The sequence below is a fragment of the Saccharothrix sp. HUAS TT1 genome (genome assembly GCF_040744945.1).
GTDB lineage: Bacteria > Actinomycetota > Actinomycetes > Mycobacteriales > Pseudonocardiaceae > Actinosynnema.
In genome coordinates this window covers 4253032-4310702 of the sequence record NZ_CP160453.1, presented here as the reverse complement: position 1 = coordinate 4310702, position 57671 = coordinate 4253032, and the positions used below count along the sequence as shown (strand labels likewise).

Sequence of the window (57671 nt, the reverse complement as noted above, 5' to 3'; positions counted from 1 at the left end):
GCTCTCGGCCAGTGGCGGCTCCGCGCCGTACGCGTTCTCGGCCACCGGCCTGCCGCCCGGCCTGTCGATCAGCTCCTCGGGCCTGGTCACCGGCACCCCGACCACCGTGGGCTCCTACTCGGTGACGGTGACCGCGACCGACTCGGCGTCGCGCACCGGCAGCACCTCGTTCTCGTGGGCGATCACGTCGGCGGGCGGCGGCTGCGACCCGGCCACCAACGGCACCGACGTGACGATCGGCGACAACTCGACCGTGAGCAGCACGATCTCGCTGGCGTGCGCGGGCAACGCCTCGGCCGCCACCACGGTGGCCGTGAACATCGTGCACACCTACATCGGTGACCTGGTCGTGGACCTGGTCGCGCCGGACGGCTCGGTCTACAACCTGCACAACCGCAGCGGGGGCAGCGCCGACAACATCAACCGCACCTTCACCGTGAACGCCTCCTCCGAGGTGGCCGCGGGCGCCTGGCAGCTGCGCGTCCGCGACGCGGCGCTGCTGGACACCGGCTACATCAACAGCTGGACGCTCGACGTCTGAGCGTGACGCGACCGGCGGGGCCGTCTCCGATCCCGGGGGCGGCCCCGTCGCGCCGGCGCCGCGACTTGCGCCACGATGATCGGGTGGAGTCGGACTTCTTCGTCTCGTGCGCGGGCGCCGACCGGGCGTGGGCGGAGTGGATCGCCTGGCAGCTGGAGGGCGACGGCCACCGGGTGCTCGTGCAGGCGTGGGACTTCGTGCCCGGCTCGAACTGGGTGGACCGCCTGCACGACGCGGTCCAGGGCGCGGAGCGGACGATCGCCGTGCTGTCGTCGGCGTACCTGTCCTCCGCGTACGGCCGCGCGGAGTGGCAGGCGGCGTGGCGCGACGACCCGCTCGGCGAGCGGCGGAAGCTGATCGTGCTGCGCGTGGAGGACTGCGAACGGCCGGGGCTGCTGGGGTCGGCCACGTCGGAGGACCTGTTCGGGCTGGCGGAGCCGGCCGCCGCGCAGCGGTTGCGCCAGGCCGTGCGCGGCGCGCTGACCGGCCGCGCCAAACCGGCCGCTCCCCCGGCGTTCCCCGGCGCGCCGCCCCGCTTCCCCGGCGCCCTGCCGGACGTGTGGAACGTGCCGCCGCGCAACCCGAACTTCACCGGGCGCGCGGACCAGCTGGACCGGCTGCGCCGGTCGTCCGGCACGGTGTCGGTGCACTCGGTGCGCGGCATGGGCGGCGTCGGCAAGACCCAGCTGGCGATCGAGTACGCCCACCGGTTCGCGGCCGACCACGACGTCGTGTGGTGGGTGCCCGCCGAGCAGCCCGCCGTCGTCCCGGACCACTTCGCGGCGCTCGCCGACGCCCTCGGCCTGACCGGCGACCCGGTCGCCGCCGTGCACGCCGAGCTGCGGCGGCGGGACCGCTGGCTGCTCGTCTTCGACAACGCCGACGACGTCGAGGCGGTGCGCGGCCACCTGCCCTCCGGGCCCGGCCGGGTCGTCGTCACCACCCGGCGCGCGGGCTTCGACGTGCTCGGGGACGTGCTGGACCTCGACGTGCTGGACCGCGCGGACAGCGTGGCGCTGCTGGAGCGGCGCCTGCCGGCCGCCGGGGCGCGGGAGCTGGCGGCGCTCGCCGAGGTGGTCGCCGACCTGCCGCTGGCGATCGAGCAGGCGGCGGCCTACGTCAACGCGACCGGCCTGGCCGTCGCGGACTACACCGACCTGCTCCGCTCGCGCACCACCGAGATGATCAAGCAGGGCCGGGTGGCCGGGCGGGACGGCGCGCTGGCGTCCCAGTGGGACGTCTCGCTGATCGCCCTCGGCGAACGGCACCCGGCCGCCCTCCAGCTGCTCGACCTGCTGGCGCAGCTGGCGCCCGAACCGGTGCCGCTGGAGCTGTTCACCGAGCGCGCCGACAGCCTGCCCGAGCCGCTGGCGCAGGCCATGGCCGACCCCATCACCTGCAACAACACCGTCAGCGCGCTGCTGGACCACTACCTGGTCCGCCGCGGCTCCGGTGAGCTGACGATCGTGCACCGGCTGCTGCGCGAGGCCCTGCGCGCGCACGACCCGGAGCGGCAGACCCGCGCCCGCGCCACGGCGGCCCGCCTGCTGGTCCGGCACCTGCCGCACTCGATCCAGTCGGAGCCGGCGACCTGGCCGACGTGGCGCGCGTTCCTGCCGCACGTGCTCGCCGTGACGGCGGACGACGTGCCGCCGGCGGCGGCCGAACTCCTGCGGCGGGTCGTCGTCCTGCTGGACCGGAGTTCCATCTACCTGCGCATCCACGGTCGCCTGGCGGACGCGGGGGTGATGAGCGGCCGGGCCGCCTCCCTGGCCGTCGAGCACTTCCCCCACGACCGGCCCGAGGTGGCGGTCATCCTCGCCAACCACGCCTCGGTGCTGAGCGACATCGGCCGCCACGACGACGCCTCCCGCCTGGGCGAACGCGCCCTCGCCCTGCTCGAAGCCGCGCACGGCCCCGACCACCCCGTCGTGACGACGGGCCTCGGCAACCTCGGCGAGATGCTGCGCGTCGCGGGCCGACCCGCCGACGCCAGGCCGCTGCTCGAACGAGCGGTCGCGCTGAGCCGCGGCCTGTCCCGGGTCAGCCTGCTGAACAACCTCGGGATCGTGCTGGTGGAACTCGGCGACCCGGCGGCGGCCGAGGCGCACTACCGACGTGCGCTGGCGATCGCCGAGGCCGCGTGGGGCACCGAGCACCCGGACGTCGCCGAGCTGCACAACAACCTGGCGTACGCCCTGCTGCGGCTCGGCCGCGTGGCCGAGGGCGTGCCCCTGCTGCGGCACGCCGTCGCGGTCACCGAATCGGTCTTCGGGCCGGACCACCCCCGGCTGGGCAACTACTACGCGGGCCTGGCGGCGGTGCTGCGCGAAACCGGTGACGAGGAGGGCGCCGAGCGCGCGATCGAGCACGCCCGGCGCATCGCCGGCGGTTAGAGCTCCACGCCCAGCAGCGAGTCGGCCGCCGCGCGGAACAGGGTCGGGCCGGTGGCGTCGGAACCGCCGGTCGACAGGGCCTCGGCCGCCCACGCGTCCAGCGCCGCCAGCGCCTTCGGCGTGTCCAGGTCGTCGCTGAGGTGGTCGCGCAGGCGGGCCACGGCGTCGACCGCGCTCGGCCCGGACGGCAGGGCCGCCGCCCGGCGCCAGGTCGCCAGCCTGGCCTCGGCCCCGGCCAGCAGCTCCGCGCTCCACGGCCGGTCGCTGCGGTAGTGGCCCGCGAACAGCGCCAGCCGCACCGCGTTCGGGTCGACCTTCTCCGCCCGCAGCTTCGACACGAACACCAGGTTGCCGCGCGACTTGGACATCTTCTCGCCGTCCAGCCCGATCATGCCCGCGTGCACGTAGTGCCGGGCGAACGGGTGCTCGCCGGTCAGCGCCTCGGCGTGCGCGGCGGAGAACTCGTGGTGCGGGAAGATCAGGTCCGACCCGCCGCCCTGGACGTCGAACGACGTGCCGAGCCGGTTCAGCGCGATGGCGCTGCACTCGATGTGCCAGCCGGGCCTGCCGTCGCCCAGCTCGGACGGCCACGACGGCTCGCCCGGCCGCGCGGACCGCCACAGCAGGGCGTCCAGCGGGTGCCGCTTGCCCGGCCGGTCCGGGTCGCCGCCGCGCTCGGCGAAGAACTCGTTCATCGTCGCCAGGTCGTAGTTCGACTCGTAGCCGAACCGCCCGGACGCCGCGTGGTCGAAGTACACGTCCGGGTGCTCCGGGTCGTCCACCCGGTACGCGGCGCCGCCGGCCAGCAGCTTCGCGATGACCTCGACCACCTCGGGGATCGCGTCGACCGCGCCGATGTAGTCGCGCGGCGGCAGCACCCGCAGCGCCACCATGTCCTCGCGGAACAGCGCGGTCTCCCGCATGCCGAGCACGACCCAGTCGTCCTGGTCCCGCTCGGCCCGCTCCAGCAGCGGGTCGTCGATGTCGGTGACGTTCTGCACGTAGTGCACGTCGTGGCCGTTGTCCAGCCAGACCCGGTGGACCAGGTCGAAGGCCAGGTAGGTGGCCGCGTGCCCCAGGTGGGTGGCGTCGTACGGGGTGATGCCGCAGACGTACAGCCTGGCGGTCTCGCCGGGGGCGGTCGGCCGCACCTCGCCGGCGGCGGTGTCGAACAGCCGCAGGGGGCGCGGCTCTCCCGCTACCCGCGGGACAGGAGTAGATGACCAGGTCTGCATGTGAACGACACTAGCTCGCGCGCCGGCCGGGGGTGGAACGCCCGCCTGCTGGGACGGCTCCGGCCAGGCGCGCGGACTGCCGGCGGTGCTCGGACGGCCAGGCGGGTGGGCGGGCAGCCGGGTGGGCGGGTCCCCGAACGGGCGTCATCGGCGGTCGAATCGGCAGGTCGGGGCGTCCGGACCCCCGCCGAGCGTTTGCCGGGTCCGGCGGCGGGGAGGAGCATGTGGTCTGGCTCACGTCGTCGGGACGAGGGAGGCGGCATGACCGCGCTCAAGCCGGAACCGGTCGTCACCCACCCCGGCGCGGTCCGGCGGCGGTCGAGGGGCGCGGTGCTGCTGGGGCTGTTCCGCACCACCGACCCGAAGCAGATCGGGCTGCTCTACCTGGGCACGTCGTTCGTGTTCTTCATGGTCGGCGGCGTGATGGCGCTGCTCATCCGGGGCGAGCTGGCCCGGCCCGGTCTGCAGTTCCTGTCCAACGAGCAGTACAACCAGCTGTTCACCATGCACGGCACGATCATGCTGCTGCTGTACGCGACGCCGATCCTGTTCGGGTTCGCCAACTACGTCCTGCCGCTGCAGATCGGCGCGCCGGACGTGGCGTTCCCCCGGCTCAACGCGTTCTCCTACTGGCTGTTCCTGTTCGGCGGCCTGACCGTGATGGCCGGTTTCCTCACCCCCGGCGGCGCGGCCGACTTCGGCTGGACCGCCTACACGCCGCTGAGCAGCGCGACGCACGCGCCGGGCGTCGGGCCGGACCTGTGGATCATGGGCCTGGCGGTGTCCGGCCTCGGCACGATCCTCGGCGGCGTCAACATGGTGACCACGGTGTGCTGCCTGCGCGCGCCCGGCATGACCATGTTCCGGATGCCGATCTTCACCTGGAACATCTTCGTCACCAGCATCCTGATCCTGCTGGCGTTCCCGATCCTCACCGCCGCCCTGATGGGCCTGGCCGCCGACCGGCACCTGGGCGCGCACGTGTTCGACCCGGCCAACGGCGGCGTGATCCTGTGGCAGCACCTGTTCTGGTTCTTCGGGCACCCCGAGGTCTACATCGTGGCGCTGCCGTTCTTCGGCATCGTGTCCGAGATCTTCCCGGTGTTCAGCCGGAAACCGCTGTTCGGCTACAAGGGACTGGTCTTCGCCACGTTCGCGATCGCGGCGCTGTCGGTGGCCGTGTGGGCGCACCACATGTTCGCCACCGGCGCGGTGCTGCTGCCGTTCTTCTCGCTGATGACGTTCCTGATCGCGGTGCCGACCGGCATCAAGTTCTTCAACTGGATCGGCACCATGTGGAAGGGGCAGCTGACGTTCGAGACGCCGATGCTGTTCAGCATCGGGTTCCTGGCGACGTTCCTGCTCGGCGGCCTGACCGGCATCATCCTGGCCTCGCCGCCGCTGGACTTCCACGTCACCGACACGTACTTCGTGGTGGCGCACTTCCACTACGTGCTGTTCGGCACGATCGTGTTCGCCACCTACGCGGGCATCTACTTCTGGTTCCCCAAGATGACCGGGCGGATGCTCGACGAACCGCTGGGCAAGCTGCACTTCTGGACGACGTTCCTGGGCTTCCACGGCACGTTCCTGATCCAGCACTGGCTGGGCAACATCGGCATGCCGCGCCGGTACGCCGACTACCTGGAGAGTGACGGCTTCACCCTGATGAACACCATCTCGACCATCAGCGCGTTCCTGCTGGGCGCGTCGGTGCTGCCGTTCCTGTGGAACGTGCTGCGCAGCTACCGGTTCGGGGACCCGGCGGGCCGCGACGACCCGTGGGGCTTCGGGAACTCCCTCGAATGGGCGACCTCCTCCCCGCCGCCGCGGCACAACTTCACCGAGCTGCCCCGAATCCGGTCCGAGCGGCCCGCGTTCGAGCTGCACTACCCGCACATGGTGGAGCGGATGCGCGACGAGTCGCACTTCTCCCTCCGACCGGGCAGGCGCCAGGCCGAGCCGGACGCGGTGACGGAGAAGGCGTTGGCGTCGACCGAGCGGGAGCGCGAGACCAAGGACGAGGTCAAGGACGACCGGCGCGACTGAGCCGGGAGCGGATCGCCCGTCCCGGTGGTTCCGCGCCGCGGCGCGGAACCACCCTCACCTCCGTTTGCGCGAGCGCAGGTAGTCGCTGACCACCGCCGCGCCCAGGCCGTCCTCCCCCGGCGCGATGACGCGGCCCCCCGAGCGCCGGGCCACCGTGTCCACGAACCTGGTCAGCCTCGGGTCGTCGCCCAGCCGGAACACGGTGATCGACGCGCCCAGCCTGGCCAGGCCGTCCACCTCCACCAGGGTCTTGCCGATGGTCCGCTCCAGCGGCGGGTAGTGGAACTCCGCGTCGCCGGTCGCCTCCAGGTGGGCGGTCGGTTCGCCGTCGGTCACCACCAGCACCACCGGTTGGGCGTCGGGGTGCTTGCGCAGGTGCCTGCCCGCCAGCAGGAGCGCGTGGTGCAGGTTGGTGCCCTGCTCCCACACGCCTTCCAACGCCGTCAGCTGACCGATGTCGACGGTCTCGGCGTGCCGGCCGAACGTGATCAGCTCCAGCGCGTCGGTCCGGAACCGGGTGCGGACCAGGTGGTGCAGTGCCAGCGCGGTCCGCTTCATCGGCACCCACCGGCCGTCCTGCACCATCGACCAGGACGTGTCCACGCACAGCGCGACGGCCGCCCGCGACCGCTGCTCGGTCTCGCTGACCTCGACGTCGACCACGTCCAGCGCCACCGGCCCGCCCGCCGAGCGCAGCACGGCGTTGGTCACGGTCCGCGGCACGTTCCACGGCTCGGTGTCGCCGAACCGCCACGGCCGGGTCGACCCGATCAGCTCGCCGGCGGCCCCGGCCGAGGAGCTGTCCCGCCGGCCCTGCTCGCGCGCGCTGTCGATCACGCCGCGCAGCGCCGCCTCGCCCAGCCGCCGCAGCGCCTTCGGCGTCAGCCGCAGCGAGCCGTCCGGCGCGCGTTCCAGCAGGTTCTGCGACCGCAGCTCGCGCTCCAGCTCGGCCAGCCGGCGCGCGTCCACCCCGGCCTCCGCGCCGAGCTGCCGGACCAGCGCCTCCAGGTCGATGTCCTCCAGCCGCGCGCCGGGGTAGGACTGCGACAGCTGCTCGGCCAGCGCGTCCAGCTCGGCCAGGTCCGCCATCGCCTGCGCGCCCTCGCCCAGCCCCAGCGGGTTGTCGCCGCGGAACCGCGCCGAGCCGTCCCAGTCCTCACCCGGCCGCAGGCCCTGCAGCAGCGAGTCCAACCGGGACAGCTGGGAGCCGACGCCGGAGTCGCCGAACGCCTGCTGCGACAGCGCCGACAGCTCTTGGCGCTGCTGCTCGGTCATCGAGTTCATCGTCCGCTGCGCGGCGGCGGACCTGGCGGCCAGCGCGTCGACCAGCTCGTCCACCGACTCGGGGTTCTCCGGGAAGAACTCGCCGTGCTCGCGCATGAACCGCTCGAACCGCTCGGCCGTGTCCTCACCGGCGGCGTGCGCGGCCAGCAGCCCGTTCAGGTCGTCCAGCATCGACTGGATGCGCTGGACGTCCTCGGGCCGGACGTTCTCCATGGCCTGCTTCATGCCCTGGAACCGCTGGTCCATCAGCTCGCGGCCGAGCAGGGTGCGGATCTGCTCGTAGGACTCGCGGGCCTGCGGCGACCGCCAGTCGTACTCGGCCAGCTCGGTCACCGCCGCCGCGGTCGACTGCGGCAGCGCGTCCAGCCGGGCCTCGCGGAACCGCGCGTCGTCGTCCGGGTCGGGGAACAGCGCCGCCCGCTCGGCCCGCACCGCCTCCGCCAGCAGCCGCTGGACCTCCTGCAACGTGCCGTCCAGCCGGTTGCGCCTGGTCAGCGCGGAGCGCTTCTGCCACAGCCGGGAGGTCAGGTCGTCCAGGCCGCGGGCGCCGGGCAGGCCGCGGCGCAGCAGCTCGCGCAGCGCCGAGTCCGGTGACGCGCCCTCCATGACCTCGCGGCCGAGCTCGTCCATGGCCGCGCGCAGGTCCGCCGGCGGCGCGAGCGGGTCGGGCCCGTCGACGTACCGGCCGTACCGGTAGCCGCTCACCCGTACACCGACCGGTCGTCGTCGCTGCTCTTGGACAGCTGACGGGTGAGGTAGAGCGATTCCAGCGCCAGCTCGACGGCCGACGCGATGCGCCCGGCCGGGTCCTTGGGCCCCGCGCCGACCCGCTGCGCCACGTCGTGCAGCACCGGCAGCTCCGGCAGCGCGGCCAGCAGGTCGCCTGCGTGCACCCGCTCACCGGTGGCCACCGGGTGGCCGTCGGACACCAGCGCGGCCAGCGGGCGCAGGTCGACGCCCGCGAACGTCGACCGCGCCGTGTCCGCGACCGCCCGGCGCAGCAGGTGGACCAGCACCTCCTGCTCGCGGCCCTCCTCGCCCGCCTCGAACTCCAGCTTGCCGCGCAGCACCTCGGGCACCGACTCCAGGTCGACCGGGCGGGCGATGGGCGGGTTCTCTCCGATCAGCGCGCTGCGCCGCAGGGCGCTCGCGGCCACCGTCTCCGCCGCCGCCACCGCGAACCGGGCGGACACGCCGGAGCGCTGGTCGATCGAGGACGACTCGCGCAGGTGCCGCACGAACCGGGCGATCACCTCCAGCAGGTGGTCGCCGACCTCGGCGACCAGGTCGGCCTCCTGGCGGACCAGGTCGACCTCGGCGCCGATCTCCAGCGGGTAGTGGGTGCGGATCTCCGCGCCGAACCGGTCCTTGAGCGGGGTGATGATCCGGCCGCGGTTGGTGTAGTCCTCGGGGTTGGCGGTGGCGACGAGCAGCACGTCCAGCGGCAGCCGCAGCGTGTAGCCGCGGATCTGGATGTCGCGCTCCTCCATCACGTTCAGCAGCGCCACCTGGATGCGCTCGGCCAGGTCGGGCAGCTCGTTGACGGCGATGACGCCGCGGTGCGAGCGGGGCAGCAGGCCGTAGTGGATGGTCTCCGGGTCGCCGAGGCTGCGGCCCTGGGCCACCTTGACCGGGTCGACGTCGCCGACCAGGTCGCCGACGCTGGTGTCGGGCGTGGCCAGCTTCTCGGCGAAGCGCTCGTCGCGGTGCTTCCAGACGACCGGGAGGTCGTCGCCCAGCTCCCGCGCCCGGCGCCGGGAGCCGGGGGTGATCGGGTCCAGCGGGTGCTCGTTCAGCTCGGCGCCCTCGATCACCGGCGTCCACTCGTCCAGCAGGCCGACGAGGGTGCGCAGCAGCCGGGTCTTGCCCTGGCCGCGCTCGCCGAGCAGCACCACGTCGTGGCCCGCGAGCAGGGCGCGCTCCAACTGCGGCAGCACGGTGCGGTCGAAGCCCACGATGCCGGGCCACGGGTCACGGCCGTCGCGGAGGGCGGCCAGCAGGTTCTCCCGGATTTCGGCCTTCACGCCGCGCGGCAGGTGGCCTGCCGCGCGGAGGGCGCCCGCGGTGGTGGGAAGCTCAGAGGTCACCCCACCGAAGTTACGCACCGATCGGCCTCCGGTCGACGTGGAGCGACTTCACCCACGACCCAGCGCAAGCCCGGAGTAAGGACGGGCTCGGGTGCGCGAGCCGGGACGGGCCGGACGCGCACGGGTCGTGACCGCGCCTCAGACGCGTGGACCGAGGAACAGGCCGCCGCTGGCGTCCACGACCTGGCCGGTGATCCAGCGCGCCTCGTTGGAGGCGAGGAACGCGACCACGTCGGCGACGTCGTCCGGCTCGCCGAGGCGGTCGAGCGCGGTGGCGCCCGCGATGAGCCCGGCCAGGCCGGGCGCTTCGAACGACGCGCCGTTGGTGGGCGTGCGGGTGGCGCCGGGCGCGACCGCGTTCACCGTGATGCCCCGGACGCCCAGCTCGTTGGCCAGGGTCCTGGTCATCGTCTCGATCGCGCCCTTCGTCATGGCGAACGACGTCTGGCCGGGGTTGGCCATCCGGGTCGACGCGGACGAGATCGAGATGACGCGACCACCGTCGCGTAACAGCGGCAGCGCGCGCTGGGTGATGAAGTAGGGCGCGCGCACGTTCACCGCGAAGAGGTGGTCGAACTCCTTGCGCGTGGTGGTCCCGATCGGGCCGGCGGGCGGCGCGGCCGCGTTGTTGACCAGCACGTCCAGCGGTCGACCGGCCAGCCCGGCCTCGACCCCGGCGAACAGCGCTTCGACGTCGTCGTCCACGCCCAGCTCCGCCCGCACCGCGAACGCCGCGCCACCCGCACGCCGGGCCCGCTCGACCGTCGCCGACGCGCCGTCCTCGTCGACGCCGAAGTGCACGGCGACCGTCGCGCCGCGCGCCGCCAGCCGGACCGCGATCGCCTGCCCGATGCCGCGCGACGCCCCGGTCACCAGCGCCGTCCCGCCCTTCGGCTCTCCCATGGCCATCCCCCTTCTCTGAGAGTCACTACCTGATTGGTAGTGACTACCACCGAGATAGTGTCTACCACATGAGTGAGCGGAACCCCACCCTCCGGGAGCAGCGGCGAGCGGAGACGCAGCGCGCGATCCAGGCGCACGCGGTGCGGTTGTTCACCGAGCGCGGGTACGACGCGACGGCCGTGACCGACGTCGCCGAGGCCGCGGGCGTGTCGCCCATGACCGTCTACCGGCACTTCCCCACCAAGGAAGACCTGGTGCTGACCGACCGGAACGGCCCGCTGATCGCCGCGCGGATCGCCGCCTCGCCCGCCGGGCAGCCCCTGGTGCGACGCATCGGCGCCGCCCTCGTCGCCTCGGCCGAGGCGTTGACCGGCGACCCGGCGGGCGGGGCGTTCCTGCTCGCCCGACTCCGGCTGATGATCACCACGCCCGCCCTGCGGGCCAAGCACCTGGACAACTTCTACGCGCTCCAGCAGGCCGTCGTGTGCGCGCTCGGCGCCGACGACGGCGACCCCGACGCGACCTTCCACGCCCAAGCGGCGTCGGGCGCGTGCCTGTCCGCCATGCACACGGCCCTGGTGTGCTGGGCCGAGGCCGACGGGCGGACCGCGTTGCCGGACGTGATGGCGAAGGCGCTCAAGGCCGCCTTCGGCCCCGACGTGCTGGACGAGGGCCCGGGGGTCAGCGGGCCAGCGTGAGCAGTTCGGCCAACGCCGGCGGGTCGTCCAGGCGGGAGACGGCGATCACCGGGGCCAGCACCCGGCACCACTCGCGCAGCCGGTCGTGGTCCAGGCCGGCGACGGCGGCGACCCGCGCGGCGCGGTCGGCCACGCCCTCGCGCCCGGCCGCGTCCAGCACGTAGTCGACCACGTCGAAGCACGGGTCGCCGACGCACGGCCGCGGGTCGATCGCCACCAGGCCCCGGCCCGGCCCGCCGTCCAGCACGTTGCCGAGGTGCAGGTCGCCGTGCAGCAGCACGCGCGGCTGGGTGTCGAGCAACGCGCGGCAGCGCCCGATCGCCCGGTCCCACGCGGCCCGCGTGACGTGCGCCGCCACCGCGGGGTCCGCCAGCCTGCGGCCGATCCGGGCGAAGAACTCCTCGCACCGGTCGCGCAGGTCCAGCCGGCCTCCCGGGTCGGTGACGACGTGCAGCGCCGCCACCAGCTCCGCCCACTCCTCCGGCGACGGCGGGGTCGGCAGGTCCTCGGCCATCGTGCCCGGCCGGATCGCCTCCATCAGCACCGCGCCGTCGTCCTCGGCCAGCACCTCGGGCGCCCGGCCGGAGGGCGCGAACAGCCGCAGCACCTCCGCCTGCTCGGCCAGGAAGCGGGCGTCCGGGCTGAGCTTGAGCGCCGCGTGCCGGCCGTCGGCCCGCTCGCAGGCGATGACCACCGACGAGGCGCCGGGCGGCATCACGTCGCCGAGCGCGAGGCCCCACCGCGCCGCGGCGCTCGCCGCCAGGTCGGGCACCCGGGCGCACCACCCGGCGACCTCCGGTCCGAAGCGGAGCGCCAACCTCGCGGTGATCTCCTCGACGTCCACCCGGGCCACCCTAGCGACATGCCCGCAGGCGGCGTCCGGAGTGGACGCCGCCTGCGGGTGTGCGGAGATCTGTTCAGTTGAGCAGCCGGTCAGCCGGTGGTCACAGCGCCGGGTAGGCGTTGGCCATGAGCTCCTGGAACTGGGCCGAGAACCAGTGGCCCGAGAGCGGCGCGCCCGCCAGGGCACCCGAGAGGTTGTTGCCGTTGCGGACGTTGCCCGTGTACGTGGGGTCGCACATCCGGTCGAGCTTCTTGCCCTCGTCGTTCGGGATCTCGCTGGCCGCACCGTCGGACTCACCCGGCGGCTTGATCCAGACGTAGGCGTCGATGTTCGGCTTCGGCGCGGCCTTCGGCCGCTCGCCCAGACCGGCGCCGGCCTGGTTGCACCAGTTGCCCTTCTGGTGGCGGCGGTCGATGCGCGACTGGTTCACGTAGTCGTCCGCGTTGGTCGCGGTCGACTTGGCGGTGGGCCGGTTGGGGCCGCCCCAGCCGTTGCGCGAGGTGTCGATCAGCATGCCGATGCCGCTGTCGAAGCCCTGCTTGACCAGCTCGGCGCGCATCCCCGTGGCGAAGCCCAGCTCACCGTTGAAGTCGTTCCAGTCGACCCACTTGGCGTTCTCCTTCACCGGCCGGCCGCCGACCAGGTCGTCGACCGTCCAGTACGGCTCCTCCAGCGCGGAGTAGTTCGCCGTGTTGGTGATGAAGCCGTGGACCTTCTCCTTGGTCGTGCCGTTCTTGCCCAGGATCGACGCCATCATCTTCGCCGAGGCGTAGAAGTTGTCGTACTCGGGCACCGTGTCGCCCCACCCGATCCAGCCGTGGTGGCCGGAGTCCAGGTAGTTGTACACGTTCGAGATCGCGCCCAACTTGCCGACGGCGTACGAGACGCCCTCGACGTAGTTGCCGTTGGCCTTCATCGTGTCGCAGGCCGGCACCGCGGTGGCGCGCGGCGAGACATTGGTGACCAGGTTCGGCAGCGAGTCGATCTCGATGACCGCGACGATGCGCAGCTTCGAGTACTTCGCGTTGCCGACGATCTCGGCGATCTTGTCGATGTACTCGGTCTTGTAGCGACCGATCTCGGTGGCGCCGAGCTCACCGGCGGAGGCCAGCGCGGCGCAGTCGCGACCGGGCAGGTTGTAGACGACGAACTGGAAGACCAGCTCACCGTCCGAACGGGCCGCGCGCTGCTTCTCGGCCTCGTCGAGGTGGGCCGCCAGGCCCATGCTGCCGGTCGTCGGCGAGCTGTTGCCCGCGATCGCGCTGGTCCGGTCGAGCCACACACCGGTGGGCTGGTTCGCGATGCGCGAGCCACCGGGCTCGGCGGCGGCCCGGGCCGACCACTGCGGGTTGACGTAGACGCCTGCGCCCACGTACGGGTTGTCGACCCTCGGACCACCGGGGTTGTTACCCGTCGTGGTGGTCGTGGTGGTCGTCGTCGTGGTGGTCGTGGTCGTGGTGGTGGTCGTGGTCGTCGTGTCGACCGACCCCGTGCACACCGTCCCGTTCAGCCGGAACTGCGTGGGCACCGGGTTGGACCCGGTCCACGAGCCGTTGAAGCCGGGCGTCACCGAAGCGCCGGTGCCGAGGTTGCCGGCCCAGGACGGGCTCTTGACCGTCACGCGCGTCCCGGACTGGGAGAACGTGCCGTTCCACCCCTGCTGGACCCGCTGGCCGGCCGCGAAGTCCCACTCCAGCGTCCAACCGCCGGAAATGGCGTCACCGAGGTTGGTGACCGTGACGTTGGCGCCGAATCCGCCTTGCCACTGGTTCGAGATCTGATACGCCACCCGGCAACCGGGGGCGGCGTTGGCGGTGGCCGTCGAAGCCACCACCCCGGCCACGGACAGAGCCGCCACCGAGGTCACCGCCAATGCCCCGGTCATCTTCCGGGAACGTACGAACGTGCGCAGACTCATGCATCGCCTCCTTGCGAGCAACCCGCCATCTGGGAGCGCTCCCAGTCAGTCGCCGAATCGGGATTCGACGCGAGACCGAAACGGGGTGGCTGGGAGCGCTCCCAGACGTACCGTAACGCACGAGACCTCATGTTGACGAGGGGTTGACCTCGACTTAATCCACGTCTATACCCGCGCACGGAGCCGCCCTCGGAGCCCTGACCTGCGGGTAACTTACTTCGCCCACCAATGGGATTGGCGGTTCGCGGTCGACCGGAATCGATTCGGACGGCAAACGGTCCTCGCCGTCATCACCTGTTCAGCCGATTGTGCGCAACATTTCGAGAGCAGTCCCGAGTCGAATATTCGACAACGAACTCCCCAACCGGGGAACCGAAGCACTTCGACGTTCGCCGAATGGTTGTCGAATATTCGACGGTCACCGCCGCCTAATGGCGGCCGGCCCCTTGATCCGAAAGGACTCGCACGGCTTCCTCCACCGCCGCGAGCCGGGCCAGCCGGACCGCCTCCGACAGCGGCCGCAACGCCTCGTCCCGCGCCCTGGTCGCGGTCGCCGAGATCGCGCCACCGGGCGCGTCCGACGCCGCCACGGCGAGGATCGCGGCCACCTCGGCGGCCCGCTGGAGCACGCGCAGCGAGCGGGACGGCATCCCGGCGGGCCACTCCAGCCCCGAGTGCTCCGCGGCCAGCGCGGCGATCTCGGCGCGCACGTTCGGCCGGTGCCGCGCCACGTCCAGCGTCACCAGCGCGGTGGCGGCCTCGCGCATCGCCGACGCCAGGCCGTGCTCGGCGTCGGCGATCGGCACGTGCTCGGCCGCGGGCGCGGTCGGCAGGTCGAACACCGTCCACCGCACCACGCCGTCGGCGACGAGCCTCGGCACCAGGCCCACGCCGACCTCGGGCAGCACGGCGGCCTCGCCCGCGCGCAGCGCCGACTTGCCGAGCGGACCGCTGCCGCCCAGGCCGCGGACGTCGCCGGGCACCGGGATCACCAGCCGGCCCGCGGTCGCGGACGCGCGGCGCAACGACGCCAGCAGCAGCGCGGGGCCGACCGGCGCCTCGTCGGGGCCGGGCAGGTCGAGCGCGGTCGCGGTGCCGTCGTCGTCGGCGACCACCTCGTGCAGCCCGGCCCAGAACCCCAAAGCGTCGAGGACGTCATCCGCCGCGGCCGCACCATGCAGCCAGGCTGACGTCCAGACGACCAACGTCGCACTCGCACAGGACACGCCTGCCGAGGGTACGCGGGACCTCCGACGGCTCAGGTCGCCGGGCCGACGTGTTCCACGAGCAGCGACCGGAACCGCGCGACCGCCTCGGCGTCGGCGAACGCCCGGTGCGGCACGGCGTACACCGCGGTCGTGCCGGTCCGCAGCACGAAGCCGCGCGCCGTCTCCACCCAGCCGGGCAGCTCGGCCCAGCTCAGCTCGCTGCGCGCCGCCTCGCCGACGGACATCCGCAGCGAGTGCGCGTCGGCGGTGCCGGTCACCGTCCTGGCCGCCAGCGGGTGGTTGTGGAAGTTCACCGCGGTGCCCACCGGGACGAGTGCGATGATGATCACAGCGAGCGCCAGCCCGAACACGCCCGCCCACGTCATGCCCATCAGCAGCACGACGACGCCGACCGCGCCGAGCGCCGCCGCGAACCACGGCGCCCAGCGGTACAGCGGCACCGCGATGCGCAGCGCGTCGCGCCAGTCGGCGGGCCGGGGCGACCAGCTGAAGTCCACGCTCACCGGGTCGGGGCCGGCCGCTTCGCCGGCTCGCAGCACAGGGTGGCGCAGAACTCGCCGTTCGCGGTGCAGCCGAGGGACCGGAAGTCGGACAGCTTGCGCACGGGCGCGCCCGCCAGGTGCTCGGCGACCAGCTCGGCCACCATCCGGGCGAACCGGGGGTCGTCGTTGGGCGTGGTCGCGCGGGCGAAGCCCATGCCCAGCTCGCGGGCGCGGTCGCGGGCCTCGGTGTCCAGGTCCCACACCACTTCCAGGTGATCGCTGACGAACCCGATCGGGCACACCACCACGTTCCGCACCCCTTCGGCGTGCAGGGCGTCGAGGTGGTCCACGACGTCCGGCTCCAGCCACGGGACCTGCGGCGGCCCGGACCGCGACTGCCACACCACGTCGTGCTCGGCCGCCCCGACGGCGGCGGCGACCAGCCGGGACGCCTCGGCGACCTGGCGGGAGTAGAGCCGGCCGCCGTCCTCGGGCGGCCCGGCCGCCCTGTCCGCCGACTCCGGCACCGAGTGCGCGGTGAACACCAGGCGGTGGTCCTCACCCGGCAGGGTGGCCGCGGCGGCGCGCACGGCGTCCGCGAACGACTCCACGAACAGCGGGTGGTCGAAGAACTGGCGCAGCTTGACCAGCTCGGGCGCGCCCTCGACGGCCGCGCGGGCGCGCCGGACGTCCTCGTCGTACTGCCGGCACGCGGAGTAGCCGCCGTAGGCGCTGGTCGGGAAGACGAGGGCGCGCTCGACGCCCGCGGCCTTCATCTCGGCCAGGGTGTCCTCGACCATCGGGTGCCAGTTGCGGTTGCCGAAGTAGACCGGCAGGTCGACCAGGCCGCGCACGGCCTCGATCGCGGCGCGGTTGAGCGCGTTGATCGGCGACACGCCGCCGAAGTGCTGGTAGTGCTGCTCGACCTCGTCCAACCGCTCGGGCGGGACACCCCGGCCGCGGGTCACGTTCTCCAGGAAGGGGCGGACGTCCTCGGGTCCTTCCGGTCCGCCGAAGGACAGCCAGAGCAGCGCGTCGTAACTCACCCGGACATCCTCGCGCCGCCGTGCCGGGGCCGCACAACCGGGTCGGCGTGATCGAGCGCACGCCGACCCGGACGGGCTACAGGCCCAGGAAGTGCACGCCACCGTCCACGAACACCATCGAGCCGGTGGTGGCGGGGAACCAGTCGGACAGCAGGCCGCACACCGACCGCGCGACCGGCGTCGGGTCGTTGACGTCCCAGCCGAGCGGGGCCTTCTCGCCCCACATGGCCTCCAGGTCGGCGAAGCCGGGGATCGACTTGGCGGCCATCGTGCGCACCGGGCCGGCCGACACCAGGTTGACCCGGACTCCCTGCGGGCCGAGGTCGCGGGCCAGGTAGCGGTTGATCGACTCGAACGCGGCCTTCGCCGCGCCCATCCAGTTGTAGGCGGGCCACGCCTGGCGGGCGTCGAAGTCGAGGCCGACCACCGACGCGCCGCGGCCCATCAGCGGCAGGGTGGCCTGCACGAGCGCCTTGTAGGAGTACGCCGAGACGTGCATGGCGGTGGCCACGTCCTCCCACGGCGCGTCCATGAACGGCGCGCCCAGGCACGACGGCGGCGCGTAGCCGATCGCGTGCACGACGCCGTCCAGGCCGTCCACGTGCTCGCGCACCCGGTCGGCCAACGTGTCCAGGTGCTCCTGGTTCTGCACGTCCAGCTCGACCACCGGCGCGGCCTGCGGGAGGCGCTTGGCGATCCGCTCCACGAGGCTCATCCGGCCGAAGCCGGTGAGCACGACCCGGGCGCCCTGCTCCTGGGCGACCCTGGCCACGTGGAAGGCGATCGACGCGTCCGTGATCACGCCGGTGATCAGCAGCCGCTTGCCTTCGAGCAGTCCCGTCACTGAAACCCGTCCTCCGAGAGTGTTGTGCTTGGTGCTGGTCTGGCGGTCAGTGGCCCATGCCGAGGCCGCCGTCGACCGGCAGCACCGCGCCGGTGATGTACGCGGCGGCGTCGGAGGCCAGGAAGGTGACGGCGGCGGCGATCTCGTCGGTCGTGCCGTAGCGGCCGGTGGGCACCTGGGCGAGGATCTGCTGCTTGCGGTCCTCGGGCAGCGCGTCGGTCATGTCCGTGGTGATGAAGCCGGGCGCGACGACGTTCGCGGTGATGTTGCGCGAGCCCAGCTCGCGGGCGATCGAGCGGGCGACGCCCACCAGGCCCGCCTTGCTGGCCGCGTAGTTGACCTGGCCCGCGCCGCCGGTGAGGCCGACCACGGAGGAGATGAACACGATCCGGCCGTAGCGCTTGCGCAGCATCCCCCTGGACGCGCGCTGCGCGACCCGGAACGCGCCGGTCAGGTTGGCGTCGAGGACCCGGGTGAACTGCTCGTCGGTCATCCGCAGCAGCAGGGTGTCGTCGGTGATGCCCGCGTTGGCCACGACCACCTCGACCGGCCCGTGCGCGGCCTCGACCTCGGTGAACGCCGCGTCGACCTCGGTCGAGCTGGTCACGTCGCACTTGACCCCGAGCAGGCCCTCGGGCGCGCCGGACCCGCGGTGCGTCACCGCGACCTTGTCGCCCTGCTCGGCGAACGCCCGCGCGATCGCCAGACCGATGCCCCGGTTGCCGCCGGTGACCAGAACGGACCTCGACACACTTGCTCCCGTCTCTGCTGGTTGATGCGCGGAGGCTATCTGCTACCCCCGAGTACGCCACCACTGGCCGGTGGTGGATCACAATCGGCTGGTGACCGGTTTCCTCGAACAGCTCCGGGCCGAAGTGGACGGCGACGTGCTCGCCGATCCCGGCGACCGCGCCCTCTACTCCGCGGACGCGTCGAACTACCGCCACGTGCCGCTGGTCGTGGTGCGACCGCGGTCGGTGGACGCGGTGGTGGCGGCGGTGGGGGTGGCGGCCGGGCACGGCGTGCCGATCACGAACCGCGGCGCGGGCACGTCGATCGCGGGCAACTCGGCGGGGCGCGGGCTGGTGGTCGACTTCTCCCGCTACCTCGACCGGGTGATCTCGGTGGACCCGGTCGAGCGGGTCGCGGTGGTGCAGCCGGGTGTGGTGCTGGACCGGCTCAACGACGCGGCCCGGCCGCACGGGCTGGTGTTCGGGCCGGACCCGTCCACCCACTCGCGCTGCACGCTCGGCGGCATGATCGGCAACGACGCGTGCGGCGCGCACTCCGTCGCGTGGGGCAAGACCAGCGACAACGTCCGCGCGCTCGACGTGCTGCTGGCGGACGGCAGGCGGTTCGACACCCGCACCCCCCCGCCGCTGGACCTGCCCGCGGTGGACCCGTCGTGGTTCCCGGCGCTGGACCGGCGGGTGTCCGGTTACCGGCTGGACGCGCTGCCGGACCTGACCAGGGCATTGGTCGGCTCCGAGGGCACGTGCGCGACGGTGCTGGGCGCGACCGTCGCGCTGGTGCAGGCGCCGCCGCGCCGGGTGCTGGCGGTGCTCGGCTTCGACGGCCCGTACGACGCCGCCGACCTGGCCCCCGAGCTGCGCGGGCTGGACGTGCTGACGGTCGAGGGCCTGGACCTGGAGCTGGCCCGCGCGGCGGGCGAGTCGCGGCTGCTGCTGCCGCCGGGGCAGAGCTGGCTGTTCGTGGAGGCGGCGGAGGACTCGGTCGCGCACCGGGCCGCCGCGCTCGCGCCGCACTCGGTGGTGGTGACCGACCCGGCTCGGCAGCGCGCGCTGTGGCGGGTGCGCGAGGACGGCGCGGGGCTGGCGACGCGGATGGCCGACGGCGGCGAGGCGTGGTCCGGGTGGGAGGACGCGGCCGTGCCGCCCGAGCGGCTGGGCGCGTACCTGCGCGAGTTCGACGCGCTGCTGGCCGGGCACGGCAGGCGCGGCGTCACCTACGGGCACTACGGCGAGGGCTGCCTGCACGTGCGGATCGACTTCGACTTCGGCCGCGGGCACCGGTCGTTCCTGGAGGACGCGGCGGACCTGGTGGTGGCGCACGGCGGCTCGCTGTCCGGCGAGCACGGCGACGGGCAGGCGCGGTCCGAGCTGCTGCCGCGGATGTACCCGCCGGCCGCGATGGCGGCGTTCGGGCGGTTCAAGGCGGCGTTCGACCCCGGCGACCTGATGAACCCCGGCCGGATCGTCGCGCCCGCCAGGCTGGACGACGACTTGCGCGTGCTGGTCGCTCCCCCGGTGATCCCGACCAGGGCGAAGCTGGCGCTGCGCGCCGACGGCGGCGACCTGGCGGCGGCGACGCGGCGGTGCGTCGGCGTCGGCAAGTGCCTGAACACCGCCGGCGGGGTGATGTGCCCGAGCTACCGGGTGACCCGGGAGGAGAAGCACTCCACCCGCGGCCGGGCGCGGCTGCTGTTCGAGATGCTGGGCGGGCAGGTGGTGCGCGGCGGGTGGCGCTCGACGGAGGTCCGGGACGCGCTGGACCTGTGCCTGGGCTGCAAGGGGTGCAAGCGGGACTGCCCGGTGGACGTCGACATGGCCACCTACAAGGCGGAGTTCCTGCACCACCACTACCGGCGGCGGGTGCGGCCCGCGGCGCACTACTCGATGGGCTGGCTGCCGCTGTGGTTGCGGCTGGGGCTGGTGAACGGGTTGAGCGCGCGGTTCGCGCGGTTCGGCGGGGTGGCGCCGGAACGGCCGCTGCCGACGCCGGTGCGGTCGTTCCAGTCCCGGTTCGGCGGTGGTGGCGGGGGCGGCGGTGACCGGGTGCTGCTGTTCCCGGACACGTTCACCAACCACTTCGAGCCGGGCGTGGGCCTGGACGCGGCGGCGGTGCTCGGCCACGTCGGGCAGCGCGTGGAGGCGCCGAGGTCGGCGGTGTGCTGCGGGTTGACCTGGTTCTCCACCGGTCAGCTCGGGGTCGCGCGGCGGGTGCTGCGGCGGACGGCGCGGCTGCTGCGGCCGTGGACGCGGGACGGCGTGCCGGTGGTGGGGCTGGAGCCGAGCTGCACGGCGTTCCTGCGCTCCGACGCGCTGGAGGTCGCGGGCGACGACCCGGACGTGGTGCGGCTGGCCGGGTCGGTGCGCACGTTCGCCGAGCACGTGTCGCCGCTGCTGGAGCCGGTGGCGGGCGACGAGCCGGCGGTGGTGCAGCCGCACTGCCACCAGTACGCCGAGGTGGGGCTGGCCGCCGACCGGGAGCTGCTGGCCAGGAGCGGGGTGCGGGCGTCCGTGCTGTCGGGGTGCTGCGGGCTGGCGGGCAACTTCGGCTTCGAGCGCGGGCACTACGACGTGTCCATGGCGGTCGGCGAGCAGACCCTGTTCCCCGCCGTGCGCGCCGCCGCCGAGGGCACGGCGGTCGTGGCGGACGGCTTCAGCTGCCGCACGCAGGTCCGGCACGGCTCCGCCGCCGAACCCGTGCACACCGCGACCCTGCTCCGGCGGAAGTTGGGCATTTAGAGCCGGCCGGTAGCCGACATCACCAATCGGACACAAACCTCAAGAAATGCTCAAGTGGACTTTGTGGGCGCCGGCGGCATGGGGTCAACTACGGCCCCATGACCACGAGTCACCCCCTGTCACCACCATCGACCGTGCTCGCCGCCGAGGGCGGCACGCTCGCCACGATCGAAGAAGCCATCAACACGGCGTTCACGCCGGTCTCCGAAGCCTTCTCGGGCTTCATCTTCGCCGAGGTCACCGTCTTCGGCGTGACCTTCCCCTGGATCGTCGGCTGGCTGGTGCTGGCCGCCACGATCTTCACCGCCTACTTCGGCGTCATCCAGTTCCGGGGCTTCGCCACGGCGATCCGGATCGTGCGCGGCAAGCACAGCAAGCCCGACGACCCCGGCGAGATCAGCCACTTCCAGGCGCTCAGCTCCGCCGTGTCCGGCACCGTCGGCCTGGGCAACATCGCCGGTGTCGGCGTCGCGGTGACCATCGGTGGCGCGGGCGCCACCTTCTGGATGATCCTCTGCGGCCTGCTCGGCATGTGCACGAAGTTCGTCGAGTGCACGCTCGGCGTGAAGTACCGGGACGTGCACGAGGACGGCACGGTGTCCGGTGGCCCGATGCACTACCTGCGCAAGGGCCTGGCCGAGCGGTTCCCCAACGCCACCGGGCGCGGCGTGGGCCGGGTGCTCGCCGCCGGCGCGGCCGTCATGATCCTGTTCTTCGGGATCGCGGGCGGCAACATGTTCCAGGCCAACCAGACGTTCGCCCAGCTCCGGTCGGTGACCGGCGGTGCGGACGGCTTCCTCGGCGGCGACGGCGCGGCGCTCGTGTTCGGCATCGTCCTGGCCCTGGTGGTCGGCGCCGTCATCATCGGCGGCATCAAGTCGATCGGCCGGGTCACCGGCAAGCTGGTGCCCTCGATGGCGATCATCTACATCACCGCGTGCCTCATCGTGATCCTGCTGAACGTCACCGCGATCCCCACCGCGATCGGCGAGATCGTCTCGGGCGCGTTCAGCGCCGACAGCGTCGCGGGAGGCGCTGTCGGCGCCCTGATCGTCGGGTTCCAGCGGGCCGCGTTCTCCAACGAGGCGGGCCTCGGCTCGGCGTCCATCGCGCACTCCGCGGTGAAGACCCGCCGCCCGGTCACCGAGGGCTACGTCGCCCTGCTCGAACCGTTCATCGACACGGTGGTCATCTGCACGATGACCGCGCTGACGATCGTGGTGGCCCAGACCCAGTTCTGGAAGGACGCCCAGGCGACGGTCGCGGCGGGCGGGCCGCGACCGGACGGCGTGACGGTCACGTCCGAGTCCTTCGGGACCGTGCTGCCGTGGTTCCCGTACGTGCTGACCGTCGCCGTGGTGCTGTTCGCGGTGTCCACGATCATCACGTGGAGCTACTACGGCGAGAAGGCGTGGACCTACCTGTTCGGCAAGAGCAAGGGCAGCGAGACCGCCTACCGCGTCGTGTTCTGCGCGTTCACCGTGGTCGGCTCGGTGCTCACGCTGGGCAGCGTGCTCGACTTCGCCGACGCGGTGCTGTTCGCGCTCGCGCTGTTCAACATCATCGGCCTGTACCTGCTCGCGCCGGTGGTGAAGCGGGAGCTGAAGGCGTTCCGGAAGTCGCTCGCCGAGGAGCGCGAGGAGCGGGACGCCGGGGTCCGGTGACCGCGCGGGTGGCGGCCCGCGGGGCGCGGGCCGCCACCCGTCGGGTCGCCTACCGGGTCTGCTCGGTGAGCCAGGCCAGGTAGTCGGTGTTGCCGCCGAGCACCGGCAGGGCCAGCACCTCGGGCACGTCGTAGGCGTGCCGCTCCTTGACGAACTCGGTCAGCTCGTCCACCCGGTCGTAGGCGGTCTTGATCCACAGCTGCCACTCGCGGTCGTCGCGCACCTCGCCCTCCCACCGGTACACGCTCCGGACGGGGCCGCCGACCTGGACGCACGCCGCCAGGCGGGCCTCGACGATCGCCCGCGCCAGCACGCCGGCCGCGTCCTCGCTGTCCGTGGTGGTGATGACCACGACGTGGTTGTCGCTCATCCCCCGGAGGTTAGCGGCGCGAGGGCCGCCACGCCGTACCTGGTCAGCGTCACCGACCCGGTGACCCCGACGCCGGTCAGCAGGTCGACGTGCGCGCCCGGCACGTCCAGCGACACGTCGGCGGCGCCGTGGTTGACCAGGAACAGCACGTCGCCCCGGCGCACCGCCTCGACCCCGCGCGGCGGGTCGAGCACCGGCCGCACACCGGCCTCCGCCACCACCCGGGCGAGCAGCCGCCTCATCGCGCCGGCCTCCGGCCGGGTGCCCACGTACCAGGCGACGCCCGCGCCGAACCGGTTGCGCAGCACCACCGGCACGCCGTCGACCAGCGACGCCACCACCTCGGCGCCCTCGGCGCGCAGGTCGTCGTACCAGAAGTCGGCGGTGAACCCGCCCAGCGACTCCGAGGCGCACGCCAGCACCTCGTCCGGCGCGAGCGGCACCACCTCCTCGACCCACAGGCCGAGCACGTCCCGGAACTGCGCGGGGTAGCCGCCGAGGAGCACGCGGTCGTGCTCGTCGACCACGCCGGAGAAGAAGCCCATCACCAGCGTGCCGCCACCCTCCACGAAGGACCGCAGCGGCCCCGGGTCGCGCACCAGGTACAGGTTCGGCGCGACCACCAGCCGGTACCGGGACAGGTCGGCCGACGGGTGCGCGAAGTCCACCGTCACGCCGAGGTCGAACAGCGGCTCGTAGAAGTCGCGCAGCCGGCCGAGCAGGTCGAAGTCGCCGGACGGGTGCGCGTCGAGCTGCACGGCCCACCAGCTCTCCCAGTCCAGCACCACGGCCACCGACGCGGGCACCGACCCGCCCTCGACCGGCGCCAGCGCCTTCAGGTCCGCCCCCAGCGCCGCCACCTCGCGGAACACCCGGCTGTCCGCGCCCGCGTGCGGCACCATCCCGGAGTGGTACTTCTCCGCGCCGCCGCGCGAGGCGCGCCACTGGAAGAAGCACACCGCGTCCGCGCCGCGCGCCACCGCCTGCACCGACTGCGCCCGCAGCTGCCCGGCGGGCTTGGGCGGGTTGCGCCGCCGCCAGCTCACCGCGCTCGCCGCCTGCTCCATCAGCACCCACGGGCCGCCCTTCAGCGACCGCATCAGGTCGAAGCTCAACGCGCTCATCACGTGCCCGGTCGGGTCGGCCGGGTCCGGGTACCAGTCGTGCGACACCACGTCCTCGTGCCGCGCCAGCTCCCAGTAGTCCACGGGCTGGTGCAGCCCCATGAAGTTCGTGGTCACCGGCACGCCCGGACTGACCCGCCGCAGCACGTCCCGCTCGGCCAGGAAGCACTCCAGCAGCGCGTCGGAGCAGAACCGGGCGAAGTCCAGCCGCTGCGCCGGGTTGATCACGTACGGCGCGCGGCGCGGAGGGATCACCTCGGCCCACTCGCCGTAGCGCTGGCTCCAGAACGCGGTGTGCCACGCGGTGTTCAGCTCGTCCAGCGAGCCGTACCGGTCGCGCAGCCACGCGCGGAAGTGCGCGGCCGTCACGTCGCAGTGGCACACCTGCCCCAGCTCGTTGCCGACGTGCCACAGCGCCAGCGCCGGGTGGTCGGCGTACCGCCGCGCCAGCTCGTCCACCAGCGACAGCGCGTGCTCCCGGTACACCGGCGAGGACGGGCAGAACTGGTTGCGCGAGCCGTACGACAGCCGGTGGCCGTCGAAGTCGACCGGCAGCGTCTCCGGGCGCCGGTGCCCGAGCCACGGCGGCGGCGACGCGGTCGGCGTGGCCAGGAAGACCTCGACGCCGCCCGCGTGCAGCAGGTCGAGCACCCGGTCCAGCCAGCCGAAGTCCCGCTCCCCCGGTCGCGGCTCGATCCGGGCCCAGGAGAACACGCCGACCGTCACGGTGTTCACGCCCGCCCGCCGCATCAGCTCGACGTCCTCGGCCCACACCTCCTCGGGCCACTGCTCCGGGTTGTAGTCGCCGCCGTAGCGCAGGCCCGTCATCCCTTGATCGCTCCCACGATCACTCCCTTGGTGAAGTGCTTCTGCACGAACGGGTAGACGACCAGCACCGGCACCACGGCGAGCACGATGACCGCCATCTTGATGGCGAGCGTGGCCACCGCGCCGCCGGTGCCCGCCAGCGTGGAGTCGACCGCGCTCGCGCCGGGGATCGGCTGGCCCTGCAGCACGTAGGCGCGCAGCACCATCTGCAACGGCCACTTGTCGTTGGAGTTGAGGTACAGGAAGGCGTTGAAGAACGCGTTCCAGTAGCCGACGCCGTAGAACAGCGCGATGACCGCGGTGACGCCCTTGGACAGCGGCAGCACGATCCGGGTCAGCACGCCGAACTCGCTCGCGCCGTCGATGCGGGCGCTGTCGATGATCTCCTGCGGCAGGTTCATGAAGAACGACCGCAGCACCACCAGGTTGAACGCCGCCACCGCGCCCGGCAGGATCAGCGCCGCGTAGGTGTCCAGCAGCCCCAGCGAGTTCACCAGCAGGTAGGTCGGGATCAGGCCCGGTCCGAACAGGAACGTCAGCAGCACCAGGAACAGCAGCGGCCGGTGCGCGAACGACCTCGGCCGGGACAGCCCGTAGGCCGCCAGCAGCGTCACGACCGTGCTGAACAGCGTGCCGACGACGGTGACGCCGGTGCTCACCAGCACGGACCTGGTCACCACGCCGCCGGACAGCAGCTCCTCGTAGGCGCCGAAGCTGATCCCGTCCGGCACGATCACCAGGCCGCCCGCGGCGGTGATCGCGGCGGCCGGCGACAGGCTCGTCACCAGCACCACCCACAGCGGGAACAGCACCGCCAGCAGCACCAGGCCGACCAGCACGCCCTTGGCGACCTGCCCGATCCGGGTGGGCTGCTCGTCCCACACCGGGCGCTGCCCCCGGCGCGCCGCCGGACCCCTGCGCGCGACTGCCGTCGTCATCGCGAGTACACCCCCTGCTCGCCGACCATGTGCGCCACCTTGTTCGCCGCCAGCACCAGCGCCAGGCCGACCAGGCCCTTGATCAGGCCCGCCGCGGCGGCGTAGGAGTAGTCGCTGTTCACCACGCCGGTGAAGTAGACGTAGGTGTCCAGCACTTCCGCCGCTTCGTGGCCGACCGCGTCGCGTTGCAGCAGGAACTGCTCGAAGCCGACGCTCAGCGCCTCGCCGAGGCGCAGGATCAGCAGCAGCACGATCACCGGGATCAGCGCGGGCAGCGTGACGTGCCACATCCGCCGCCACCGGCCCGCGCCGTCCACCGCCGCCGCCTCGTACAGGCTGGTGTCCACCGTGGACAGCGCGGCCAGGAACACGATCGCGCCCCAGCCCGCGTCCTTCCACACCGCCTGCGCGGTCACCAGCGCGATGAACAGGTCCGGGTCGGTCATGATGTCGAGCGCCGACGCGCCGTTGGCCCGCAACGCCTGGTTGAGCACGCCCGCGCCGCCCAGCATCTGCTGGAACAGCGTGATCACCAGCACCCACGAGAAGAAGTGCGGCAGGTAGACCACGCTCTGCACGAACATCCGCAGCCGGGCGCTCATCAGGCTGTGCACCAGCAGCGCCAGGCCGATCGGCACCGGGAAGTAGAACAGCAGCTGGAACCCGGTGATCACCAGCGTGTTGACCGTGGCGTCCCAGAAGTCGGGGTCGTCGACGATGCGGGCGAAGTTCGCCAGGCCCGACCAGGGGCTCTGCGCCATGCCGACGTAGGGCGAGTAGTCCTGGAACGCGACCACGTTGCCCAGCAGCGGCACGTAGTGGAACACCACGAGCAGCAGGATGGCGGGCGCGACCATGACCAGCAGCACCCAGTCGCGCCGCAGCCTGCGCCGCCAGCCCGCGCGCCGGCCGGCGGCTGCCGGCGCGCGGGACGTGGCGGGAGGCCGTTCGAGCAGGTCAGCGCCCGGCATCGGAGAGGGCCTTGTCGTAGAACGCGCGCAGCTCGTCGCCGCCGGCCTTGCGCCACTCCTCGGCGAGCCGGTCGACCTCCTCGACCGGCCGCCTGCCGCGCAGGATGTCGTTGGTCCGGTCCTCGAACTGCTTGGGCAGCTTGGTGTGCTCGGCGGGCTCCTCGATGCGCAGGCCGAACGTCACCGGCTGCACCTGGTGCTCGTAGGCGTCGACGTACCACGCGTGCTTGGCCTTGACGAAGTCCGGGTACTGGGCGTCGATGATGGTCTCCGGCGGCGCCGCCATGAACCCGTAGGTGAGCGTGACCTCCTTGCGGCCCAGCTCGTTGAGGCCCGGCGCGCCACTGGCGTCACGGGTGCTGTGCTCGCCCTCGACGCCGTAGTTGATCAGGTAGTGCTCCTTGGTGCCGACCGGCGCGGCGACGAAGTTGGTCAGCCGCAGCAGTTCCTTGATCCGGTCGGTCGAGAGGTCCTTGCGGAACAGCGTCACCATCGCCGTGGGAGCGGACACCACGTAGCGCGGCTCGCCGCCGTCGTGCGCGAACAGCGGGACGGCCTCCATGCCGAAGTCCGGGTTGGCCGGTCGCTGCCGCCGCACCGCCTCGCCCCAGCCGCCCATGCCGATCTGGTCGATCAGCATCTGGCCGCCCTCGAACAGCTCTTTGACCCCGGTGGTGTTGCCCGCCACGATGTCCGGGTGCACGAACCCCGCGTCGTACAGCGAGCGGGTGAACTTCACCGCCTCCTTGTACGCGTCGGTCTCGATCTTGTTGACGACCTTGCCGGACGGGTCGCGGCTCCAGTCGCCGGGGTCGCCGAAGACCCGCACCATCGAGCGGAAGACGTCGCCGAGGGCCCACCGGTTGGCGCCCGGGTCGTTGATCGCCTTGCAGAGCGCGAAGAACTCGTCGGAGGTCTTCGGCGCCTGCCCGCCCAGCCGCTCGACGATGTCCTTGCGGTAGAACAGCGCTTCGGGGAACAGCTCGCCGCGGAACGGGACGCCGTAGAGCCGGCCGCCGTAGACGCAGGCGTGCCACGTGTCGGTCGGGATGTTGGCCAGCAGCGGGTAGTCCTTGACCTTGTCGCCGCTGAGGAGGTCGGTCAGGTCGGCGAAGACCTGGCCCACGCCCTCGCTGAACCGCGGCGGGATGGTGAACGTCGGCATCACGGTCATCTCGGGCACCTGCTTGGCCGCCACCATCGCGCTGAGCTTGGCCAGGTAGTCCGTGCCCTGCACCTGCTCGAACTTGACCGTGCCGCCGATGCGCTGGTTCACCGCCTCCCAGTAGGAGTTCTCGCCCAGGCCAGGCGGGAGCGGCCAGAACGCGGGCGTCATCGCGGTGACCTCGCCACCGTCGAGGACCTTGTCCTTCACCCCGTCGACCAGGTTGGTGGGGAACTTCAGGTAACCGGGCACGGAGCCGTTCACACCGGGCAGGTCGGGCTTGACCAGCTCGACCGGGACGTAGGACGGCAGCACCTCGGCCAGCGCGTCCTCGCCCAGCGCGGAGCCGGCGTGCGGTGCGGCCGACTCGCCGCACCCCACCAGCAACGTGCCGCCGGCCACCGCCGTGAAGGTCAGGAAGCCTCTGCGGTTGAGATTCATCGGAAAACGCCCCTTATAGCGTAGGGAGGGTCGGGAGAGCTGTGCGCCTTCGCGCACGAAGAGGGGAGCGCGGCGAGCGCACGACCGGCTCGCGGTGGTCGGACGGGTCGGGGTCGCCGGCGATCCCGCGCAGCGCCATCGGTGTCCCCCTCCTGGATGTCGAAGCGCTTCGAAGCGACGCGCGGACCAGGCGCGCGGCGTGGAGCGCGGTGGTCAGCGGGTGCTCGCCCGTTCGGTCAGGCGGGGCTGCAGCAGCGTCAGCGGCGGCGTCGGGGTGCGGTCCAGCTTCGCCATCAGCAGCGCCACCGCGTGGTGGCCCAGCTGCTCGGCGGGCACCGCCACCGAGGTCAGCGGCGGCATCAGCCGCTCGGCCTGGTCGTCCGGGCAGATCGCGATCACCGCGACGTCGTCGGGCACCTTGCGGCCGAGCGAGCGCAGCACCTCGACCACGGACGGCAGCGCGGCCTCGTTGTGCACCACGAGGCCGGTGACCGCCGGGTGGCGTTCGAGCAGGCCGGTGATGGCCACCCGGACCGACTCGTGGTCGGTCTCGGTCGGCAGCGTGGTGGACGAGACGCCGCGGCGCATCGCCGCCGCGCTGAACCCGGCCATCGTCCGGTGCGCGAACCCGGTGTCGCGCTGGTAGACCGCGCGCGGCGCGCCGACCAGCGCCACGTAGGTGTGCCCGAGGTCGGCCAGGTGGTCCACGCAGCGCGAGCCCGCCTCGGCGAAGTCGAGGTCGACGCAGGTCAGCCCGGCCGCGTCGGCCGGGAAGCCGATGAGCACCGACGGCCGGTCCAGCTCGCGCAGCACCGGCACGCGCTCGTCGTGCATCTCCACGTCCATCACCAGCAGGCCGTCGACCTGGGCGCTGCCCGCCACCCGGCGCAGGCCCGCCGCGCCCTGGTCGGCGGTCACCAGCAGCACGTCGTGGTCGTGCCTGCGGGCCGCGTTGGCCACCGCGACGACGAACTGCATCAGCACCGGCATGTGCATGCCCTCGCGCATCGGCAGCACGAGCGCCAGCACGTTGGCCCGGTTGCTGGCCAGCGACCGGGCGCCCGCGTGCGGGTGGTAGCCCAGCGCCCGCACGCTCGCCTCGACCCTGGCCTTGGTGGCCGACGAGATCGAGCGCCGCCCGGTGAGCACGTACGACACGGTGCTGGGCGCGACCCCGGCGTGCCGCGCGACATCGGCGATGGTGACCACGTCAGCGCACCTCCCGCACCCGCGCGCCCGCCGCGGTCGCGGTGAGCACCAGCGTCGTGCCGTCGACCGAGATCCGGGTGTCCGGTGGCGCGGACCGCGCCCCCGGCGTCACGTCGTGGAACGCGATCCACGCGCCGGCCCGGGTGAACACCACCTCGTCGTCCACCAGCCGCACGCCGTCGCAGTCGTCGAAGTCCAGGGCGGGCAGCACGCCGGCGCGCGGCGCGATGCTCTCCCCCGGCACGTCCACCACCAGCCGGGACCGGACGTCCCGCGACGAGGAGCCCGCGCACAGCTCGTACCGCCCGGCCTCGACCACCCGGCGGCCCGTGGTGACGTCCCAGTGCCACAGCTGGTCGGTCCGCAGCTCGACGGTCACCGCCTCCCCCGGTTCGAGGCGCACCCGCTCGAACGACTGGAGCTTGCGCACCGGCTGGCGCACCCGCGAGTCCAGCGCCGACGAGTACAGCTGCACGACCTCCGCGCCCGCGACCGCGCCGGTGTTCGTCACCGACACCGAGGCCACGCCGTCGGCCCAGGTCAGCCCGGAGTACTCGAACGTGGTGTAGCCCAGCCCGTGGCCGAACGGGAACAGCGGGTCGCCGGTGAAGTAGAGGTAGGTGCTGCCCGCGCGGATGATGTCGTAGTCGAAGACGTCCGGCAGGTCGTCGTCGGAGCGGTACCAGGTCTGGGTGAGCCTGCCCGACGGCGAGTACGCGCCGAACAACGCCTCCGCCACCGCCCGGCCCTGCTCCTGCCCGCCGTGCGCGGTCCACACGATGGCGGGCAGGTGCTCCTCCTCGCCCTCCAGCGCGTACGGGTAGCTGCTCACCAGCACCAGCACGGTCCTCGGGTTCGCCTCCCGCACCGCCCGCACCAGGTCCAGCGACGGCAGCCGCAGCGTGGTGCGGTCCTGGGTCTCGCGGCCGTTGATGTGCGGGTCGTTGCCCAGCACCAGCACGACCGCGTCCGCCCGGGCCGCCGCCTCGACCGCCGCCGCGATCCCGTCCACCACGCGTTCGACCTCGAACGGCCCGGTGTCGTTCCCGGACACCTTGTTGCGCAGCACCACCCCGCCGTCGGTGAGCCGCGGCTCGAACAGCTCCCGCACGTCCCAGCCGCCGGGCATCGTCGCGGTGGCGACCAGCGAGCCGTCCTCGGCGACGCCTAGGTAGCGGCGCGACCCCACGTCCCGCAGCGTCCACACGCCGTCGCCCCAGTCGAACAGGTCGAACAGCGCCCGCTCGCCCAGGCCCACCACACCGCCACGGACCCCGAGGTAGCGCCCGTCCGCCGCGCGCAGCGCGATCCGGTCGACGCCCTCGACGCAGGTCACCGGGGCGAACTCCGCCAGTCCTCTTCGGACGGTCACCTGGTACGGCAGGGTGCCGCTGTACCAGTCCTCGAACAGGACGTCCGCGTGCGTGCCGATGACGGCGAGGCCCGTGCCGCGCTCCAGCGGCAGCAGGGACTCGTTGCGCAGCAGCACGACCGCCTGCCGCGCGGCCTCCAGCGCCAGCTCGCCGTGCGCGCCGATGACGTCGGACGTGATCGCCGCGAAGGGGTTGCCCTCCGGCGGGTCGAACTCGCCGAGCCGGAACCGCAGCGCGAGCACCCGGCCGACGGCCCGGTCCACCGCGGCCCGGTCCAGCAGCCCGTCCTTGATCGCCGTGGTGACGCTCTCGACCGTCAGCGACGGGTCGGCGTCCTGGTCGGTGAAGCTGTCCAGGCCCGCGGCGATCAGCGCGGCGTGGCCCTCGGCCTGGGTCGGCAGGTACGCCTGCAACCCCGCCACGTTCGACGGCGCGTACGCGTCGCTGACCACCGCGAGGCCGTCCGGCGCCCACGTCCGCAACTCCTGCTCCAGCAACGGGCTCAGGTGCGCGGGGCGGCCGTTGACCAGGTTGTACGACGGCATCACGGCCACCGCCGCGCCCGCCTCGACCGGACCGCGGAAGCACGGCAGCTCGTACTCGTGCAGCACCCGCGGCCGCAGGTCCGACGACGTGACGCAGCGGTCGTCCTCGTTGTTGTAGCCCAGGAAGTGCTTCAACGTCGGCGCGGTGCGCAGGTAGCGCGGGTGGTCGCCGCGCAGGCCGCTCGCGTACGCCGTGCCCATCGCCGCGGTCAGCGTCGGGTCCTCGGAGTAGCCCTCCTCGTTGCGGCCCCAGCGCGGGTCGCGCAGCGGGTTCACCACCGGCGCCCACACGTTGAGCCCGTGCTGGACCGGGTCCCGGTGGTGGAAGCCGCGCGCCTCGACGCCGACGGCCTCGCCGACGCGGCGCACGAGCCCGGTGTCCCACGAGGACGCCAGCCCGATCGCCTGCGGGAAGACCGTGGCCACGCCCAGCCACGCCACCCCGTGCAGCGCCTCCATGCCGGTGTGGAACGCCGCGAGCCCCAGCCTCGGCACGGCGGGCTGGTGCTGGTGCAGCAGCGCCACCTTCTCCTCGTCGCTCAGCCGGTCGAGCAGGTCGGTCACCCTGTCCTCGACCGGCAGACCCGGATCGCGGAACGGCAGCGGGTCCACGGCACACCTCTCGTGGTCGTCGAATTGTTCGAAGGTGCAGCTCACCGAGTCGAATCGTTTCGATCGCTGCGCGAAAACATCGCCGACCTGGGTCAGCGGGGCGGGGTGCCAGAAATGTGGCACAGCTCTCTCACCCGCGTCAACACCGAAGTTTCAGAGTTGTTTCATCCGCGACGTAATCGTCGAAATGATTCGACTGTCGAGACGTTCCGCGACACGCCGAACACCCCCCTCACCACGTCGTGAGGGGGGTGCCGGCGACCTTCGCGGGTCTACCCGAACAGCTCCACGTGCAGCTGGAACGCCGTAGCGATCTCAGCCTGCGCCCAGAACCGGTGGTAGGTGAAGGTCGGCGCGGGGCCGCCGTCCAGGTACGCCTGGACCTTCGGCCAGTCCGGGTCCTGCTTGAACATCGAGCGGATGTCCACGAAGGACACACCCGGCTTGATCTGGTCGCCGTTGGGCATGTCGCCCGACCAGCCGGACGGAACGTACGGACCCTCGCGCGTCGACGTGTTGTACGTGTCGTCGAAGCGGTTGTAGTCCTTGCGCTCCTCGGGGATCGCGATGCCCTTGTCGGTCTTGTGCGCCAGCAGCGCCGTCAGCAGGCCCTCACCGACGGTCTTCGCCTGGGCGTTGCCCGACTCGGCCGCGTAGTTGAGGAGCGTCTTGGCGTAGGACGCGGCGATGCCGACGTCCTGGCTGAAGTTGAGCACTCGGACGCGCAGGTTCGCGTTGGCGCCGGGGTTGGTGGCGTTCCAGTTGTCCGGCGCGCCGGTCCACTCCAGGTCGGACGGGATCTGGAACGCCCCGCCCGTGCCGACGGTGGTGTTCGCGATGGCCCAGGGGACCCACTTGTCGAGGATCTTCTTGGCCGCCGCGTTGCCCGTCATCTCGTACAGGGCGGCGGTGCGCTCCATCTGCCACGCCTGGAAGCCGAACCAGCGGTTCGACGGCGGGTCGCGCCACACCGGGTGGGCGTCGTAGAACATGCCGTAGAAGGTCGGCGTGCCGGCCGGCGGCTGGCTGTACGAGCCTTCCCACGTGTTCGTGACACCACCGGCGATGCCGCCGTCGGCCGACTGCAGCCACTGCAGCATCTCCAGCTGGCGGGTCATCGACGTGGCCCAGTCCTGCTGGCCGGTCGCCGACTTCGGCTTCAGGGCCGGCACGTTCGCCAGCGCGTACGCCGCGAGCGGGTTCTGGTAGCCCTGGTGCGAAGCGCCCGAGCCGATGCGCCACGCCCAACCGGCGGACGTGTCGGTCGCGCCACCCCACGCGTAGTACCAGGACATCAGGTAGTGCGCGCTGTCCTTGCCGGTGCCACCGGGGCAGGTGGTCGGGCTGGTGCAGTTGCCGATCCTCTTGAAGTACTTGTCGAACATGGCGTAGCGGAGGTAGTCGCCCATCTTCGCCGCCTTGGCGACCTCCGGGGCGATCTCGGCGGCCTTGCCCTGCTCGGTCGCCCACTCCTGGGCCAGCAGCGCCACCTGCACCGCACGCGCGTCGGCGTCCGGGGCGTTGGTGTACTTGTACTGCTTGGCGTAGCTGGCGTCCTTGGTGAACAGGTCGAGGAAGCCGTTGGGGCCACCGTGCGCGAAGGTGTCGCAGGACGGCTGCGGGATGGTCTCCCACACCGACTCCGACGAACCGCGCTGGTAGGTGTTGATGTACGCGGGCAGCGCGTCGGACTCGTCGCCGCACCGGCCGAAGCCGTAGGTGTTGTCGACGTCGAGCAGCCAGTGCATGCCGTAGATGTCGTCGGTGCCGTACGCCGCCTTCAGCTCGGCCGCGATCGGGTCGCGACCCACCGGCGCGTTGGAGTCGAGCTGCGACGGGTACTGGTCCATCCGCGGGTGCTCGGGGGCGTAGGTCGCGGGCTTGGACGCGTCGTACTTGTTGTTGGTCGGCTGGTCCGCGGTGGCCGGGATGATGTACTTCTCCATCGAGGCCCAGGACTTCTTGAACGACGACCAGTCACCCGTGATCCGGGCGTAGCTCGCTTCGAGCCACAGGTAGTAGCTGAACGCCTCGGACGTGGTCTGGTGACCGTGGTCCGGCGCCTCCACCATCAGCGTCTCGATCGAGTGGTACGGCACCTTCAGCCCGTCGGAGAAGGTGCGGAAGTAGCCGCTCGCCGGGTCGTGGATCTTGGCGTACTGGTCGAGGAACGCCTGCTCGAACGTCGAGGTGTCGGCGCTGACCTCCTTGACCTCGACCGAGGCGCCGGTGGCGCCGGTGGCGCTGGCGGTGAACGTGGCCGTGGCCAGCGTGCCGCCGTTGGCCGCCGAGGTGACCGTGACGTTCTGCTTGGTCGCCCAGTTGGCGGTGGTGAACGTCAGCGACGTCGGAGCGGCCGTGAGGTCGGTGCTGCCGGCCGAGCGGGCGACGGCGACCGTCACCGACGAGGTGGGCGCGGTGGCCAGCGACACGCCGAAGGTGCCGGTGCCGCCCTGCCGCACGCTCAGCGACGGCGGGCTCACCTGGATCGCCTGGCCCGCGATGACGCGGATGCTGGCGATGCTGGAGTTGCCGATGCCGCCCTTGTCGTCGGTGGCGCGGGCCACGATCGCGTGCTCACCCACGGTCGCGCCGGTCCACGAACCCGTGTACGGGGCGCTCGTGTCGGTCGCGACGACCACGCCGTCGGCCAGGAATTCGACCTTGGAGACGGTGCCGTCGGTGTCGGCGGCGGAGGCCGCCAGCGCGATCGCCTGGCCGGACTGGAACGCCTGCCCGGTCGTCGGCGAGGTCAGCGACGCGGTGGGGTTGGCGTTGACGTTCGGCCCCGTGCACCGCGTGCCGTTGAGCGCGAAGTCCGTCGGCGGCCGGTTCTGGCCGGTCCACGAGCCGTTGAAGCCCGGGGTGACGGTGGCGCCGGTGCCCAGGTTGGGCGACCAGCTCGGCGCCGACACGGTGACCCCGGTGCCGCTCTGCGAGAACGTGCCGTTCCAGCCCTGCTGGACCCGCTGGCCGTCCGGGAAGGTCCACGTGAGGCGCCAGTTGTTCACCGCGTCGCCCTCGTTGCGGACGGACACGTTGGCGCCGAAGCCGCCCTGCCACTGGTTGGTGACCTGGTAGTTGACCGTACACGCGACGGCCGCGTTCGCCACCGGCGCGACGAACGGCATAACACCCGCGGCGGTCGCCGCCGCGGCTATCAGCGCGAGCGGGCCGGTGCGCAACCGTCCCGCTCTGGTGCGGTACCTCATGCGTCCTCCTCCTGCACGGATCAGCCATTGACCCGCGAGCTTGGGGCGTGGCGGCGGTGGTGGAGTCGGCACGGGACGCCCGGGCGCGCAGAACGCCCCGTGCCGAGACTGGGTCTAGGGCTCGACGCCCCAGGTGAGGGCGCCGCCGGTGTAGGCGGTCACCCGGTCGAAGTCGGTCAGCGTCGCGCTGACCCGGTAGCTGTGGTCGTCGGCCTGGTTGAAGGTCGACCAGTCGGACTTGGCGATCCGCAGCTGGATGTCGCCGGTGCTCGCGCCCGCGGCGAGGGAGCCCGCGGTGAACGACACCTGGAGGTAGGAGTCCGCGCCGGGCCGGGCACCGGGGAGCTTGACCGCGGTGGCGCGCACGTTCGCGCAGCCGACCACGGCCCAGTCGCAGAACACCTGGTAGTTGGCGCTCGCCGTGTCGCCGGTGAACCAGTACCGGAGGGTGACGGCGGACCGGTCGACCGCCGTCGTGCCGCGGTTGACCAGGGCGAGCGTCGCGCCGATCTGGTTGGCGCTCGCCGAGCCGTTGCCGCGCTGCTGCACGGCGAGCGGACCGGCGACGCCGCCCGGCGTGGTCCGGAACGCCACCGCGGTGCTCGGCGACGAGATGTTGCCGGAGGTGTCCTTGGCGCGGACGGTGAACGTGTAGGCGGTGTCCGCGGTGAGGCCGGTCAGCTGGTGGCTCAGGCCGGTGGTGGCGGCCGCCACCGTGCCGTCCGGGCGCAGCACCTCGTAGCCCGCCACGGCCTCGTTGTCCGTCGAGGCGGACCACGTCAGCGTCGCGCCGGTGCTGGTGATCGCGGACACCGACAACCCACCCGGGACGGTCGGCGACTCGCGGTCGCCGTTGGTGTCGGTGGTCACCACGGTGATCACCGCGCTCGCGGCCGAACGGTTGCCCGCGGCGTCCTTGGCCCGCACGGTGAACCGGTGGGAGGACGCCGGCGCGAGGCCGGAGAGCTGGAACGCCGGGGTGGCCGTGGCACCTACGGCAGTGCCGTCCGCCCACAGCACGTCGTAGCCGGTCACCCCGACGTTGTCGGTGGACGCGGTCCAGGTCAGCGTCGCGCTGGTGGCGCCGACGTTGGACGCGCGCAGTCCGGTCGGGGCGGTCGGGGCCTCGCGGTCCACGACGGCCGGTCCGGGTTCTTCGCCCCACACCACTTGCCCGTCCTGCACCAGGACGATCCGGTCGGTCAGCGCCACCGCGTTGCCGGTGCCCAGGCCCTCGCGGGACCAGTCGTTGGCCGGGTCCCACGTGCCGGCGCTGGTGATGCGGAACTGCACCTCGTGCCGGTGCGCGGACTGGCCGCCCGGGTACACGCCGGGGCAGGGCACGTCCACGTAGTACACCGAGCCGCTGTGCTGCTTGGGCGCGGCGGGCGTGCCGCACTGGTTGTAGTTCGTGGTGACGGTGATCTGGTCCGGCGTGGTGGCGCCGTCGAGGGTGAAGTAGTAGCGCAGCGAGCCGTTGAACATCCGGGCGGGCCACGCGGACTTGTTCAGCACGAACGCCTTGATCTCGGTGAAGCCGGCCGCGCTCTGGTTGACCGACGCCTGCACGGTCAGCTCGGGGCCGTCGGTGGCCTCCGCGACCGGGAAGTCGGCCAGCGGCGCGCCGCCGTACTCCTTGTACAGCCGGGCGAGCGCGCCGGTGAACCCGGCGTTGTAGTCCAGCGCGACCTCGTTGGCGACGAAGTCGGTGCGGTCGTCCTTGTACGCGTCGTTGTTCGTGCCGGGGCCGCCGACCAGCGCGCCGTACAGGACGTGCCTGCTGGCCACCGGTTCCTGCATGGTGTCGGCCCACGCGCCGTGCGCGGTGCGGTGGTGCGGGTTGCGCGGCGGGTTCGCGCCGAAGCCGACGACGTAGCTGGCGTTGCGCGGGTTGTCGCCCAGCGCGTAGTTGACCTGCCGCACGCCGAAGTCGTGGTAGGTGGTCGCCCTGGCCGCGTCGCGCTCGCGCAGCCAGTCGCTGTAGACCAGCGCGGCGAACGCGGTGTTGGCCGCGTACCGCAGCGAGCCCCAGGTGTCCAGGTGGGCCTGGCCGCCCGGCGAGTACCGCACCCGGTTGCCGTTGTAGCCGGTGGTCCAGTAGTCCAGCCACCGGTTGGCGTCGGCGACGTACTCGGCCTCGCCGGTCAGCTTGGCCAGCAGGACGTAGGCGCCGTAGGACTTGTCGTCCCAGGCGATGGTCCACCGGTAGGACCGCGTGGTGGTCTGCGGCTCGGTGGACAGCTTCGGGTACTCCGCCTTGGCCTTGGCCAGGTAGCTCGCGTCACCGGTGGCCCGGTACAGCCAGGCCGCGCCCCAGACCAGCTCGTCCTGGTAGCCGCTCCAGGAGTTGTAGAAGTTGGCGGAGTCGGTGATGCAGGAGCTGTACTTGCCGCGGTAGGTGTCGGCGAAGGTGTAGAGCTGCTTGGCGTGGGTCAGCAGGGTCGCCGCGTAGGTCGGGTCGGTCTGCTTGAACACCATGGAGGACGCCGCCATCGCCGCGGCGTACTCGCCCGCGAGGTCGGAGCCGGGGCAGGAGGCGTCCACCTTGTAGGCCGGGCGGGCCATCTGCATGACCTCGGCCGCGCCCCACCACTTGTGGTCGTCGTCGCCCTTGCCGACCTGGCCGTAGACGACGTTGGGCGACGGGTGCGCCTTGATGATCCAGTCGGCGCCCCACTTGAGGTTCGCCATCAGGTGCCGCAGCTGGCCGGAGTCCTGGTAGGCGTCGCGGTTCTCCACCGCGCCCCAGGCCAGCATCGACATCGTGGCGGCGAACGGCAGTCCGAACTTGACGTGGTCGCCGGCGTCGTAGAAGCCGCCGGAGAGGTCCAGTCCGACGTCGCTGCCGTCGCGCAGCGCCGAGTCGCCCCGCCAGTTCACCCGGTTGTCGGCCGGCAGGTCGCCGGACCGCTGGGCGTCGTAGAACCAGATCGACTTCTGCAGGGCCTCGCCGTAGTTGAACGCGGGCGCGGCCGTCGCGGTCGGCTGGAACGGGGTCAGCGTCAAGGCGCTGACCAGCACGGCTAGCGTGCCGGCCAGTGCTCCGGACATGCGTCGTCGCATGCGGTGCCTCCGAGGGGCAGGGCGGTGGAGGTTTCTGGGAGCGCTCCCAGTCCGGGACTGTAACGGCATCGAAACACCGTGAAAAGAGGGTTCGACCACAAAGCCTTGACAAGTTCGGCTCGGAAGTACCCGACCTCTGGGCCGAACGCAGGCTGCCGCTGCGCTGAACGACGCAGCGTGGGGGAGCGCTCCCAGAACGTCACCACGATCCGGCTACCTCGTCCGGCAGGTCAGCTCGGGCAGGGTGGCCGACCCGCTCGCGGTGTACCCGAAGGACCCCGAAGCGCCCGGCGCGAGACCGCCGTTCCAGCCGACGTCGTCCACGGACACCGTCGTGCCGGACTGGGTCAACCTGCCGTTCCACAGGCTGTTGACCACCTGGTCGCCCGCCCTGGTCCAGGTGACCGTCCAGCCGTTGATCCGGGCGGCGCCCGCGTTGGCGACGGTGACCTCGGCCTGGAAACCGCCCTGCCAGGAGCCGGTGAGGCGGGCGGTGGCCACGCAGCCGCCGGGCGGCGGTGCGGTCGTCGTCGTGGTCGTCGTGGTGGTGGTCGTGGTCGTGGTCGTGGTGGTGGTGGTGGTCGTGGTGGTGGTGGTCGTGGTGATCGGGGCGTAGCTCAGGCCGTGGCCCAGCGGGTACAGGGCGGCCTTGCCGTCACCGGCGTTGATCGGCTGCTGCGAGCTGCTGTTCATCCAGGTCACGGGCAGCTTCCCGGTCGGGTTGTAGTCGCCGAACAGCACGTCGGCCACGCCCCGGCCCTCGGTGCCGGGCAGCCACGAGGCGAGCAGCGCGTCCCAGTCGCCGACCTGGTTCGCGACGTCCATCGGCCGGCCGGACACCAGCACCACGACCACCGGGACGCCCGCCGACCGCAGCCGGTTGATCGTCTCCAGGTCCTCGCGGTCCAGGCCGAGGCCGTGAGGCCGGTCGCCCTGGCCCTCGGCGTACGGGGTCTCCCCCACCACGGCGATGGCCGCCGTGTACGAGCCGTCGACCCCCGCGCCGTACCGGTCGTGCGTGACGGTCGCGCCGGACCCGACCGCCTCGCGGATGCCCTGGAGGATCGTGGTGCCGGGCGTGGTGCTGCCGCTGCCGCCCTGCCACGAGATCGTCCAGCCGCCGCTCTGGTAGCCGATGTCGTCGGCCGACTTGCCCGCCACGAAGTACCGGCCGGACTTGGCCAGCGGCAGCACGCCGTCGTTGCGCAGCAGCACCTGCGACTGCCGCACCGCCCGGCGGGCCAGGTCGCGGTGCGCCGCCGAGCCGACCGTCGAGGTCAGCGAGCGGTCGGTGAGCGGGCGCTCGAACAGGCCGAGCTCGAACTTCTTGGTCAGGATGCGCCGGTTGGCGTCGTCGACCCGGGCCGTGCTCACCCGCCCGGCCTGCACCTCGGCCTTGAGCAGGCTGGTGAACCGCTGGTAGTCGGTCGGGACCATCACCATGTCGATGCCCGCGTTGACGGCGGCGGCGACCTCCGCGCCGGTGAAGCCGGTCGCGCCGTCGATCTGGTCGATGCCCGCCCAGTCCGAGACCACGAACCCGGAGAAGCCCAGCTCGGTCTTGAGCAGGTCGGTGATCAGGTAGCGGTGGCCGTGCGCCTTGACGCCGTTCCAGCTGCTGTAGGAGATCATCACCGAGCCGACGCCCCGGTCCACGGCGGACCGGAACGGCGGCAGGTGCACCGAGCGCAGCTCCTGCTCGCTGATCCGCGCGTCGCCCTGGTCGTCGCCGCCGACCGTGCCGCCGTCACCGATGTAGTGCTTCGCGGTGGCCAGCACCGAGCTGGGCGTGCCGCCGAGCACCGCGCCCTGCAGGCCGTCGATGTAGGTGGTCATCGAGGTCGGGATCTCCGGCACCTCGCCGAACGACTCGTAGGTGCGACCCCACCGGTCGTCGCGCGCCACGCACAGGCAGGGCGCGAAGTTCCAGTCGATGCCGGTGCCCGCGACCTCCTCGGCGGTGGCCGCGCCGATGCGCTCGACCAGCCCGGGGTCGCGGGTGGCGCCGAGGCCGATGTTGTGCGGGAAGATCGTCGCGCCGCGCACGTTGTTGTGCCCGTGCACGGCGTCCACGCCGTAGATCAGCGGGATGCCCAGGGGCGCGGACATCGCCGTGCGCTGGAAGTTGTCGTACATGTCGGCCCACGACTGGGGCGTGTTCGGGGTCGGCGCGGAGCCGCCGCCGGACAGCAGCGAGCCGATCCGGTAGGTGACCAGGTCCGAGGTGGACTTGAGCGCGCCGCGGTCGATCTGGGTCATCTGGCCGACCTTGTCGTCCAGCGACATGCGGGCGAGCAGCTGCTCGACCCGCTGGTCGGCCTGCTCGGCCACCTGCGCGACGGCCACCGGCCGCAGGTGGGGCACCAGCACGGTGGCGGCCAGGGCCACGGCCGCGAGCAGCGCCGTGGTCACCGCCACCGCCGCGGGTCGTCGGGAGGGAGTGCGCGTCATTGCGTTGCCTCCGGGGATCGGGGAACAGCGTCGAGGAAGGCGCTGGGAGCGTTCCCAGACTAGGATTGTCCGATTTTTCGCACCAGACATGAGCCATTCGGCCCGCACGCGCTGCACCCGCGCGGCGCAATTCGACGGATTTTCGACATCAACTTCGACACGACCGTGACCTGGGTCTCATCCACCCATTCGGAGCAGTACGACCGCTAAATAATCACTGACAGTGTTTAGCACCCTGTTCAACGGTGGCAGACCCGTCTCAGCCGTGCTTCATCCGGCGTTTTCTTCACGGAACGTGAGAAACAGCGGGGGTAGCCAAATGATCATGCCCCCTTTTCTTCCACGTTTCCGACTGGCTACAGTCCTGCCACCTGGGAGCGCTCCCAGTCGAAGTCAGCCCCCGTTCAGCACCGACGCTGCGAGGACCTTCCGATGCGAGCACACGACGCCAACGACCCCGGCCGGCACCGCCGGCCCCCGCACAGGACCAGGCTGGCCGCGGCGAGCGCGCTCTCCGGCGCGTTGGTGGCCGGAGCCGTCGCCGTGGTCCTCGGCAGCGGCGCGACGGCGGCCCAGGCCGCCGACTCGGCGTTCTACGTCGACCCGAACACCTCGGCGGCGAGGTGGGTGGCGCAGAACCCCAACGACTCGCGGGCGGCGGTGATCCGCGACCGGATCGTCAACACGCCGCAGGCGAAGTGGTTCACCACGACCAACACCTCGGCGGTCCGGGGTCAGGTCGACGCCTACGTGGGCGCGGCGGCGGCGGCCGGGAAGATCCCGATCCTGGTCGTCTACAACGTGCCCAACCGGGACTGCGGCGGCGCGAGCGGCGGTGGCGCGCCGTCGCACTCGGCCTACCGGGCGTGGGTCGACGAGGTCGCCGCGGGGTTGGGCGGCCGGCCCGCGTCGATCGTCCTGGAGCCGGACGTGCTGCCGATCATGAGCACCTGCCAGTCCGAGTCGCAGCAGAGCGAGACGCGGGCGTCGATGGCCTACGCGGGCAAGAAGCTCAAGGCCGGGTCGGCGCAGGCCAAGGTGTACTTCGACATCGGCCACTCGGCGTGGCTCACGCCCGGCGAGGCGGCCAACCGGCTGCGCGCGGCGGACATCGCCAACAGCGCCGACGGCATCTCCACCAACGTGTCGAACTACCGCTACAGCCGGGACGAGGTCGCGTTCGCCAAGGCCGTGCTCAACAACCTGGGCGACTCGCGGCTCAAGGCGGTCGTCGACACCAGCCGCAACGGCAACGGCCCGCTCGGCAGCGAGTGGTGCGACCCGGCGGGCCGGGCGATCGGCACGGCGAGCACGACCGACACCGGCGACTCGCAGATCGCCGCGTTCCTGTGGATCAAGCTGCCCGGCGAGGCCGACGGCTGCATCGCGGGCGCGGGCCAGTTCGTGCCGCAGCGGGCGTACGACATGGCGATGGCCGCGGGGCCGATCACGACGACCACGTCTTCCAGCACGACGACCACGACTACAACTACGACCACCACTACTTCCACGACCACCACCACGACGACCACCACGACGCCGCCTCCAGGGGACGGCTGCCGGGTGACGCACCGCGTGGTGAGCCAGTGGTCGGGCGGTTACACCGGTGAGATCGTCATCGAGAACCGGGGCGCGGCGCTCAACGGCTGGACCCTGACGTTCTCCGCACCCGGCGTGACCGTTTCCCAGGGCTGGAACGGGACGTGGACCGACAGCGGCGACATCGTCCGCGTCGGTAACGCGGCCTGGAACGGCGGGCTCGCGACCGGTGGTACCGCGACCATCGGTTACAACGCGAGCTACAGCGGCGGCACCCCACCGTTCACTTCTCCCACCTTGAACGGTGCGGCGTGCGGCTGACGCCGTAGCCGGCCCTCGAAGCGGTCCCCCTCCCCGACTGGCAGTCAACGGGAGGGGGGCCGCTTCCCTCTATATCCTGGCGCCGTGAACGAACAGATGTCCGTCGCGCGGGGCGTGGCCCTGGCCCGCGACCCGGACGACTCGGTGCGCGAGGCGCTGTCCACCGACCCCGCGGCGCCCGCCGAGGCGTTGGCGCTGCTCGCCGACGACCCGAGCCCGGCGATCCGGGCGAACCTGCTCACCAACTCCGCCGCGCCCGCCGACCTGCGCTACCAGGTGCACGCGTCGCTGGCCGCGGACGCCGCCGCAGGTGACCGCGAGGCGGAGAACGCGCTGGCGTGGGTGCGCTACGACCGCTCCGGCCGCACCGCCTGCGACCGGCCGGAATGACCGACCGCTGCCCGTGCGGCCTGGGCGAGCCGTACGACACGTGCTGCGGGCCGTTCCACCGGGGCGAGCGCGAGGCGCCCACCGCCGTCGCCCTCATGCGCTCCCGCTACAGCGCCTTCGCCCGCTACGACGACGAGTACCTGCTGGCCACGTGGCACCCGACCACCCGCCCGCGGTTCCTCGACCTGGACCGCGAGCAGCGCTGGACCCACCTGGAGGTCCTGTCCCAGACCGGCGGCACCCCGTTCGAGTCGACGGGCACCGTGGAGTTCCGCGCCCACTACCGCCGGCCGGGCGAGCGCGACCACCTCTACGAGATCAGCCACTTCGTCCGCGAACGCGGGTCCTGGCTCTACGTCTCCCCCTCCTGACCCGGCGGCGGCTTGAAACACCGGGCGCCCGTGCGACGACCTACGGGCATCGCGCTCGGCGGTGGGAGCCGACAGCGCCGGAGGACGGGGGACGACTCCTGTGGTCGAACAGCCGGACGGCAACTCGGGCATCTACGACGCCTTCCCCGGTTATCGCCGGGCCCCCGAGCGGGAGCTGGACGACGCCCTCCGGACCGCGCTGGTCGTGGTCGACGCGAACGTGCTGCTCAACCTGTACCGGTACAACGAGGCGACGCGCGACGACCTGCTCGGCCTGCTCCGGCGGGTGGGCGACCGGCTGTGGGTGCCGCACCAGGTGATGCGCGAGTTCTGGCGCAACCGGCTGACGGTCCTGGCCGGCCGCGCGGCGGCGGTCGACCAGGTGCTCGCCGCCCTGGCCAAGCAGCGGAGGGCGGCCGACGACGCGCTGCTCCAGTGGGCCAAGACCACGGCCCTGCCGGACGCGGATCGCGACGGCCTGCTGGACCGGGTGGCGGCGCTGCACGAGGAGCTGGAGGCGGCCGTCAAGTCGCACACCTCGCCGTCACCCGACTCGCCGCGGACCCCCGAGCACGAGCCGGTGCTGGCGGAGCTGGAAGCGCTCCTCGGCGGCAAGGTGGGCGCGAAACCCGAGCAGGGCCGGTGGAAGGAGCTCGTCCAGGAGGGCAAGCGCCGTGCCAACGCGAAGGAACCGCCCGGGTACCTCGACGCGGGCAAGGACGAGTCGAGCCTCCCGGAGGGCGCGGCGGGCGACTACCTGGTCTGGGCGCAGGCGGTCCAGGAGGCGTCGCGGCGCGGCGCCGACCTGTTGTTCGTGACCGGTGACGAGAAGGAGGACTGGTGGTGGCGGCACCGGTCCGAGTTCCTGGGCCCGCGCGTCGAGCTGGTCGAGGAGTTCGCCGCCGCGTCCGGCAGGCGGCTGCACATGATGCGGCCCGTCGACCTGCTCCGGCGGGCGACCGCGCTCGACGTCACGGTTCGCAGCGAGTCGGTGAGCGACGTCGCCCGGGTGAGCGAGAGCCAGGAGACCGCGGACTGGTCGGCCGCCGGCGCGGCGGAGCTGCTGCGCCACCTCGACTTCGAGGAGCGCCCCCAGGCCGAGGTCATCCGCGAGGCCGCCCGCCGAGGTGGGTGGATCGACCGCGAGGCGATCTACGAGATCGCCGGGTTCGACGACGACCGGATGCTCCGCGGCTTCACCAGGCCGGTGGCTCGCATCACGCGCATGCTCCAGGGGCGCGGCGTCGTCGCGCGGGGCGTCGAACCCGCGCTGACCCCCGTCTACAGCGGCGTGAAGGCGATCGCGTTCCGCGTCCCGGCCGACATGGTCGCCGTCCTCGCCGACGATGACGACGAGCAGGGGTCCGAACTGGACCCCGGAACGCCTTAGCGCGGAACGTTCCGGGAGCCCCGGAAACCGGAATTCCTGCGCGTACTCCTCTCGGACCAGAACGGGAAATGCTTTTCCCGAACACTCCGACCACCCGGCGGAGAATTCAACCCGGGCAATCCACCGCTATTGCGATCACCACATCGCCAAGAAGACTTTTGTCGGGAGCGTGACGATCATTGCCGTCTTCGCACCGAGTCGAGCAAGTTCCGGGCCACCTCGCGCAGCTTGGTGTTGTGCTGCTGCGACTCGACCACCAGCCGGCCGAACGCCTCGTCGGCGTCGACGCCGTGGGCGGCCATCAGCACGCCCTTGGCCTGGTCGATCTCGGCACGCGACTCCAGCGCGTGCTGCAGGTGCTCGATCAGCAGGCGGGACCGCTCGTAGCGGCGGAAGCCGGTGATCGCGGTGGACGCGGCGGTGACGAACAACCGGACCAGCGCCTCGTCGAACGGGTCGAACGCCCGCTCGTCGGAGCTGTACATGTTCAACGAACCCAGCACGGCGTCTTCCAGCAGGATCGGCGCGGACAGGTACGCGCACACACCGGCCCGCTCGGCGGCGCGGGCGAACTCGGGCCACCGCGCCCGGCCCTCCGCCACCCCCGCCCGGACGGGCCGCTGCGCCCGTGACGCCTCCAGGCACGGGCCGTTGCCGGCCGCGTACTGGTCGGCGTCCACGGCGAGGACCTTCTCGTCGGTCGCCACCGCCGTGGTCGCGCCGTCCGGGCCGATCACGGTCACGCTGACGTGCTCGGCGTCCGGGATGACCCGGGACGCCGACTCCGCCAGCTGCTGGAGCGCGTCCCGCAGGCTCTGGCCGTCGGCCAGCACGCTCGTCAGCTCCTGCAACGCCTCGCTGGCCTCGTCCAGGAGGACCGCCGGGACGTGTTCGTCAATGCTCACAGCCACTTGTTTACACCTCGAAGGCCATAATCGCCCCAACCGAAGGGGGTGACGGGGGTGCGAGTGCTGCTCGTCGAGGACGACGACGGGGTCGCCGGCGCCTTGGTCGAGGCGCTGGAGGCCAACGACCACCGGCCGAGCCGGGTGGCCCGCGGCGCGGACGCGCTCCTGGTCCACCGCGACTTCGACCTGCTGCTCCTGGACCTGGGCCTGCCCGACACCGACGGCCTGGAGGTGCTGCGCAAGGTCCGCAAGGTCTCGCAGGTGCCCGTGCTGGTGCTCACAGCGCGCGGTGACGAGCGGTCGATCGTGCGGGGGCTGCGCCTCGGCGCCGACGACTACCTGGTGAAACCGGTCCGCCTCGGTGAGTTGCTGGCCAGGATGGACGCGGTCGTGCGGCGCAGCGCGGCGCTCACCGGGCCGAAGGACCGCGTGGTGCGGGTGCGCGACGTGGAGATCGACCTGGAGGGCAGGCGGGTGGTGGTCGGGGCCGCGGAGGTCACGTTGACGCCCAAGGAGTTCGACGTGCTCGCCGCGCTGGCCAGCCGGGCGGGCACGGCGGTGAGCCGCCAGCAGCTGATGGACGAGGTGTGGGGCGACGCGTACCTGGCCGTGTCGCGGTCGCTGGACGTGCACCTGGCCGGGTTGCGGGGCAAGCTGGACCGCCCCGGCCTGCTGACCACCATCCGCGGTTTCGGCTACCGGCTGGGTGAGTGATGCGCCGCCGCCTGCTGCTGGTGCTGCTGCTGTTCTCCGCCGCCGCGGTGACGGCGTTCGCCGGGCCGCTGCTGTCCGCCACGGCCTCCGAGCGCACCCAGCGGTTCGTGCTGACCCGCACCGCCGACCTGGACCGGTTCGCCGCGCTGGCCCAGCAGGCCGAGACCACGGGCGACGCCGCCGCCCTGGTGGACGAGGTCACCGCGTACGTCGAGCTGTACGGCGAGCCGGTGGTGGTGGTCGACGCGCACCGGGAGCCGGTGGCCGAGGCCGGGCTGCGGGCCGACGACCCGGCGTTGGCGCGGGGGCTGGACGCGGCGCTGCGCAACCAGCCGGTGCCGTCGGTGCCGACGTTGCGGCCCTGGTCGTCGGGTGACGTCGTGTTCGCCCGCCCGGTCGGCACCGGCACCAGGGTGGCCGGGGCGGTGGTGCTGCGGGCGTCGGTGGACCGCGCGGCGGCGGACGTGACCGCGCGGTGGCTGCTGATCCTCGGCGGCGCGCTGGCGGCGGCCGTCATCTCGGTGCTGCTGGTGCTGGCCGTCACCCGGTGGCTGCTCAAGCCGCTGGCCGAGCTGGCGATCGGTGTGCGCGCGGTGGCCGCCGGCGAGCGCCGGGCGCACGTGGCGGGCAGCAGCGGGCCGCCGGAGGTGCGCGAGCTGTCGGAGTCGTTCAACCGGATGTCCGACGCCGTGACGGAGGCCGCCGACCAGCAGCGGCGGTTGATCGCGGACGCCTCGCACCAGTTGCGCAACCCGATGGCGGCGCTGCGGCTGCGGATGGACACGTTGAGCGGTCAGGTCAAGCCGGAGGGGGTGCGCGCGTACACGGCGGGCGTGGCCGAGATCGAACGGCTGGAGTCGCTGCTGGACGGGCTGCTGGCGCTGGCGACGGCGGAGAGCGCGGCCACCGAGGTCGCGGCGGGCGGGCGTGAGCCGGAGCTGGCCGACCTCGGTGCGGTGGCGGTGGACCGGGCCGGGTTCTGGCAGGTGCCGCTGCCGGACGTGCCGGTGCCGGCGGTGCTCGTGCGCTGCCCGGAGTCCGACCTGGCGCAGGTGCTCGACGTGCTGCTGGACAACGCGGTCAAGTACGGCGGCGCGGTGCGGGTCTCGCTCGGCGCGGACCGGGCGGCGGGAGCGGGGTGGGTCGAGGTGCACGACGACGGTCCGGGGTTGACCGAGGAGGAGCTGGCGCTGGCCACGTCGCGGTTCTGGCGCGGGACGTCCGGGCAGCCCGGCACCGGGTTGGGCCTGGCGATCGCCGACCAGCTGGTCAAGGCGCGGCAGGGCGTGCTGGCGCTGTCGTCGGCGGCCGGGTTCACCGCCCGCGTCACCCTGCCGCTGGAGCCGGTGCTGTGAACCGGCGGGTGTTCCTGCTCGGGCTGCTGGCCGCCGGGTGCGCGGCTGCCGGGTGCACGGGCGGCGGGCCGTCCGACGAGCTGGTGATCGCCGCCGGTGAGCGCGGCGGGATGTACTTCGACTTCGCCACCCTGCTGGCCGAGCAGCTGGTCGACGTGCGCGGGCGGGCGCTGGAGTCGGAGGGCAGCCTGGCGAACCTGGAGCTGCTGGCCACCGGGCAGGCGCAGGTCGCGCTGGTCCTGGCCGACTCTGCCCTGGTCGCCGATCCCGCGCTGGAGCTGCGCGCGCTGGGGCGGGTGTACGAGAACTACCTGCAGCTCGTGGTGCGGGAGGACGATCCGGCGCGGGGGCCCGCCGACCTGGCCGGGCGGACCGTGTCGCTGGGCGCGGCGGGCTCCGGCGCGTCGCTGTCGGGCGAGCGGATGCTCGTGGCGCTGGGGCTGCGCGGGTCGGTGCGGGTGGCGCACTTCCGGATCGGTGACGCGGCGCAGGCGTTGGCGGACGGGCGGATCGACGCGCTGCTGTGGTCGGGTGGCGTGCCGACGCCCGTGCTGGACCTCGTGCCCGGCATCCGGCTGCTGCCGCTGGCCGACCTGGTCCCCGTGCTGCGGACGGCGCACGGTTCGGTGTACGAGAAGGTGTCCGTGCCGGTCGGCGTCTACGACGCGGCCGGCGAGGTGCCGACGATCGGCGTGGCCAACCTGCTGGTGTGCCGCTCGTCCCTGCCGGACGCCGCTGCCGCCGCCGTCACCCGGACCCTGGTGTCCCGCGCCGCCGCCCTCGTGCCCGCCCAGACGCTCGGCACCCAGTTCCTGGACGCCCGCAGCCTGATCGGCACCGCCACCCTGCCCCTGCACCCCGGCGCCGCCACCACCTACCGCAACCACCACGGCTGACCCCTCCGCGAGAGTCCAACGCTCAAAGCGCGAGAGTCCAACGTTCGCGACACCTGAATTCAACGCTCAGGACCGGCGGACCGTGTTCCGAGCGTTGAATTCAGGTGTTCTGGACGTTGGACTCTCGCGGGCTGGAGGTTGGACTCTCGCAGGGGGTTAGGGGAGGCGTTGGCCGAAGAGGAGGGCGCCCGCCAGGGCGATCATGCCCAGCACGGTGCCCAGCGCCACCCACGGGCGCGACGCGTCGGCCTGCTTCTTCTCGTAGCCGATCTGCTCGCCCAGCGTGTCGTACACCCGGCGCAGCTCCTCGGCGCTCGCGGCCTTGAAGAACTCGCCGCCGGACAGCTTCGCGATCTCCTTCATCGAGTCGTCGTCCACCGGCACCTCCTGCCGCCGGCCCTCGATCTCGACCACGCCCTCCTCGGTGCCGAACGAGATGGTGGAGATCGGGATGCCCGCCTTCTTGGCGTCCTCCGCCGCGTCGGTGGCCTTGCGGGTGCCGACGGTCTCCTTGCCGTCGGTCATCAGCACGACGCGCGCGGGCGGTGGGCCGTCCGCGCCGCCGACGACCTTGCCGAACGAGTCGATCGCCGCCAGCGCGGCCACGATGGCGTCACCGGTCGCGGTCGACTGGGCGAGCTTGAGCCCGTCGATGCTCGACGTGACCGCGGACCGGTCGGTGGTCGGCGCGACCATCACGGTGGCGGAACCGGCGAACGAGATCAGCCCCAGGTTGATGCCCGGCGTGAGCCCGTCGGCGAACGACTTGGCGGCCACCTGCGCGGCCTCCAGCCGGGACGGCTTGACGTCGGTGGCCTTCATCGACAGCGACGTGTCGATCACCAGCATCACGGTGGCGCGGTTGCGCGGCACCTTCTGCTCGGCGGTCGGCCCGGCCAGCGCGACGGTCAGCGCGACGAACGCGACCATCAGCAGCGCCATCGGCAGGTGCTTCTTGTACCAGGGCAGCCGCTTGGGCGCGACCTTCTCCAGCATCGGCAGGTTGGCGAACCGCAACGTCCGCTTGCGCAGCACGCGCTGCAGCACCACGTAGGACGCCGCGAGCAGCGCCACCGCGATCAGCAGCAGGAACCACCACGGCGCGGTGAACCCGGAGAAGCTCATCAGGCCACCCCTCCCGACCAACGGCGCTTGCGCGCGACGACGAACCGCACGGTGTCGGCGATCCAGTCCGAGTCGGTGCGCAGCACCAGGTGTCCGGCGCCCGCCCGGCGCAGCCCGGCCGCCACCTCGGCGCGGTGCTCGGCCGCCGCGGCGGCGAACTCGCGGCGCAGCAGCGGCGACGCCACCACCTCGCGCTGCCTGCCCGACTCCGGGTCGGCCAGCACGACCGTGCCCACCTCGGGCAGGTCGATGTCGCGCGGGTCGACGACCTCGATGGCGACCAGGTCGTGCCGGGCGGACAGCGCGCGCAGCGGTCGCTGCCAGTCCGTGGCGCCGAGGAAGTCGGAGACGACCACGACCAGGCCGCGGCGACGCGGCGGCCGGCGCAGCTGCTCGACCACTTCGGACAGCGAGCCGCGGGTGCCCTCGGGCGCCCGCGGCGTCTCGGCGACCTTGCGGACCAGGCCGCGCGAGTGCGCCAGGCCACCGCGCGCGGGCACCCGGACCAGCTGGTCCCCGGTGGACACCAGCGCGCCGATCCGGTTGCCGCCGCCGCGGGTCAGGTGCGCCACCGCGGCCGTCGCGGCGACGACCAGGTCGCGCTTCTCGCAGGCGGCGGTGCCGAAGTCGAGGCTCGGCGACAGGTCGATCGCGAGCCACGTCTCCAGCTCGCGGTCGGCGACGGTCTCCCGGATGTGCGGCACGGTGGTGCGGGCGGTGACCGCCCAGTCCATCCGCCGCACGTCGTCACCGGGCTGGTAGGGCCGCGCCTCACCGGGCTCGGAGCCCGGTCCCGGCACGAGGCCGAGGTGGTTGCCCTGGAGCAGCCCGTCGAGCCGGCGGCGGACCTCCAGTTCGAGCGTGCGCAGCGCCGCTTCCATCCGGCCGCCGTGCAGGACCGGCGGCGCCCAGCTCGGGCGTTCCGGGTTCGCCTCGGTGGACTCGGTCACGGCCTGCCCGCGGGCTGCGGCGTCTGCGGGCGGGCCGAGACCTGCGGCAGCGGCACGGTCTGGAGCACCCTGGTGATGATGTGGTCCAGCGGCACGCCGTCGGCCAGCGCGTCGTAGGACAGCACGAGGCGGTGGCGCAGGACGTCCGGCACCACGTCCACGATGTCCTGCGGCAGCACGTAGTCGCGGCCGCGCACCAGCGCGAGGGCGCGGGCGGCGGCGATGATGCCGAGGCTGGCGCGCGGCGAGGCGCCGTAGGCGACCCAGCCGGCGACGTCGGTGAGCTGGTGCTCCTTGGGCACGCGGGTCGCGATGACCAGCCGCACCACGTAGTCGACCAGCGCGTGGTGCACGAACACCCGGGAGGCGACGCCCTGCAGCCGGACCAGCTCGTCCGGACCGAGCACCTGGTTGGGCACCGGCGCCTCGACGCCCATCCGGTAGACGATCTCCCGCTCCTCCTCGGCCGTCGGGTACTCGACCTGGATCTTGAACAGGAACCGGTCGCGCTGGGCCTCGGGCAGCGGGTAGACGCCCTCGTTCTCGATCGGGTTCTGGGTCGCCAGGACCAGGAACGGGGTGGGCATCGGGAACGTCTTGCCGCCGATCGAGACGTGCCGCTCGGCCATCACCTCCAGCATCGCCGACTGCACCTTGGCGGGCGCGCGGTTGATCTCGTCGGCGAGGACGAAGTTCGCCACCACGGGGCCGAGCTCGACGTCGAACGACTCGCTGCCCTGGCGGTAGATGCGGGTGCCGAGGATGTCGGCGGGCACCAGGTCGGGGGTGAACTGGACGCGGGAGAACGAGCCGCCGACGACGTTGGCGAACGTCTCCACGGCCAGCGTCTTGGCCACGCCGGGCACGCCCTCCAGCAGCAGGTGGCCCTTGGCCAGCAGGCCGACGAGCATCCGCTCGACCAGCCGGTCCTGACCGACGATCACCCGCTTGACCTCGAACACGGTGCGTTCGAGCAACTGGGCGTCACGAGCCGGCGTGTTGGGCGCCTCGGCGGCGGGCTCGGACAAAAGGTCCTCCTCGACGGGGTTGTGCGATCGTCGGCCAGTCTCCCCTGTCACCGGTATGGCTCTTGTGAAGGGGGTCGGGTGCGCCGAATCGGGCAGCGACGCAGCTCACGCCCGCCGCGGCCGATCTTGGGCCCGGCCCCGGGAGCCGTCACCGGGTCAGGTCGGACGGGGTGTCCACGTCCCGCGCTTCACCCGGTCGTGCGATGACCGGCACCGGTTCCAGCGGGCCGAGGACGGACCGCGCCGAGACGTCGCGGGGGTCGGCCGGCAGGGCGGCGCGCAGGGCGGCGACCCGCCACGCGCCGGTGAGCCACTGCGCCCGGCCGTCGCCGTCCACGAGGACCGCGCCGTGCTCGCCGACGGCCGCGAGCAGCCGGTCCACCGTGGACCGGGTGATGCCCGGCTGGTCCACCGCGAGCACCACCACGAGGTCGGTCCGGACGTGCGCCAGCCCGGCGGTCAGGCCCGCGACCGGGCCACCGCCGGGCGGGTCCTCCCGGGTCCACGTCACACCGGGCACGCCGTCCTTGCGCGGGCCGACGACGACGGTCTGCCGGGCGGGCGCGACGGCGTCCAGCACGTGGTCGAGGAGCGTGCGGCCGCCGACCACGAGCGACGCCTTGTCGACGCCGCCCAGCCTGCTGCCCCGCCCGCCCGCGAGGACCAACGCCGCCCAGGGCGGCTCGGGTTCGGGCACGGGCCGAACGGTAGCGGCGACCTACGCGACCTCGCCCACCACGTCCTCGTCCTCCGCGGTGAAGAGCATCCACAGCAGCATGGCCACCACCAGGGCGCTCGTCACGAACACCGGGAACACCAGGTCGAAGGCGGTCGTGCCCTGCGCGGAGGGGAACGACGGGTCGGCGCTGACCCGCACCGCCGCCATGCCGGTGTAGTGCATGCCGGTGACCGCCACGCCCATGATCAGCCCGGCCGCGATCCGGGCCGGCGTCGTCCGGACGACCAGGGTGAACCAGAACGCGGCGGTCGCCGCGACGACCGCGATCACGCAGGACAGCGCGACCAGCGCGGGCTCGTAGGAGATCTCGCCGCGGAACCGGAGCGCGGACATGCCCAGGTAGTGCATGCCGGCCACGCCGAGCCCGGCCAGCGTGCCCGCGACGACCAGCCGCAGCTTGGTGAACGGCAGGAGCGTGACCAGCGACAGGCCGAACCCGACCACGCCGATCGCCACCACGGCGGACAGCGCGGTCAGCGGCGCGGAGTACTTGACCGGCACGCCGGGGATGTCGAAGCCGAGCATCGCGATGAAGTGCATCAGCCAGATGCCGATGCCGCCGATGGCGAACGCGCCGAACACGGTCCAGCGCACCTTCTGCCCGGTGCTCCGCTCGGCGCGGGCGCGGGCCATGCAGGCCAGCCCGAGCAGGGAGCCGATGGCGGAGACGAGGTAGGCGAGCCCCAGGGTGGAGAGGCCGTCGGTGAAGTGGTGCATGGTGTCGTGGTCCACGCCTATTACTAACTCCGCGTGACCACCTTCACCAGATCGGCCCAGCTAAGTTCATTGATTCGCAATGCAAATGGTCATGCTATCTACGCTGAGTAGTCGTCCGGTGGACTGAACGGAGCAGCCCGCCCGCCGTGCGGGTGAGGCCGGGCGAGAGAGCGCCACCGCCCACCCGCCGCGCGGTGGCACGACGGGTGGGCGGTGGCGTCGGTGTGCGGCCGTTCGAGAGCTGGGTCGTCGGTCCGGGTGGCTAGCCGGGTCCGGGAGGGCCGCCGTCGCCCGTGCGGCGGCCGACCACGCGGTTGCGGCCGGCGTCCTTGGCCTCCAGCACCGCCACGCTGGCCTCCTCCACCGCGTCGGCGACCGAGGCGCCCGGCGCGACCTCCACCGCGCCGATCGACACCGTCACCACCCCGCCGCTGTTGCCCCGGTGCTCCACCCCGAGCCGTTCCACCGCCTGCCGGACCCGCTCCCCCAGCGCGACCGCCCCGTCCAGCCGCGTGCCGGGCAGCAGCACGGTGAACTCCTCGCCGCCGTACCGGTAGGCCCGGTCACCGGCCCGGGTGGTGCGGTCGATCGCCTGGCCGACCTCGCGCAGCGCCTCGTGCCCGGCAAGGTAGCGGTACAGCGTGTTGTAGCTGTGGAAGCGGTCGATGTCGACCAGCAGCAGGCTGTACGGCTCGCCGGCGCGGTTGCGGCGGGCGTGGTCGACGTCGAACGTCGCCGCGTTGGGCAGGCCCGTGCGCTGGTCGATGGTCGCCGCCTCGGCCAGCGCCCGGTTCTCCGCGTGCAGTTCCTCCAGCCGTTCGGCGAGCCGGTCGACCTGGTGCTTGCGGGCCAGCGCCCAGTCCTCCAGGTCCTCGTCGTACAGCGCCACCCCGACCGGCCCGGTGGTCTTCGCCCGGTGCAGCGCCAGGTCTGCCTGGTGCAGCAGGGCTTCCGCGCCGTGACCGGGCCGGACGAACGCGATGCCCGCCGACACCGACACCCGGACCACGCCCTCGTCCAACGTCACCGGCGTGCCGATGACGTCCAGGATCTCCCGCGCCGACGCGAGCGCCCGCCGCTCGTCCAGCTCGTCCAGCAGCACGGCGAACTCGTCGCCGCCGAGCCTGGCCGCCGTGCCGCGACCGGCCACCACCGCGGCCAGCCGGGACGCGACCAGGCGCAGCACGTGGTCGCCGGCGGCGTGCCCGTGCCGGTCGTTGACGTCCTTGAACTGGTCGAGGTCGAGGTAGAGCAGCACCGGCCCCGGCGCGCCGCGCACGGCCTGCTCCAGCCGCGGCAGGAAGCCGGTGCGGTTCGCCAGGCCCGTCAACGCGTCGGTGTTGAGCCTGCTGCCCAGCTCGTCCGCCGTCTCGGCCCACCCGGTGACGTCGAGCGCCACCACGACCAGCCCGCGCACGTCCGGATCGGTGGTCAGGTCGCGGGCGACCAGGTCGACCCGCCGGTGCGCCGAACCGGCCACCGGCACCGCGCACGTGCACCGCGACGCGCCCGTGCGGCCCGCCGCCTGCAGGAACGTGCCGACCGCCGCCGCGTCCCCGGTCGCGACCAGGTCGGGCAGCTGGCCGGACGCGCCGCCGAACAGCCGCCGGGCCGCCGGGGACGCCCACCGGACGCCCAGGTCACCCGGGTCGACCACCAGCACGGCGGCGTCCGCCCGTTCGAGCACCGCCTGGTGGAAACCCCCGCCCACCGCGACGCGCTGGGTAACCGCGGCGGGGCGCGGTGGGACGCGCCCGGCCCGTCTCCCGGGGTCCTCGTGGCGCGCGACCGGTCCGGTCACCGCGAACGAGCCGCCGTGCGGCAGCACGGCCCCCCGTCCCTCGCCGCACCTGTCGTAGGTGGATTCGCCGTCGTCGAGAAGAATTCGGCCGGCCGTCATGGTCCCCCCTGGACTTGACTTCCTCCCTTGGGCACGACGCTACCGAACCGGGGCCGCGCATTCGGGTGATCGAGAGCAATTGCCCGCAATTCGGGGGTCACCATTCCGAGGTCGTGCCGAATAGGGTTCATATTCCACCTTTGAGCAGGTCGGAACCCGGCCTGGCAGGTCCGGGAACCAGCGGTCCGGCGGTCCGCGATTCCGCTCGACCAGGTGAATTCCCTCAAGCCGTTCGGGTGGCGCGCCGATGGGGCGGTGCTCGATCGAGCAAGTTCCCGACGCGTGCAGGAGGAGTTCGGCATGGCTCTGCGTGACCGCGTCCGCGACGTCGTGGACGGCAAGCGCTTCCAACGGGTGATCATCGTGGTGATCCTGGTGAACGCGATCACCCTCGGGTGCGAGACGTCGGCGGCGCTCGTCGCGTCCTACGGCGCCGTGTTCACCGCGCTCGACCACGTGGCCATGACCGTCTTCGTGGTCGAGCTGGTCGCCCGGCTCTACGCGCACCGCCTGCGGTTCTTCCGCGACCCGTGGAACTGCTTCGACCTCGCCGTCGTCGCCGTGTCGCTGCTGCCCGCCGCCGGTCCGCTGTCGGTGGTCCGCGCCCTGCGCGTCCTGCGCGCGCTGCGGCTGGTCTCGATGGTGCCGAGCATGCGCCGCGTGGTGACCGCGCTGGTGCGCTCCATCCCCGGCCTGCTGTCGCTGTCCGGCCTGCTCGTGCTGATGGTGTACGTGGCCAGCGTGGTCGCGCTCAACCTGTTCCGCGCCGGCGGCGACCCCCGGTTCGACGACCTCGGCTCGACCGTCCTGACGCTGTTCCAGATCACCACCGGCGACGGCTGGTCGGACGTGATGCGCGACGTGATGGCCACCCAGCCGCTGGCCTGGATCTTCTTCCTGGTCTACCTGCTGGTCGGCTCGTTCACCATGCTGAACCTGTTCATCGCCGTGGTGTGCAGCGCGATGGAGTCCGAGACCGGACCGCCACCGTCCACTTCGGACGACCGGGTGCTGGACGAGGTCCGGGCGCTGCGCGAGGAGGTCCGGGCGCTGCGGCTGGAACCGGTGGGCGACCGTTGACCGACCGGTTACAGCAGGCGCGTGGCGTAGGGCATGATCCCGCCGTAGCGGACCGGCGACACGCGGACGTTCGAGCCGGAGTACGGCGCCTCGACCATCAGCCCGCCGCCGAGGTAGAGGGCGACGTGGGTGCCGCCGCCCGGTCCCCAGAACAGCATGTCGCCGCGCTGCGCCTGGGACAGCGGCACCTTGCGGCCCGCGTTGTACTGGTAGCCGCTGTAGTGCGGCAGGTAGACGCCGGCGCCCGCGAACGCGTACATCATCAGCCCCGAGCAGTCGAAGCCGACGCTGTAGTAGTCGCCGTGCAGGTCGCCGACGCCGCCGTCCCGGATGCCGACGGTCGGTCCCTGGTAGTTGCCGCCGCCCCACGAGTACCGGACACCCAGCTGCTGCATGGCGCGCGCGACGACGACCTCGACCCGGGCGCCGGTCGGCGCCGTCACCGGCCGCGCCACCGGGAGCTGCGGCTTGGCCAGGGCGGCCCGGCGGGCGGCTTCCTCGTCCTCGCGGCGCTTGTCCGCCAGCCACTGGTCGTACTGGGCGCGCCTGCCCTCCAGGCCCTCGACCGCGCGCAGCGCCTGGTCCAACTCGCCCTCGACGCGCGCCTTGTCGTCCTGGATGGTCCGCGCGGCGGCGGCCTGGCCCTCCTGCGCCCGCACGGCCGCGCTCCGCGCCGCGTCGGCGTCCCGCCTGGCCTGGTCGGCGGCGACCTGCTTGCGGTCGGCCAGGTCCAGGGCGGCCCGGGCGGCGGAGTCCGAGTTCGCCTTCTCGGCCCGGCTGCGCTCGACGTCGTCCAGCACGTCCAGGCTGGACTCGCTGACGGCCTCCAGCAGCTGCGCGCGGGCCAGCAGGTCCCGCGGGCTGGACGCGCCGAAGTAGGCCGAGACCGAGCCGACGACGCTGCCCTGGCGGAAGCTCGCGCCGGCGAACTCGTCCAGCCGCGCCCTGGCGTCCTCGACGGCCCGGCCGGCGGCGTCGGCCTCGACCGCGGCCGCCTCCGCGTCCCGGCGCGCCCGGTCGGCCTCGCCCTGGGCGTTCTCGGAGTCGACGCGGGCTTTGTTGGCCAGCTCCATCCGGCGCGCGACGTCGTCGGTCAGCTCCTGCAGCCGCGCCTCGGCGTCGGTGAGCCTGCTGGTCAGCTCACCGACGCGGGCGGCCTTGGCGTCGGCCTGCTCGCGACCGGCGCCGATCTCGGCGTCGCTGGGGTTGGGCGGTGGTGGCGGCACCGCCGCCGCCGG

Annotated in this window: 43 protein-coding genes and 1 pseudogene (2 of these 44 only partly in view); 14 read left to right on the top strand and 30 right to left on the bottom strand. The window is 72.7% G+C overall.

The features are described from left to right. Positions 1-541, top strand: the 3' end of a protein-coding gene (locus AB0F89_RS20950; RefSeq protein ID WP_367127139.1) for a S8 family serine peptidase. Its footprint begins 1268 nt before the window's first position; only the last 541 of its 1809 coding nucleotides appear in the window; the start codon falls outside the window, past its left edge; it ends in the stop codon at positions 539-541. A gap of 83 nt (positions 542-624) precedes the next feature. After that, entirely contained in the window at positions 625-2937 is a 2313-nt protein-coding gene (gene fxsT, locus AB0F89_RS20945) for an FxSxx-COOH system tetratricopeptide repeat protein (protein ID WP_367127137.1), read from the top strand. On the opposite strand, the gene mshC is transcribed toward fxsT, so the two are convergent. Continuing rightward, the gene (mshC, locus tag AB0F89_RS20940; protein ID WP_367127135.1) at positions 2934-4172 is read right to left on the bottom strand and encodes a cysteine--1-D-myo-inosityl 2-amino-2-deoxy-alpha-D-glucopyranoside ligase; all 1239 of its coding nucleotides are present in this window, start codon (positions 4170-4172) and stop codon (positions 2934-2936) included. The genes fxsT and mshC overlap by 4 nt on opposite strands. A 261-nt stretch (positions 4173-4433) precedes the next feature. Between mshC and ctaD the strand changes: the two genes are divergently transcribed. Beyond that, on the top strand, positions 4434-6221 hold the full coding sequence (ctaD, locus tag AB0F89_RS20935; protein WP_367127134.1) for a cytochrome c oxidase subunit I: 1788 nt from the start codon (positions 4434-4436) through the stop codon (positions 6219-6221). A gap of 54 nt (positions 6222-6275) precedes the next feature. On the opposite strand, the gene AB0F89_RS20930 is transcribed toward ctaD, so the two are convergent. From AB0F89_RS20930 to AB0F89_RS20920, 3 genes are all read right to left on the bottom strand, one after another. After that, positions 6276-8210, bottom strand: coding sequence for a VWA domain-containing protein (locus tag AB0F89_RS20930; RefSeq protein WP_367127132.1), 1935 nt, complete (start codon positions 8208-8210; stop codon positions 6276-6278). Beyond that, positions 8207-9592 (bottom strand): sigma 54-interacting transcriptional regulator, encoded by a 1386-nt coding sequence (locus AB0F89_RS20925; protein WP_367127130.1) that lies wholly within the window; start codon positions 9590-9592, stop codon positions 8207-8209. Before AB0F89_RS20925 ends, AB0F89_RS20930 begins: the two co-directional genes overlap by 4 nt. Positions 9593-9730: 138 nt before the next feature. Continuing rightward, entirely contained in the window at positions 9731-10495 is a 765-nt protein-coding gene (locus AB0F89_RS20920; protein WP_367127128.1) for an SDR family NAD(P)-dependent oxidoreductase, read from the bottom strand. Between the two features lie 68 nt (positions 10496-10563). On the opposite strand from AB0F89_RS20920, the gene AB0F89_RS20915 reads away from it, so the two are divergent. Continuing rightward, the gene (locus AB0F89_RS20915; RefSeq protein ID WP_367127126.1) at positions 10564-11193 is read left to right on the top strand and encodes a TetR/AcrR family transcriptional regulator; all 630 of its coding nucleotides are present in this window, start codon (positions 10564-10566) and stop codon (positions 11191-11193) included. On the opposite strand, the gene AB0F89_RS20910 is transcribed toward AB0F89_RS20915, so the two are convergent. From AB0F89_RS20910 to fabG, 7 genes are all read right to left on the bottom strand, one after another. After that, complete coding sequence (locus AB0F89_RS20910) at positions 11177-12037, bottom strand: aminoglycoside phosphotransferase family protein (protein ID WP_367127124.1); 861 nt, start codon at positions 12035-12037, stop codon at positions 11177-11179. The genes AB0F89_RS20915 and AB0F89_RS20910 overlap by 17 nt on opposite strands. 100 nt (positions 12038-12137) lie before the next feature. Next, on the bottom strand, positions 12138-13922 hold the full coding sequence (locus tag AB0F89_RS20905; RefSeq protein WP_367127122.1) for a glycoside hydrolase family 6 protein: 1785 nt from the start codon (positions 13920-13922) through the stop codon (positions 12138-12140). 461 nt (positions 13923-14383) lie between these two features. Then, positions 14384-15181 carry a hypothetical protein gene (locus tag AB0F89_RS20900; protein ID WP_367127121.1) on the bottom strand — a complete coding sequence of 266 codons (798 nt, stop codon included), beginning with the start codon at positions 15179-15181 and terminating at the stop codon, positions 14384-14386. Between the two features lie 32 nt (positions 15182-15213). Further along, positions 15214-15681 carry a YcxB family protein gene (locus AB0F89_RS20895; RefSeq protein WP_367127120.1) on the bottom strand — a complete coding sequence of 156 codons (468 nt, stop codon included), beginning with the start codon at positions 15679-15681 and terminating at the stop codon, positions 15214-15216. 2 nt (positions 15682-15683) lie between these two features. After that, the gene (locus tag AB0F89_RS20890; RefSeq protein WP_367127118.1) at positions 15684-16712 is read right to left on the bottom strand and encodes a ferrochelatase; all 1029 of its coding nucleotides are present in this window, start codon (positions 16710-16712) and stop codon (positions 15684-15686) included. Positions 16713-16788: 76 nt separating this feature from the next. After that, positions 16789-17556 carry an enoyl-ACP reductase FabI gene (fabI, locus tag AB0F89_RS20885; RefSeq protein WP_367127116.1) on the bottom strand — a complete coding sequence of 256 codons (768 nt, stop codon included), beginning with the start codon at positions 17554-17556 and terminating at the stop codon, positions 16789-16791. Between the two features lie 46 nt (positions 17557-17602). Then, a complete protein-coding gene (gene fabG / locus AB0F89_RS20880; protein ID WP_367127114.1) occupies positions 17603-18307 on the bottom strand; it encodes a 3-oxoacyl-[acyl-carrier-protein] reductase in 705 nt (234 codons plus the stop codon). Between the two features lie 91 nt (positions 18308-18398). On the opposite strand from fabG, the gene AB0F89_RS20875 reads away from it, so the two are divergent. Then, positions 18399-21044, top strand: a complete 2646-nt coding sequence (locus AB0F89_RS20875; RefSeq protein ID WP_367127112.1) for an FAD-binding and (Fe-S)-binding domain-containing protein — start codon at positions 18399-18401, stop codon at positions 21042-21044. Between the two features lie 98 nt (positions 21045-21142). Then, positions 21143-22708, top strand: a complete 1566-nt coding sequence (locus tag AB0F89_RS20870) for an alanine/glycine:cation symporter family protein (protein ID WP_367127110.1) — start codon at positions 21143-21145, stop codon at positions 22706-22708. Between the two features lie 49 nt (positions 22709-22757). Here AB0F89_RS20870 and cutA read toward each other — a convergent pair whose 3' ends face one another. The 11 genes and pseudogenes from cutA to AB0F89_RS20815 form a co-directional block, all read right to left on the bottom strand. Beyond that, positions 22758-23078, bottom strand: a complete 321-nt coding sequence (gene cutA, locus AB0F89_RS20865) for a divalent-cation tolerance protein CutA (RefSeq protein ID WP_367127107.1) — start codon at positions 23076-23078, stop codon at positions 22758-22760. After that, positions 23075-25030 carry a beta-galactosidase gene (locus AB0F89_RS20860; protein WP_367127105.1) on the bottom strand — a complete coding sequence of 652 codons (1956 nt, stop codon included), beginning with the start codon at positions 25028-25030 and terminating at the stop codon, positions 23075-23077. The genes cutA and AB0F89_RS20860 overlap by 4 nt, the downstream gene beginning before the upstream one ends. Then, the gene (locus tag AB0F89_RS20855; RefSeq protein WP_367127103.1) at positions 25027-25968 is read right to left on the bottom strand and encodes a carbohydrate ABC transporter permease; all 942 of its coding nucleotides are present in this window, start codon (positions 25966-25968) and stop codon (positions 25027-25029) included. The genes AB0F89_RS20860 and AB0F89_RS20855 overlap by 4 nt, the downstream gene beginning before the upstream one ends. After that, complete coding sequence (locus AB0F89_RS20850; protein WP_367127100.1) at positions 25965-26939, bottom strand: ABC transporter permease; 975 nt, start codon at positions 26937-26939, stop codon at positions 25965-25967. Before AB0F89_RS20850 ends, AB0F89_RS20855 begins: the two co-directional genes overlap by 4 nt. Beyond that, positions 26926-28545 carry an extracellular solute-binding protein gene (locus AB0F89_RS20845; protein ID WP_367127097.1) on the bottom strand — a complete coding sequence of 540 codons (1620 nt, stop codon included), beginning with the start codon at positions 28543-28545 and terminating at the stop codon, positions 26926-26928. Before AB0F89_RS20845 ends, AB0F89_RS20850 begins: the two co-directional genes overlap by 14 nt. Before the next feature lie 213 nt (positions 28546-28758). Beyond that, positions 28759-29754: a LacI family DNA-binding transcriptional regulator gene (locus tag AB0F89_RS20840; RefSeq protein ID WP_367127095.1), complete on the bottom strand. Its 996-nt coding sequence runs from the start codon at positions 29752-29754 to the stop codon at positions 28759-28761. A gap of 1 nt (position 29755) precedes the next feature. Further along, positions 29756-32284, bottom strand: coding sequence for a beta-glucosidase (locus AB0F89_RS20835; RefSeq protein ID WP_367127094.1), 2529 nt, complete (start codon positions 32282-32284; stop codon positions 29756-29758). 272 nt (positions 32285-32556) lie between these two features. Continuing rightward, positions 32557-35496 carry a glycoside hydrolase family 48 protein gene (locus AB0F89_RS20830; protein ID WP_367127092.1) on the bottom strand — a complete coding sequence of 980 codons (2940 nt, stop codon included), beginning with the start codon at positions 35494-35496 and terminating at the stop codon, positions 32557-32559. 114 nt (positions 35497-35610) lie between these two features. Further along, positions 35611-38559: a glycoside hydrolase family 9 protein gene (locus tag AB0F89_RS20825; RefSeq protein ID WP_367127091.1), complete on the bottom strand. Its 2949-nt coding sequence runs from the start codon at positions 38557-38559 to the stop codon at positions 35611-35613. Between the two features lie 213 nt (positions 38560-38772). Then, positions 38773-39060, bottom strand: a complete 288-nt coding sequence (locus tag AB0F89_RS20820; RefSeq protein ID WP_367138948.1) for a cellulose binding domain-containing protein — start codon at positions 39058-39060, stop codon at positions 38773-38775. Between the two features lie 111 nt (positions 39061-39171). After that, positions 39172-41010, bottom strand: a pseudogene (locus tag AB0F89_RS20815) (glycoside hydrolase family 3 protein); the annotation flags it as partial. 432 nt (positions 41011-41442) lie between these two features. On the opposite strand from AB0F89_RS20815, the gene AB0F89_RS20810 reads away from it, so the two are divergent. The 4 genes from AB0F89_RS20810 (at position 41443) to AB0F89_RS20795 (ending at position 45021) form a co-directional block, all read left to right on the top strand. Further along, complete coding sequence (locus AB0F89_RS20810) at positions 41443-42870, top strand: glycoside hydrolase family 6 protein (RefSeq protein WP_367127090.1); 1428 nt, start codon at positions 41443-41445, stop codon at positions 42868-42870. An 84-nt stretch (positions 42871-42954) separates the two neighbouring features. Further along, entirely contained in the window at positions 42955-43260 is a 306-nt protein-coding gene (locus tag AB0F89_RS20805; protein ID WP_367127089.1) for a hypothetical protein, read from the top strand. After that, on the top strand, positions 43257-43631 hold the full coding sequence (locus tag AB0F89_RS20800; RefSeq protein WP_367127088.1) for a YchJ family protein: 375 nt from the start codon (positions 43257-43259) through the stop codon (positions 43629-43631). Before AB0F89_RS20805 ends, AB0F89_RS20800 begins: the two co-directional genes overlap by 4 nt. 100 nt (positions 43632-43731) lie before the next feature. After that, complete coding sequence (locus tag AB0F89_RS20795; RefSeq protein ID WP_367127087.1) at positions 43732-45021, top strand: PIN-like domain-containing protein; 1290 nt, start codon at positions 43732-43734, stop codon at positions 45019-45021. A 176-nt stretch (positions 45022-45197) separates the two neighbouring features. Here the strand turns inward: AB0F89_RS20795 and AB0F89_RS20790 are convergent, their stop codons facing one another. After that, entirely contained in the window at positions 45198-45926 is a 729-nt protein-coding gene (locus tag AB0F89_RS20790; RefSeq protein ID WP_367127085.1) for an ANTAR domain-containing response regulator, read from the bottom strand. 57 nt (positions 45927-45983) lie between these two features. Here AB0F89_RS20790 and AB0F89_RS20785 point away from each other — a divergent pair, with 57 nt between their 5' ends. Genes AB0F89_RS20785 through AB0F89_RS20775 form a run of 3 tightly spaced genes read left to right on the top strand, consistent with a single transcriptional unit; the run spans position 45984 to position 48894 of the window. Continuing rightward, positions 45984-46643, top strand: coding sequence for a response regulator transcription factor (locus AB0F89_RS20785; protein ID WP_367127084.1), 660 nt, complete (start codon positions 45984-45986; stop codon positions 46641-46643). Continuing rightward, positions 46643-47998, top strand: a complete 1356-nt coding sequence (locus AB0F89_RS20780) for an ATP-binding protein (protein ID WP_367127082.1) — start codon at positions 46643-46645, stop codon at positions 47996-47998. Before AB0F89_RS20785 ends, AB0F89_RS20780 begins: the two co-directional genes overlap by 1 nt. Next, positions 47995-48894 (top strand): TAXI family TRAP transporter solute-binding subunit, encoded by a 900-nt coding sequence (locus AB0F89_RS20775; protein WP_367127081.1) that lies wholly within the window; start codon positions 47995-47997, stop codon positions 48892-48894. Before AB0F89_RS20780 ends, AB0F89_RS20775 begins: the two co-directional genes overlap by 4 nt. Positions 48895-49050: 156 nt before the next feature. Here the strand turns inward: AB0F89_RS20775 and AB0F89_RS20770 are convergent, their stop codons facing one another. The 6 genes from AB0F89_RS20770 to AB0F89_RS20745 all read right to left on the bottom strand — a co-directional run bounded on the left by AB0F89_RS20770 (position 49051) and on the right by AB0F89_RS20745 (position 55353). Continuing rightward, positions 49051-50019, bottom strand: coding sequence for a VWA domain-containing protein (locus AB0F89_RS20770; protein WP_367127080.1), 969 nt, complete (start codon positions 50017-50019; stop codon positions 49051-49053). Further along, a complete protein-coding gene (locus tag AB0F89_RS20765) occupies positions 50019-50900 on the bottom strand; it encodes a DUF58 domain-containing protein (RefSeq protein ID WP_367138946.1) in 882 nt (293 codons plus the stop codon). The genes AB0F89_RS20770 and AB0F89_RS20765 overlap by 1 nt, the downstream gene beginning before the upstream one ends. Positions 50901-50965: 65 nt before the next feature. After that, complete coding sequence (locus AB0F89_RS20760; protein ID WP_367127079.1) at positions 50966-51997, bottom strand: AAA family ATPase; 1032 nt, start codon at positions 51995-51997, stop codon at positions 50966-50968. Positions 51998-52145: 148 nt separating this feature from the next. Further along, positions 52146-52694, bottom strand: a complete 549-nt coding sequence (locus AB0F89_RS20755) for a molybdenum cofactor guanylyltransferase (protein WP_367127077.1) — start codon at positions 52692-52694, stop codon at positions 52146-52148. A gap of 21 nt (positions 52695-52715) precedes the next feature. Next, entirely contained in the window at positions 52716-53468 is a 753-nt protein-coding gene (locus AB0F89_RS20750; RefSeq protein ID WP_367138623.1) for an MHYT domain-containing protein, read from the bottom strand. A gap of 247 nt (positions 53469-53715) precedes the next feature. After that, positions 53716-55353 carry a diguanylate cyclase gene (locus tag AB0F89_RS20745; RefSeq protein WP_367138622.1) on the bottom strand — a complete coding sequence of 546 codons (1638 nt, stop codon included), beginning with the start codon at positions 55351-55353 and terminating at the stop codon, positions 53716-53718. Positions 55354-55653: 300 nt separating this feature from the next. Between AB0F89_RS20745 and AB0F89_RS20740 the strand changes: the two genes are divergently transcribed. Continuing rightward, positions 55654-56433, top strand: a complete 780-nt coding sequence (locus tag AB0F89_RS20740) for an ion transporter (protein WP_367138620.1) — start codon at positions 55654-55656, stop codon at positions 56431-56433. Between the two features lie 8 nt (positions 56434-56441). On the opposite strand, the gene AB0F89_RS20735 is transcribed toward AB0F89_RS20740, so the two are convergent. Then, a protein-coding gene (locus tag AB0F89_RS20735; protein ID WP_367138619.1) for an NlpC/P60 family protein crosses the window boundary here: on the bottom strand, positions 56442-57671 show its 3' portion. The gene runs 60 nt beyond the window's last position; only the last 1230 of its 1290 coding nucleotides appear in the window; its start codon lies beyond the right edge, outside the window; it ends in the stop codon at positions 56442-56444.

What these genes read in the sequence shown, in the direction of transcription:
- AB0F89_RS20800 (WP_367127088.1), top strand. Translation starts at nt 43,257, where the DNA reads ATGACCGACCGCTGCCCGTGCGGCCTGGGCGAGCCGTACGACACGTGC.
- AB0F89_RS20765 (WP_367138946.1), bottom strand. Translation starts at nt 50,900, where the DNA reads ATGGAAGCGGCGCTGCGCACGCTCGAACTGGAGGTCCGCCGCCGGCTC.
- AB0F89_RS20745 (WP_367138622.1), bottom strand. Translation starts at nt 55,353, where the DNA reads ATGACGGCCGGCCGAATTCTTCTCGACGACGGCGAATCCACCTACGAC.
- AB0F89_RS20855 (WP_367127103.1), bottom strand. Translation starts at nt 25,968, where the DNA reads ATGACGACGGCAGTCGCGCGCAGGGGTCCGGCGGCGCGCCGGGGGCAG.
- AB0F89_RS20780 (WP_367127082.1), top strand. Translation starts at nt 46,643, where the DNA reads ATGCGCCGCCGCCTGCTGCTGGTGCTGCTGCTGTTCTCCGCCGCCGCG.
- AB0F89_RS20915 (WP_367127126.1), top strand. Translation starts at nt 10,564, where the DNA reads ATGAGTGAGCGGAACCCCACCCTCCGGGAGCAGCGGCGAGCGGAGACG.
- AB0F89_RS20810 (WP_367127090.1), top strand. Translation starts at nt 41,443, where the DNA reads ATGCGAGCACACGACGCCAACGACCCCGGCCGGCACCGCCGGCCCCCG.
- AB0F89_RS20830 (WP_367127092.1), bottom strand. Translation starts at nt 35,496, where the DNA reads ATGAGGTACCGCACCAGAGCGGGACGGTTGCGCACCGGCCCGCTCGCG.
- AB0F89_RS20845 (WP_367127097.1), bottom strand. Translation starts at nt 28,545, where the DNA reads ATGAATCTCAACCGCAGAGGCTTCCTGACCTTCACGGCGGTGGCCGGC.
- AB0F89_RS20825 (WP_367127091.1), bottom strand. Translation starts at nt 38,559, where the DNA reads ATGCGACGACGCATGTCCGGAGCACTGGCCGGCACGCTAGCCGTGCTG.
- ctaD (WP_367127134.1), top strand. Translation starts at nt 4,434, where the DNA reads ATGACCGCGCTCAAGCCGGAACCGGTCGTCACCCACCCCGGCGCGGTC.
- AB0F89_RS20860 (WP_367127105.1), bottom strand. Translation starts at nt 25,030, where the DNA reads ATGACGGGCCTGCGCTACGGCGGCGACTACAACCCGGAGCAGTGGCCC.
- AB0F89_RS20905 (WP_367127122.1), bottom strand. Translation starts at nt 13,922, where the DNA reads ATGACCGGGGCATTGGCGGTGACCTCGGTGGCGGCTCTGTCCGTGGCC.
- AB0F89_RS20920 (WP_367127128.1), bottom strand. Translation starts at nt 10,495, where the DNA reads ATGGGAGAGCCGAAGGGCGGGACGGCGCTGGTGACCGGGGCGTCGCGC.
- mshC (WP_367127135.1), bottom strand. Translation starts at nt 4,172, where the DNA reads ATGCAGACCTGGTCATCTACTCCTGTCCCGCGGGTAGCGGGAGAGCCG.
- AB0F89_RS20770 (WP_367127080.1), bottom strand. Translation starts at nt 50,019, where the DNA reads ATGAGCTTCTCCGGGTTCACCGCGCCGTGGTGGTTCCTGCTGCTGATC.
- AB0F89_RS20850 (WP_367127100.1), bottom strand. Translation starts at nt 26,939, where the DNA reads ATGCCGGGCGCTGACCTGCTCGAACGGCCTCCCGCCACGTCCCGCGCG.
- cutA (WP_367127107.1), bottom strand. Translation starts at nt 23,078, where the DNA reads ATGAGCGACAACCACGTCGTGGTCATCACCACCACGGACAGCGAGGAC.
- AB0F89_RS20740 (WP_367138620.1), top strand. Translation starts at nt 55,654, where the DNA reads ATGGCTCTGCGTGACCGCGTCCGCGACGTCGTGGACGGCAAGCGCTTC.
- AB0F89_RS20870 (WP_367127110.1), top strand. Translation starts at nt 21,143, where the DNA reads ATGACCACGAGTCACCCCCTGTCACCACCATCGACCGTGCTCGCCGCC.